The sequence below is a fragment of the Pseudomonas sp. HP_08 genome, from assembly GCF_055284095.1.
Genome location: NZ_JBTOQC010000023.1, coordinates 55,786 through 112,215, shown reverse-complemented (window position 1 = coordinate 112,215; position 56,430 = coordinate 55,786). Strand labels below are relative to the sequence as shown.

Sequence of the window (56,430 nt, the reverse complement as noted above, 5' to 3'; positions counted from 1 at the left end):
GCCCATGGGCGGCGGCATCGGCGGCGGCAGCTCGGATGCCGCCACTACCCTGCTCGCCCTCAACCATCTGTGGCAACTGGGCTGGGATGAAAACCGCCTGGCCACGCTGGGCCTGAGCCTGGGTGCGGACGTGCCGGTGTTCATTCGCGGGCATGCTGCATTTGCCGAAGGCGTGGGCGAAATTCTCACGCCGGTTACGCCCGAAGAACCCTGGTATCTGGTGCTTGTTCCACAAGTCTCTGTAAGTACAGCAGAAATATTTTCCGATCCATTGTTGACACGTGATTCCAAGCCCATTAAAGTGCGCCCCGTTCCCGAGGGAAACGGTCGAAATGACTGTCAGGCAGTGGTTGAAAGGCGTTATCCAGAAGTACATAACGCATTGATACAGCTAGGTAAATATACCGAAGCAAAACTGACTGGAACTGGAAGTTGTGTGTTTGGGGCCTTCCCAAGCAAAGCTGAAGCTGATAAAGTCTCGGCCCTTCTTGCAGAGACCCTTACAGGGTTTGTAGCCAAAGGCAGCAATACTTCGTTATTGCACCGTAAACTGCAGAATCTGTAACAGGAACAGAGTGCCAGGCACTCAACAGCATCATCTACAGGGGCGTCGCCAAGCGGTAAGGCAGCAGGTTTTGATCCTGCCATGCGTTGGTTCGAATCCAGCCGCCCCTGCCATTTTCTCTATACTCATCCAGGTTACCCTCAGCCTCCAGGTACTGCGCGTGTCCAAGATGATGGTCTTTACGGGGAATGCCAACCCCGATCTGGCTCGGCGTGTAGTACGTCAGCTGCATATCCCTTTGGGTGATGTCTCCGTCAGTAAGTTCTCCGACGGCGAAATCAGTGCTGAGATCAATGAAAACGTCCGCGGTAAAGACGTCTTCATCATCCAGCCTACTTGCGCACCGACCAACGATAACCTGATGGAACTCGTCGTGATGGCTGATGCCTTCCGCCGCTCCTCAGCGTCCCGAATCACTGCTGTGATTCCCTACTTCGGTTATGCCCGCCAGGATCGCCGTCCGCGTTCCGCACGTGTTGCCATCAGCGCCAAAGTGGTTGCTGACATGCTCACCGTGGTGGGGATCGATCGTGTTCTCACGGTTGACCTGCACGCTGACCAGATTCAGGGTTTCTTCGATATTCCGGTAGATAACATCTACGGCTCCCCCGTACTGGTGGACGATATCGAAGACCAGCGCTTTGAAAACCTGATGATTGTCTCCCCGGACATCGGCGGCGTCGTGCGTGCACGTGCCGTTGCCAAGTCCCTGGGCGTCGATCTCGGGATCATCGACAAACGCCGTGAGAAAGCCAATCACTCCGAAGTGATGCATATCATCGGCGACGTCGAAGGGCGCACCTGTATTCTGGTCGACGACATGGTCGATACCGCAGGGACCCTGTGCCATGCTGCCAAAGCTCTCAAAGAGCATGGCGCGGCCAAGGTCTTCGCCTACTGCACACACCCTGTGCTGTCGGGCCGTGCGATCGAGAACATCGAAAATTCCGTGCTCGACGAACTCGTGGTGACCAACACCATCCCGTTGTCCGCCGCCGCACAAGCCTGTAGCCGTATCCGTCAACTGGATATCGCGCCGGTAGTTGCCGAAGCGGTCCGCCGCATCAGCAACGAAGAATCGATCAGCGCGATGTTCCGCTAGGGCCCTGCCCTGGCAATCATCGTGTCGACGAAAAGCGCCCCGCCCCGGTCATCTGGCCAGGGCGGGGCTTTTTTGCCCGTATCGGCCTGACGCTGGTCGCAAACGTCAGGCCGAATGGCTATTTTGGAGATACAACATGAACGATTTTACTTTGAATGCCGAAACGCGTTCCGACCTGGGGAAAGGTGCGAGCCGCCGCCTGCGTCGTCTCGCAAGCCTGGTTCCAGCTGTCGTTTACGGCGCTGACAAGGCTCCTGAGTCCATCAGCCTGCTGGCCAAGGACTTCGCCAAACTGCTCGAGAACGAAGCGGCTTACGCCCACGTTATCGCGCTGTCCGTCGATGGCAAGAAACAAGACGTCGTCATCAAGGCTCTGCAACGTCACCCAGCCAAGGGCCACGTACTGCACGCTGACTTCGTACGCGTTGTTGCAGGTCAGAAACTGACCGCTCTGGTTCCGGTTCACTTCATCAACGAAGAAGCTCCGGTCAAGAAAGGCGGCGAGATCTCGCACACCGTTACCGAGCTGGAAGTAAGCGTTCTGCCGAAAGACCTGCCTGAGTTCATCGAAGTTGACCTGGGCAACGCTGAAATCGGCACCATCATTCACCTGTCCGACCTCAAAGCTCCTAAAGGCGTTGAGTTCGTAGCACTGGCACACGGCACCGACCTGGCTATCGCCAACGTCCACGCGCCGCGTATCGCTGCTGAAGAAGAAGCTGGTGAAGAAGGCGCTGCCGAGTAATTCATTACCCGGTAATGCCGAGTTGCTCTGATAACATCGCGGGCCAGAGCGGCCGATGTTATCCACAACTCTAAGGAAGAGCCCCTGTCGTGAGCGCCATAAAACTGATCGTTGGCCTGGGAAATCCAGGCGCCGAATACGAACAGACCCGGCATAACGCAGGGGCTTTTTTCGTTGAGCGTATTGCTGCGGCCGAACGAATCAATCTCGTCGCCGAGCGCAAATTCTTTGGCCTGACCGGGCGCTTTTCGCACCAGGGTCAGGATGTTCGTCTGCTGATCCCCACCACCTACATGAACCGCAGCGGCCAGGCCGTGGCGGCACTCGCCGGTTTTTACCGTATCGGTATCGACGAGATTCTGGTGGCCCACGACGAACTCGATCTATCCCCAGGCGTTGCCAAACTGAAGGTTGGCGGCGGCCATGGCGGCCATAACGGTCTGCGCGACATCATTGCGCAGCTCGGTAACCAGAATACTTTCCATCGCTTGCGGGTCGGCATCGGCCACCCGGGCGATGCGAGCAAGGTGTCGGGTTTTGTCCTGGGTCGTGCGCCACGCGCCGAACAGGAAAAAATCGACACCAGTATCGACTTTGCCCTCGGCGTGCTGCCGGACATCCTCGCCGGTGAATGGAACCGCGCGATGAAAAACCTGCACAGCCAGAAGGCCTGACATCACACGAGGGGAATACCATGGGATTCAATTGCGGCATCGTCGGCCTGCCTAACGTCGGCAAGTCCACCCTGTTCAATGCCCTGACCAAATCCGGCATCGCGGCAGAAAACTTTCCTTTCTGCACCATCGAGCCGAACAGCGGCATCGTGCCCATGCCCGACGAACGCCTGGCCGCGCTGGCAGCCATCGTCAATCCCAAGCGCATCCTGCCGACCACCATGGAATTCGTCGACATCGCAGGCCTGGTCGCCGGCGCCTCCAAAGGTGAAGGCCTGGGCAACAAGTTCCTGGCCAACATCCGCGAAACCGACGCCATCGCCCATGTGGTGCGCTGCTTTGAAGACGAGAACGTGATTCACGTCTCCAACAGCGTCGACCCCAAGCGCGACATCGAGATCATCGACCTTGAGCTGATCTTCGCCGACCTCGACAGCTGCGAGAAGCAACTGCAGAAAGTCACGCGCAACGCCAAGGGCGGCGACAAAGACGCCGTGGTCCAGAAAGGCCTGCTGGAAAAGCTGATCGCGCACTTCACCGAAGGCAAGCCAGCCCGCAGCCTGATGAAGAACATGAGCGCTGACGAGAAAACCGTCATCCGTGGCTTCCACCTGCTGACCACCAAGCCGGTCATGTACATCGCCAACGTCGCCGAAGATGGCTTCGAGAACAACCCGCTGCTGGACGTTGTTCGCGCCATCGCCGAAGAAGAAGGCGCGATGCTGGTGCCGGTCTGCAACAAGATCGAAGCCGAAATCGCCGAACTCGACGACGGCGAAGAAAAGGACATGTTCCTTGAAGCATTGGGCCTGGAAGAGCCGGGTCTGAACCGGGTGATCCGTGCCGGTTACGAAATGCTCAACCTGCAGACCTACTTCACCGCCGGTGTTGAAGAAGTACGCGCCTGGACCGTAAAAGTCGGCGCCACCGCGCCACAGGCGGCGGGTGTTATTCACACCGACTTCGAAAAAGGCTTTATCCGCGCCGAGTGCGTTGCCTACAACGACTTCATTCAGTTCAAGGGTGAAGCGGGTGCTAAAGAAGCCGGCAAGTGGCGCCTGGAAGGCAAGGACTACATCGTCAAAGACGGTGACGTGCTGCACTTCCGCTTCAACGTCTGATTGAGGGCCGTGCAAGTGCACGGCGCTTGAGAAAGATGAGAACCCCCGTTATCGCGTTGGCGATGCGGGGGTTTTGTGTTTTTACGGCTTTATGTGTCACTGCGCATCGACAAGGCAAAGCGTGCCATGGCTTTCCTTGAGCCGTGTCTACAGCAACTGCCCGCCCGAAATATCAAACGTCGTGCCGTTGGCCCACGCCAGGTCATCGGACAGGATGGCGGCCACCGCACCGCCTATATCGTCCGGTAATCCCACACGTCCCAGCGCGATACCCTGTGCCACATAGGCGTTTACATCCTTGTTGTCGCGCACCACACCACCGCCAAAATCGGTTGCGATGGCACCCGGTGCAATCGCATTCACCCGAATTCGACGCGAGCCCAGTTCCACCGCCATGTAACGGGTCAGCACCTCGACGGCGGCCTTCACGGCCGCATAAAGGCTGTAGCCCGGCAGGGTAAAACGTACGAAGCCAGAGGAAACGTTGAGGATACGACCGCCGTCTTCGATCAGCGCCAACAGCTTCTGAGTCAGAAAAACCGGACCGCGAAGGTGCGTGGCGACCAGTGAGCCGAACTGTTCTTCGGTGGCGTCAGTGAAGTTCGCAAACAGGCCATTGCCGGCATTGTTGACGAGAAAATCGAAGCGTTCGCGGCCGAATTCGTTTTGCAGCGTATCAGTCACTGTGTCTGAAAAAGCCTGATAGCTGGCGGTATCGGTGATATCGAGCGCCAGCATCGCGACTTTTCCGCCTTGGGCTTCGATCTCCTGTTTCAGTGATTCGGCTTCTGCTACGCCTCTGCGATAGGTGCCGATGATGTGGATGCCGCGTTTGGCGAGGTGAAGCGCCATGTTGCGGCCAAGGCCACGGCTGGCGCCGGTGATGAGTGCGATCGGTTGGGTCATGGACGGTCTCTACCAGGTTAGGCGCACCACTCGGTGCGTTCTTGACCGGCTCAGAATAAGTAATGACCGGTGGGCAACCCACGCCCGATACACTCAATTTATTGCCTGATTGTCTCAATCGTCTTGCTTGATAACGAGGCGTGGTCATAATCGGCCCATGCACAACGACCTTGCACCGCACCTTGATATAGCCCTGCGCCATGCGCCACCGGGTTTGACGATTACACCGATTCCGCGTGTAGATATCTGTGTCGGCCAAGGGTCTACAGACAAGGCGCCCTGCCTGTATCGCTCGATGATCTGCTTCATCCTGCAAGGCTCGAAGCGCGTTGCGATCAACGACAACCTTCTGAGCTACGACAGCGAGCACTATCTCATCAGCGCCCTGGACCTGCCTTTGTCAGGGCAGATTCTGGATGCCGAAGACGGTCAGCCCTACGTTGCGGTATCACTCGTGCTGGACCCGGCCATACTGGCCGAACTGGCCGAACTGGCGTCGACCATGACGCCGGTTCGCGAGCACGAACAAAAGGGCATTGGCATCGCCATCAACCCGATGACCGCGCCGCTGCGCGACACGTTACTGCGCTTATTGTCGCTGCTCGACACGCCTGCCGATATCCGGGTGCTCGGCCCCATGGTCGAACGGGAATTGCTCTATCGTCTCCTGCAAGGCCCCCAAGGCAGGCTGCTGCGTCAGATTGCCCAGCCCGATGGCGCACTGGGCAGCATCCGCCGGGCAGTGGCCTGGATCAGGGATCATTACACGACCCGCCTTCGCATCGAAGCATTGTGCGATGCCAGCGGCATGAGCCGGGCAAGCCTGCATCGCCATTTTCTGTCAATGACAGGCCTCAGTCCTATTCAGTACCAGAAACAGCTCAGACTGCAGGAAGCTCGCCAACTGTTACTGGCCGGCGAACATCGCGCCTCTGACGTGGCGTTCGCTGTCGGCTATGAAAGCGCCTCCCAGTTCAGCCGCGAATACCTACGGCAATTCGGCGCACCGCCTGCACGCGATGTGCGCGAGATACGGCAGGCGATCAGTGCTCCAACAAGGATGTAAGCGGCAGACTGATTCCGGTTTGTCTAATCGCTAGCAATCTCGCTCCACCGCTTGCTGCTCAGCCAAAAGCGCCCGCTCCCGATCCAGTTCGGCCCGTAACTCTTCCTCAGTAGGCAACACCAGTCTGTACTTGCTGGCGAACAATTGCTCGCTGCCTTGCAGCACCGAGTAACGAACCACAGATGCATCTTTCTGCGCACAGAGAATGATGCCCACGGCCGGTCCATCTTCCGGGCCGCGTTTGAGGTCGTCGTACATGCGCACGTACATGTCCATCTGGCCAATATCCTGATGGGTCAGTTCGCCACGCTTGAGATCAAAGATCACGAAACACTTGAGCAGGTAGTTGTAAAACACCAGGTCGATGTAGAAGTCTTTGCTCTCGGTACTGATGCGCTGTTGTCGTGCCACGAAGGCAAAGCCTTTGCCCAGCTCCAGCAGAAAGTTCTGCAACTGATTGATCAGCGCCTGTTCCAGATCGCTTTCCAGCAAGGTGCCGGCATTGGGCAGACCGAGAAACTCCAGCAGCACCGGGTCACGCACAAATTCACGCGGGTTCTTGCCCAGTGCGTACAGGTTTTCGGTAGCTTCCTGCTCCACCGCTGAGCGGTCCTGACTGGCCAGCAGACGCTCGTAATACAGCGTGCCGATCTGCCGCTCCAGCGCACGAGTGCTCCAGTTCTGAGTAGCGGCTTCGACCATGTATCACTGACGGGCATCGTCGCTGTCTACCTTGAGCAGGGTGCGATAGTGCGTCCAGCTCAATTCGCGACGCAGTGCGTCGCGAATCGGAAACGCCAGGAAAAAACCACGCATATGGCGCAGGTTAGTAGCATCGAAGCCCTTGCCAAACTCGACCGTCAACACTTTAGCCAGTGTGGACAGCAGGTGTTTGCCATATTCGGCACGCGCCGCGCCTTGTTGCTCGAATTCTCGGCCCTCTGCGGGCCAGCCGTTATGAACGACTGCCACTGACAGTATCAAGGACGCTCAGCTCTATAGCCTGCACAAGAACTTCGTTGCGCCTCACTCTACCCCCTCAAAACTCATATTTCGTATTAAGCATAAAACTGCGCGACTCTCCCCACGAAGCGCTATAAAAGTTTTCATCCAGCGAACTCAGGTACTTCTTGTCGAACAGGTTATTCACCGTCACGGTGGCTGACCACTGCGGGCTCAGGTCGTAGCGGGCCATCAGGTTGGCCGTTGCATAGTCGCCCTGTTTGACCTTTGCAGGTGCCGGCAGCCGCCCGGAGTTGACCGTCATGTGAATGCCGCTCTGCCAGTTCACCCCGCCGCCCAGCGTCAGCTTTTCCAGCGCCCCGGACAACCGGTATGTGCTGAAGACCTTGACCATATCGGCCGGCACGTTGTTTTTCACCCGCTCGTGCTCGCTGTCCTTGACCACCGCGTGGCTGTAGCTGGCGGCCAGATTCCAGTTCGGCAACAGCTCACCGCTGGCTTCCAGTTCCAGGCCTTTGGTGGTGGTTTTCGAGGCGCGATAGGCCGTGATCAATGAGTTGCCTTCCACGGTGCCGTCGGAGAGTGCGTCATTGTCGAGTTTGACTTCAAACAGCGCTGCCGAGGTGTTCAGCCGGCCGCCGAAATACTCGCCTTTCAGGCCCAGTTCATAGTTGTCGCCTTCGCGTGGGTCGAGCAGTTTTCCCGAGCGGTCGCGGTAGGGTTGTGGCTTGAAGATGCTGGTGTAGCTGGCATACACGGAATGATTGTCGTCCAGGTCATAGACCACGCCGGCGTAGGGCGTGACCTTGCCATTCACATGCACCTGATCATCGGTGCCGTAGGGCACCAGGCTGGCGACGTGATAGATCAGCGCTGCGTCGTAGCGGTAGCTGGTCACCCGTGTGCCGAGGATGACCGAGAGATTATCGGTGGGCTTGAGGCGGGTGGCCAGGTAGATGCCGTTCTGCCATTGGTCGATGTTGTCGTCTTCGCGGTTGAAGTTGTAGCTGGCCGCAGGTGCGTAGTTGTTCCAGGTGTAAAGGTTGACCGCCTGGCCGCTGACGCCGTTGTTGCTGGATCCATTGGCCAGCAGGTTGCCGAAACCGTTGCGACGGTTTTCGTAGTCCTGAAGGTTGAAGCCAACCACCAGTTCGTGTTCACGCCCGAACAACTGATAAGGCCCGCTGGCCATGACATCCAGGCCTTTTTGCTCCTGGGTGTTATCGCCTTTGGTCGCGGTGTAGCCAAGGCCGCTGCCGGTCTGTGAATTGACGAAACCGGTAGTGGTGCCAACGATGATCGAATCGTAGTCGCGGGTGCTGTAAAGGTAATTGGCCGCCACCTTGAGCTTCCAGTCATTACCCAGCTTGTGCTCTACAGAGGCGAAGGTGTTGATCGACTCCTGCACGTTACTGCTGCCGCGGCTGGCCGGGTTGTCGTGCCGTGAGGTGTTCAGGCGCTTGCCCTGACTGTCCAGCACCGGCAGGCCGGTGGTAGAAAAACCATCCTGTTCGCTGTGCAGGTAATCCATGCCCACCGTCAGCAGCGTGTCGTCGCTGAGGTCGGCTTCCAGCACGCCATAGCCGATGGTTTTTTCCTGCTGCAAGTGGTCGGTGAAGCTGTTGCCTTGCTGATAGGCCGCCACTGCCCGGCCGCGTATCGCGTGGTTGTCACTGAGCGGGCCGGACACATCCACTTCGCTACGGTAGCGGTCCCATGAACCGATGCCGGCCGTGACGTGGCCCTTGAAGGTCTGCGTCGGTTTCTTGCGCACCAGATTGACCGTACCAGACGGATCACCGGTGCCGGACAGCAAACCGTTGGCGCCGCGTAACACCTCGATCCGGTCATAGATGGCCATATCGGACACCGCTTGCGGCAATGCCTGGGTAAAGGCAAAGGAGGTGGTCGGCATGCCGTCGTACTGGTAATTGTCGACCGCCAGCCCGCGTGAATAAACGTACAGGCGTTCGCTGCCGGGGCTTTGTACATTGATCCCCGGCGTCTGCTGCAACACATCACCGATGCTCTTGAGGTTCTGATCGTCCATGCGCTGGCGAGTCATGACACTGACGCTCTGTGGCGTTTCACGCAGTGACAGGTTCAGCCTGGTGGCGCTGCTGGTTTCGCCCAAGGTGTAGGCACCCGTGTCCTCGGTCACTGCCCCCAAGCCACTGGCACCAATATTAGTGGCATCGAGCTGCACAGCGCCGGTCTGGTTGCTCAGCGGATACAACAGCCAGTTGCCACTGGCATTGCGAGTAACGGCCAGGCCGCTGCCGGCGAGTAACCGGTTGAGCCCCTCGCGAACGCCATATTCACCGCGCAGTGCGGGCGCCTGCTTGCCCTGCACCAGAGCCGGGTCGAAAGGCAGAGTAATGTTGGCTGCCTGGGCGAAGCTGTTGAGCGACTCTTCCAGAGAGCCGGCGGCCAAATCGTAGCGGCGGCTTTCGGCTTGCTCCGCGTGTACGGCAAAGCTGGCCAGTGGCAGGCAGGCGATGCTGCTCAACAGTGCGCCACGCAGGGCGAGCGCGAGGGTGCTGTGGCGCAGGTGTCGTGGTGGAATCAAAGCAGCAGAGGACATGAACAGCGAGCTCCTTTCGAATAGCAGGGTGTATTCCCTGTTTGCCGAAGGGCTCGCAAAAACCCGTAAAACTTTTTCAGGATTTTTTTCAGCCCGCTCAACGGGCGACAACGCGGGCCCAGAGCGGGGTAAAGCGCTCGATGCGTACCGGCAGCGAATCGCCCAGCGCGCTCAGGGCGCGGTCGATGTCATCGAGCTGGAACACGCCTGATACTTCCAGCTCGGCAATGGCCGGGTCACAACTCAACCAGCCATGGCGATAGCGCGCCAATTCGGCGGTCAGTTCACGCAGGCGCATACGCCTGGCCACCAGTTGCCCGCGGGTCCAGGCGCTGGCGTTGAGGGGGCTGGTCTCTATTCGCCGGCTGCCGCGGGTATCGATCAGGTACTCTTCGCCGGCGCGCACAGCGACTGGCTCGCCGTTGCCGTGAATGGCCACCACGCCCTCCTCGACCCGCAGCCGCGTGAAGTGCTGTTCGTCACGCACCGCGAAAGCCGTCCCGATCGCCTGCAATTGCGCGTGCCGGCTATTGACCCAGAAGCTGCGTCGCCCGCCCGGTGCAGCGCTGTCCTTGCCGGTATCGATAAAAATCTCGCCACGGCGCAGGACGATAAGCCGGCGCTGGGCCGTGAACTGCACGTCGACCGCACTGGCAGTGTTCAACTGCAAGCGGGTGCCATCGTCCAGCACGACCTGACGCCGCTCACCCACGCCAGTGGCATAGTCCACGCCCCAGGGAACCAGCGTGCTGTCACGCAACGACCAGCCGCCAGCGCCACTGATAATCAGCCCGACACCGACTGATTTGAGAACCTGACGTCGGCTGTGACGCCCCGTGTGCGCACGCTGCAGAGTATCTAGCGCCACGCCCGTGGGCAGTGCTGCCAGCCCCTGAAACGTGGCGTCGCTTTTCTGCAGTGCCTGCCAGGCAGTTTCATGCAATGCATCGGCCTGACGCCAGCGCTGACAGGCCTCCAACAGCTGCGGGTCGGCGCCGGCAGACTCCATGCGCACCCGCCAGCCGATGGCCTGGTCGAGCACCGTATCGGGCAGTTCAGGCAACGAGCAAGCGCTCATCGCTGGGCCAGGTAGCAGTGACGAATGGCGCTCGCCATGTATTTCTCGACCGAACTGAGGCTGGTGCCCAGGCGTCCGGCGATGTCCTTGTAACTGAGCCCTTCGAGCCGCGACAGCAGAAAGGCCATGCGCACCCTGGGCGGCAAACCATCGAGCAAGGCCTCAACACGAGCCAGGGTTTCCAGCAGAATCAGTTGCGACTCCGGCGACGGCACCTCAGCCACAGGCAGGTGGGCAATGGCTTGCAGATAAGCCCGCTCAATGTGCTGGCGACGAATACGATCGACCAACAAACCATGCGCTACCGTGCTCAGCCAGGCGCGCGGCTGACGCAATTGCTGTGGCCGCTCCGGCTTGCCGAGGATATGCACGAAGGTGTCCTGAGCCAGATCAGCCGCACTGTCGCCATGGCGCAACCGCTTGCGCAACCAGTCCAGCAGCCAGGCGTGATGATCGATGTACAACGCGCGGACATCGGCGTGCGGGGCTGGCGGAGTGGATGGCGACGACACGGAAGGCCCCTGCACGATAATTCGATGCACTTGAGAATTTGTCGCATCCTAGTGCGTGATGAAGGAAATCTCCAGCCCCATGTTGCTACCAGCGACATCGGTATACGGTCTTTTTTTCAAAGTGAAAATCCAGCCACCCACGTCGCAAACCATGGCGCTCACCATCCTGAAAGCGACAAACGGTAAAGCACCATTAAAGTTTTCGACGAACGGTTCGAGACAGTAGCGACCGCCTGGCCAGGATTGCCGGGCACCTATTGGAACCCTTCCGCTATGTTCCTGAGTAACTTTCGCCTGCAGAGCAAGCTCTTGTTGGCGCTTACCGTGGTCAATCTGATCAGCATCGCCTCCTTCATCAGTTACGCGCAGTACGCCAAGGCTCAGGACATTCGCCAGCAGATCGACAACCGCTTGCGCACCGCCGCCTATGCGGTGCCGCGCTTGCTCGGTGAGGATTACCTCGATCGCACGCGCAAACCCGATGGCCTGAAAGACGGCGAGTACCTGGCCCAGGTGCGCAATCTGGGCGCGTATGCGGCAGAGGTGGATCTCAAGTTCGCCTACAGCTTGATCGTCGATGACAAGGACCAGGTGTTCTACATTGCCGACGGCGCCAGCGCTCAGGATATTGCCACCGGTACATATTCCAGGCACCTGGAGCACTACAAGGATGCCAGCCCGGCGGTGCTCAAGGCGGCGCGCAGCGGTCAGGCGCAGTTCGATGAGTACACCGACAGCTATGGCAGTTTCCGCTCGATTTTCCTGCCGTTGCGCAGTGCCAGTGGCCAGCCTTATGTGGTGGGTGTCGACGTCACCCTCGACGCGCTGGCGCAAGCGATCGATGCCAGCCTCTACAGCCTGCTGTTGATCGGCGCAGCGACTTTCGCGGTGGGTCTGCTGTTGTCCTGGATGGCGGCGCGCATGCTGGTGTACGGCATTCATCACCTCACCGGCCAGTTGAACCACATAGCCGAGCAGCGCGATTTGTCGACCACGGTCACCGTGGTCACCCGCGACGAGCTGGGCCAGATGGGCACGCACCTCTCCAGCCTGCTTCAGGATTTGCGCCAGACGCTGGGCAGCGCTTCGGGCATGGCCGACAACAACCAGCAACTGGCCGAAACGTTCCTGCACCTGGCCGACGATATTGCCCGGCGCATCCAGCAGGCGAGCGGGCAACTGGCCGATATCAATCAGGATGGTCAGTCGATCCGTCAGTCTGCCGAACACTCTTCCAGCCTGGCCGGCACGGTGCGGGTTGACCTGGAGTCGGCGGTCGGCGAGTTGCGGCGCACTCATCAAGAATTGCAGCGGCTGATCGGCGATGTGCACCAGAGCACCTCGGCCAACATCGAGCTGGCCGGCGACTTGCACCGTTTGAGCGGCGAAGCCGAGCAGATCAGCAAGGTGTTGCAGATGGTCGCCGGCATTTCCGACCAGACCAACCTGCTGGCCCTCAACGCCGCCATCGAGGCGGCGCGTGCCGGTGAAGCCGGGCGTGGCTTTGCGGTGGTGGCCGATGAGGTGCGCAAGCTGGCCGCACAGACGCAAGGCGTGTTGACCGATGCCAATCAGGTTATCAACACCGTGACCGGCGGCATCCGCCAGATCGCTCAACGCATGGGCAGCACCGCCGAGCAATCGCGTGCCCTGGCGGTGACATCAGACGGCGCGCTGGATGTGATCGACGGGCTGGTGCGGCAGATGGGCCTGGTCAGCGGCACGATGGACCGTGCGCTGGCCAGCAGTGAAGAAATCCAGCACGCAGTCACCGAAATCTCCGGTCGCCTGGGCGGCATGCATAAAACCTTCGAGCACACCCACCAAGGCATTGCCGAGATCCATGATTCGGCCACCGCACTGGGCAGTACCGCACGGGCGCTCAAGGGCGGCTTGAGTGTGTTCCGCACCTGATCATCAGCCGGCCTCCTGTTGCGGAAATACGCCGCCGACCTGGCGTTCCCACAACCGCCGATAGGCTCCGCCGGGTCGTTTGATCAATTCGTCATGGCTGCCATCTTCGGTGATGCGGCCATTGTCGAAAAACAGAATGCGGTCCAGTTGCGCCACCGTCGACAGGCGGTGGGCAACCACGATCACAGTCTTGCCGAGCATCACTTCGGTCAGGGTTTCCTGAATGGCCTTTTCGGTGATCGAGTCCAGCGCCGAGGTGGCTTCGTCCATGATCAGGATCGGCGCATTCTTGACGATCACCCGCGCGATGGCGATGCGTTGCCGCTGCCCGCCAGACAAGCGTACGCCTCGCTCGCCGACCAGTGAGTGATAACCCTGGTCCATGCGCGCGATGAACTCATGAGCATGCGCCTTGCGCGCCGCCAGCTCGACCTCGGCCTCTTGCGCCTGCGGATTACCGTAGCGGATGTTATCCAGCAGGCTGCGGTGAAACAGGCCCGGCTCCTGCGGAATCAGGCTGATCTGCGAGTGCAGCGACTGCTGGGTGAAGTGGCGGATGTCCTCGCCATCGATACTGATGCTGCCCTGCTGTGGCTCGTACAAACGCAACAACAGGTTGATCAGGGTCGACTTGCCGGACCCCGAATACCCCACCAGCCCGACCCGCTGCCCGGCTGGAATATTCAGGTTGAGATCACGAAACAGCGGCCGTTCGGGCTGGTAACCGAAGGTCACGTCACGCAGGGCAATGCCGCCGCTCTGCACATGAATGGCCCGCGCCTGCCGGGTATCGGTGATCTCGTGCGGCACCACGATGGTCCTGACGCCGTTCTCGATATTGCCGATGTACTCGAACAAATCCAGAAAGCGCCGGCTGATGTTGCGCGCCTCGGAGATCACCACGAACGACAGCGTGGTGCTCATCACAAACTCCGGCACGCCGATGCGCCCTTGCTGCCACAGCCACAAACCGGCACCGAGCAAGCCGATCTTGAGTATCAGCGACGCGGCAAACTGGAACAGCACGATCTTTTCGTTGAAACCGAAGGTACGCCGCGCCGCGCCGATCTCGCGGGTCAGAAAGCGTTGCAGGTGCGCGCGCTCAAAGCCCAGCCGGGCAAACAGGCGCACGGCGGTCAGGTTGGTAACCGCGTCCACCACCCGCCCGGTGGTTTCGCTGCGCGCCGCCGAAAAGGCCTTGGACAGCGGCTGACAACGCCGCGCCAGGGCATAGGAGCAAACGATAAACAGCACCGACCAGGCCAGGGTAAACAGCGCCAGCACATTGCTGACTGTGGTCAGAATCACCACCGCCACGCTCATGCTGACGATGACCGGCAGCACATCGAAAATAATCGCCCACAGCGTCATGTTGACGCCCATGGAGGTTTCCGAAATACGGTTGGCCAGAGAACCCGCAAAGTTGCTGCCGATATAGCGCTGCGAATGGTGCTGCAAGTACGCAAACAGATGCGCCGTGACCCGGGTCCTTTGCAGCGGCGCGACATGCACGCGGGCAAAGCCTGCAATACGGCCGAACACCAGTTCGCCCAGATTCAGCGCGATGAACAGCAGCAGCGGCGGCCAGACGGCATCGAGCACGCGCACCTCGCCGGTGTCGTGACTGATCGCACCCACGACTTTACCCAGCGCCAGCGAAACACTGACCCCGCATGCCGAAGAGATGATCTGCAAAACGGCGATGGTCAGGTACCAGTGCCAGAAATAGCCGGCAAATTGCAGGGTGAAGCGCAAGGGGCTGGAAGCAAGTTGCGGAGGATGTGAATCGAGTTCAGCGCTTGAGGTAGACATTGTTGGTCATCGCATGCCAAAGCATGCTGGATACAACTGCGGGCATCCCGGACAGGTTATGCAGCGTTCGATTGATGTCGGCGTCCTTGGTGCGGTGCGCCCCGCCGAATGGCTGGTGAGGGGTGGCACTATCGTCGAGCGGGAGGGCTTTCAGAAGTAACAAAAAGCACTATGCACATTCATCTGGGGAATATGCGGGTTAAAGCTTCTCGCCATCCAACCGATACGGCTGTACTGCTTACCCGGACGAATCAAGGTTATCCACCATGAACAAGATGTTCGTCAGCCCCTGGCTGATAGTTTCTCCCGAAGGACCGATTACCTGTGCCGGTGAAGGCTCGGGGCGAGTACATATGCGCCAGGGCGATGCCGATGGTGCCTGTGGTCCGTACGCCTTGATGATGGGCCTGATCACTCTCGGTGCGCTGGAACGCGAAGGCGTCGCCAATATGGGCGACTCGGATGGCCGCAGCCGCGTGGGCCGCTTCCGCAATGCGCTGCTGGAACACGGCGCACTGATTTCCCAAGGCACGACCACCCAGGACCTGATCAACCTGGCCTGGCACTTTCGCGCCGACGGCATCGCGCCCGAGCTGGTCACGGGCAACAAGGGCGAGCTTGTCCACGTCATCCAGAACGCCATCGAAAACGCTGCCGTTGCCTTGCTCAGCGTCAGTTGGTCAAAGCTTGAAGGGCATTGGCTGATGGTCGTCGGCCATCAGGGTTATGAAAGCGAAGGCGTCTACCAGCCCACTCACTTGTTGTGCCTTGACCCTGCAAGCGAAGCCCCGAAGGCCTCGCTGTGGAATGCGGTAATCGCAATCTATGACGACGAAGGCAAGGCACTGCGTGGCGGTACGTATACCTGTGATCATTGGGGGCTCAATGGACAAGTGTCCTCGTGCAAGCTGGATCAGGTGTTGATGTTGAGCAACTGAAGGGGTTGACGTTTTGTTGCATGGCGACCCGGTACTCAGTCACGCCGGCGCAGGCCAGCCCATGATTATCGTCGCCTGCGAGTCTTGGGCACTTCATGTTTGTCCGCTGAGGAATAAGAGCGGTACGGAGTGCTTTTCTCCAGTACCTCTCTCACCACGGTCAGCGCACTGGCCGAATCGCACTTGGCATAACACGCCACCAACAATGCCAGCGGGTGCACGCCGATATGGCGCGCCAGTTGATCGATCTTCTCAAGCGTCGGGCTTTTCAGGCCGCGCTCGATTTCCGACAGGTAAGTTCGACCACTCACACCGACGAAGTCTTCCTGGGTAAGGCCTTGGGCTTCGCGTGCTTCCCTGAGCGCCGCACCGATTGCTTTGCTCAATTGCATACGCGGCCCGTCAGTATCAAGGGGGGCAATTAAAACAGTAGTTAGGTAAGACTTACCCTAGCAGCCGTTTAAACAAACCGTTTATTGACTGACGAATGACCGCCACAAGGTGATGCGCTCAATCCGGGCTTGTCAGGAGTTATCCGCCTGCGATCCCTGGCCATTGCCAGTGTGGCGTGCGTGATTGTCGAACTGTTGCACCAGCCTGCCGTGCAGCAACCCCAACACATCCTCGGTGGTTACCGAATCGCGCTTGGCATAACACGCCACCAGCAACTCCAGCGGGTGAATTCCCATGTGGGTCGCCAGTTGATCGAGCTTTTCAAGCGTGGGGCTTTTGAGTCCGCGTTCTATTTCCGACAAGTACGTGCGGCCACTGACGCCTACGAAGTCTTCCTGCGTCAGCGCCTTGGCCTCTCGAACTTCCTTGAGCGCTGCTCCAATTGCCTTGCTCAGTTCCATAACGTGACCCTTTACAAAATAAAGGGTTTTCACTTGAATGACCGCTATGGCACTACACGCTATAGCGTTCAATGACGTGCCATGTTTATTCACTGATGGATTAATCGCCGTACTGTAAGGACCACTGCCGCCATGAAACGCAAGCCTTCCGCTGCCCGTTGTCGAAAACACGCAGGTACAGCACCGCAACCGGTGTGCAGGAAATGCCGCCTCGTACAGCACCGTTACTTGCGGATGGGGCGCATTGCCAAACCTGCATCCATGCAGTCGTCTGCGCCGCCATTGGCGCTGAGCAATGCGGTACAGGCAGCACTTGCAAACAGTTGGCAGGCACTGCCCGAGCGCAGCAAGCGCGCCTTGAGTGCCAGTATCGCGTCGGGCAGACAAGGGGAAGAAGCCGCGCTGACCGATCTGGCACGGCTGTTGATGGATTGCGCCGGCGTGCTGTTCAAGCGGGCACTGACGGCGCGGCATAACCGGCTCAGGGAATGAGCGTCCAGCCCTGCTCGGTGGCCAGTAAACGATCGGTCAACCGCAGGTTGTCCAGAAACACATCGTCGTGGGAAACCACCAGCAGCGCGCCGCGATATTCCTCAAGCATGGCTTCCAGCGCCTGCATCGACGGCAGGTCGAGGTGGTTGCCCGGCTCGTCCAGCAACAGCAGTTGCGGCGGCGAGCCTGCATACAGTGCGCAGGCCAGCGCGGCCTTCAAGCGTTCGCCGCCACTGAGCTGGCCGCTGGGGACCAGAATTTTTCGGGCATCCAGGCCCAACTGCGCCAGGCGTGTACGCATCTCACTTTCACAAGCGGCGGGGCTGGCGTGATGCAACTGCTCAAGCACTGAGCGCAAAGGGTCAAGGCTGGCCAGCCGCTGATCGAGGTAGATGCACTCGGGCGTGACGTTGCACGTCCCGGCCAACGGTTCAAGCTGACCGGCCAGCACCTTGAGCAAGGTGGATTTGCCGCAACCGTTCGGGCCGATGACGCCGACCCGTTGCTGACCGCTCAGCAACAGATCGATCCGCCGCGTGGCAGCGGATACAAAGGGCAACGTCACAGCATCGAGTTCCAGCACACGACGGCGAGCCACCTGATTGACCACAACGCCCGGCAAACTGATCACTGCCGAATCGTCGACCTGCTGCGCGGCCTCACGCACTCGCAGGCCAAGTTGCTGCTGCAACGCCGTGTGCTGCTGGCGCAAGCGGCCTGTCGAGCCCTCGCTGCGCTCTTTTTGACGCCCCAGCACAATTGCCGCCTGATTGGCCTGCTTGCCCTGCTGTTGACCTCGCGCTTGGCGCCGTTCCTGACGCTCGTGCTGTTCGCGCATGGCGTGTTGCTCGCGCTGGCGTTCCAGCTTGCAACGCTCAAGCTGTTGCCGGGCAGCCTGCTGCTCTTGCGCTTTGCTGTGGCTGTAAAAGCTGTAAGGGCCGCCGTAACTGCGCAGCCCAAGGGGCGACAGCTCGACCGTGCGCTGCATCGTTTCCAGCAAGGCCCGGTCATGACTGATCAGCAGCAACCCGTGCGGCCAGCGTTGCAGTTGCTCGATCAGCGCCTGCCGGGCGGATCGGTCCAGATGGTTGCCCGGCTCGTCCAGAATCAGAAAGTCCGCCTGCGCCAGCGCAGCGCCGATCAGCGCGACGCGCATGGCTTGACCGCCACTCAAGGTACTGGCGGGCCTTGCCGGCTCAAGATCGTCCAGGCCATTGACCTGTAACGCCTGCTGCAAGCGCTGGCGAATGTCCCACTGCTCGCCCACCGTCTCGAAATCCTCGACCGCGCAACTGCCGGCTTCGATACGCTCCAGCGCCTGGATAATCGGCCTTATGCCGGCCAGGCTGGCAACAGTGTCATCGGCGGCCGGGGTGATTTGCTGCGCCAGGTAATGCACATGCCCGCTGCGGGTACAGCGCCCATGAGCAGGCGCCAGCAAACCTGCAAGGATGCGCGCCAGCACACTCTTGCCCGCACCGTTACGCCCGACCAGGCCGGTGTGTCGTGAGTCGAATTGTTCGTTGATATCTGAAAACAGGATTCTGCCGTCCGGCAGAACCCAGGAAACGCCTTGCAGCGTGATGCTGGCCGTGGTCATACGTGACTCCAGTGATGCCAATAACTCGCCCGCGCACGTGCAGCTTTAGGGGGGCGGTGGAAATTGGCCGTCTATACAGACGGCGGCATCAATGGCGCATCGGACCAATACCTTGGTGATGGGGTGAGTTGCTAACTATAGAAGCCTTGTGGCTGTCTTTCAAAGTCGGATTTGCGCCACCAACGCCGGCAGCACCTGCGCGGCCTTGCCTGCCAAGGCAAACTCGCGGTGACCGGAAACGGCTTCCGGTTGCAGGTTGATATGCACGACCCGTGCGCCATTGCGCAGGGCGACATGCGGAATTTGCGCTGCCGGTTGCACCAGCCCCGAGGTGCCGATCGACAGCAGCAAATCGCAACCCTCAGCGGCGGCCATCGCTTCACGCCAGGCCTGCTCAGGCAATGACTCCCCAAACCAGACCACACCTGGCCGGATCAAACCGTTGCAGTGCAGGCAGTGCGGCGGCTCGATACGCTGGCCGTCTTCCGCCAGGTCAATCGGCTCGTGGCTCAAGGCATGCGGCCGGTCGCAGTTGAAACAGCGCGGCGCATGCAGGCTGCCGTGCAAGTGCTGCACATCCTGGCTGCCAGCGCGCTCGTGCAGGTCATCGACGTTCTGGGTCACGACCGTGAGTTTCGGCACCAGGCTTGCGAGTTCGGCAATGGCCCGATGCGCCGCATTCGGTTGCGCTGCGAGCACCTTGGCCCGCCGCCATTCGTACCAGCCCCACACCAGCGCAGGGTCACGCGCAAACGCCTCGGCGGTGGCCAATGCCGCAGGATCGAAGCGCTCCCACAACCCTGTAAGCGCATCGCGAAAGGTCGGGATACCGCTTTCGGCGCTGACACCGGCGCCGGTAAACACCAGCACATGACCGGCCTCACGCAGATGGCGCGCTTCAAATTCAGTCATTGGCCTGATCCTTTTCTGTTTGCCAGCCATTGCTCACCGGCCGCCAGAGCGGCTTCACGCGTTGGCCAGGTGGTACTCGGGCCACTGATGATACGGGGTGAAGTCTCGCCATCGCCCTCGCGGGTCCACAACTCCCAGCGGCCATCACCCGCATAACCAGGCACCGCCGTATAGGGCTCGGTTTCCAGGATTTGCAAAGCCTCTTCCACTTCCGGGCGCAACGTGAGTTCGCCGCTGTAAACGTAGGGTGTGCCGCAACGAGTGTCAGAGAGACGCATCGGCCGGGCTCCAGAGTTCGGGGGTATTGAGCCGATGATGTTCGATGAGGTAGCGGGTCAGGGATTCGATGCGCTCGATATCCACGGCATCGTCGGTATTGGTGTACTGCTCGGGGTCACGATTGACCTCGGCATGGGTGGCCCGCAAGCCCTCTTCGTGCGCGACGAAATGCACCTGGGCAATGCAGTTGCCGGTCCAGCTACGGTGCTGAAAAAGGGTGTTGCCGACAAAGTAAAAGAACCATTTGTCTTCCATCTGCCGCGGCATCAGGCCCTGGCGCAAGGCGACTGCATCGTCGCCGGTGACGCTGAAGTCCAGCGCCAGGGTGATGTGCTGCTCTGGAAAAGGCAGGGTTTTCCAGTCGCTGGCCGTTGTGATCGGGGGATGTTGAGTCATTGCCTGCTCCTTGCGGGGTTTGCCGGATAATCACCTTACATTGTCAGCATTGACCATTGGGAGTCACGCCTTGGAATCCCCCCGTAGGAGCGCGCTCTGCCGGAATGCCGGACCACCGCGACCGGCTGCGTAGCAGTCGTAAATTCTCAGCGTTTCGCAGATTTATCGTCATAATTTTCAGCGTTTCCGAGATTTTGCGAGCGCTAAAGCACTCGGTCGCGGTGGTCCGGCCTTCCGGCAGAGCGCGCTCCTACTGAGCGCCGTGTGGCCAGTTCCATTAAGATCCGTCCAGACCTTACACACGGAGTCAGTCATGTCATTGAAGGTGCTGGTCGTTGGCGGCTATGGCAATTTCGGTTTTATCGTTTGCCGGCATCTGGCCGGGGTGCCGGGTATTGAAGTCATCGCCGCCGGGCGCGATGCCGCGCGGCTGGCGGCGCTGGCAAAACAGTTGCCGCTCGACACCTGGTGCGGCGATGCGCAAGGGCCGGGGTTCAGCGAGGCGCTGCGTCAGTTACAGGTCGATCTGGTGGTGCACACCGGCGGGCCGTTCCAGAATCAGCCGTACCGGGTCGCCGAACAGTGCATTGCCGCCGGCGTGCATTATTGCGACCTGGCCGACTGCCGGACCTTCGTCAATGGCATCCATGTGCTCGACGAACAGGCACGCGCGGCCGGCGTGGCGGTGCTGAGCGGGTGCAGCTCGGTGCCGAGTCTGTCGGCAGCGTTGCTGGATGAGCAGCGCGAACGTTTCAAGCGCATCGACCGGATCGAACACGGCATTTCTTCTTCTGCGAAAATGCCCGGCCTGGCCACCATCGAAGGCGTGCTGGCCTACGCCGGCACGCCGATCCTGCAACTGCGCAACGGCCAGCCACACGCGGTGCCGGGCTGGCTGGGCCTGCAACGGCGCAAATTGCCGGGGCTGGGCTGGCGCTGGCTGGCCGATGTCGATGTACCCGACATGGACCTGTTCGGCGAGCGTTATGGCGCCACCGATCTGGTGTTCAAGGCCGGTCCCGGGCTGATGCCCGGTGCGCTGGCCAATGCTGCGCTGGCGCAAGCCCGACGCCTGGGCCTGATCAACAATCCCACGCCTTGGGCGCAGCGCCTGCACAAGCTGGGGGTGGCGTGCGAACGCTTGGGCGACGGGCTCAGCGCGTTGTATATCGAGGCCACCGGCGTGGACCACAACAACCTGCCGTTGCGCGTGAATATCCAGCTCACCGCCGATCGCGACAAGGGCCCGGAAATCCCCAGCTGCGCCTCGGTCGCTCTGGCATTGAAGATGGCCGCCGGTTATCGGCCGGCAGCCGGTGCGCGGCCGTGCGTGGGCGAGATCAGCGTGGCTGAATACCTGGCGGCCATCGATGCGCCGCAAGACATCCACCTCAGCGTGCGTTATCAGGGCCGCGTATGACGTACCTCTACCTCAAGTACCTGCATGTCATTGCGGCGGTGTTCCTGTTCGGGTTCGGCATGGGTTCTTACCTGTACCTGATCGCCGCCCGCAACACGCGCAACCCGCAGGTGATTGCCCATGTCGCACGCATGGTGGTGCGTTTCGACACCTGGATCACCACGCCGGCCGGTGTGCTGCAACTGGGGACGGGACTGGCAATGTTGCACCTGACCGGTATGTCACCGGCCCTTCCCTGGCTGCGCGATGCCCTGATCATCTTCGTCGCCGTGGGGTTGTTATGGATACCGGTGCTGGTGCTGCAAAAGCGCATGCAGCGCCTCGCCGAACACAGCGCCCGGCAAGGCGAGCCGCTGCCCGCCAGCTGGGACAAACTGTTCCGTCCGTGGTTCTGGATGGGCGTGGCGGGCTTTGCCGGGATGTTCGTCATCGTGTTGTTGATGGTGAGCAAGCGCGGGCTCTTTTAGAACCGATCAGCCAAACGCTTTGCCCGGCTCGATCACCAGCGCGCGATAGCCGACATTACCCGGCTGATTGCTGGTCACCCGGTATTCGGCCAGTACGGTCTGCGTGCCGTATTGCACTTCGCTGAGCACCGGCCGGGTCAGGCGTTGTGCGGTCAGAAAATCGATGGACGCCGAGTAAATCAGTTGCGTGTCGGTTTCCGGCCGGTACTCGACCACCGAGGTAATCGGGCTGTACCAGGCGTCACCGCGGTCCTTGCCGAATGCCCAGATCTGCTCGACGGTGCCTTGCTGCTCATCGATGCGGTATTCCACCGCCCGGCTGTAATTGCCCTCCAGCCGGGTCGGGGAAAAGTCGCGGCCCCAGCCGTTGTCGAACACGGTCAAGGTGCCCTTGCCGGTCAGCCAGGCGGTGTGCTGGGTCCATGACCAGTCAAAATCGGCTGTGGCATTGAGCGGTCGCAGCACTTTGTCGCGCAGTGTCGCGTTCCAGCCACGCGGGTCGGCCAGCAGCCATTTGACCTGTTTGTCGCGACCGATCTTGGCCACGCCCTGATGCCGTGCCGAGACGATGATGCTGTCGTCCAGCGGGTCATGAGCGATGGAATTGATGTGCGCCCAGTTGCGCCCCACGCCCACGCCGGGAATGTCGCCGAACGGTAGGTGCGGGCCTTCGTTGCGTTCGTTGTCCAGCACGCTGTCGCTCTTTTCCACGCCCTCGGGCAGCAGCACCGCGGCCTTGCCCAGGGTGTGCAGCAACTCGCTGCGGTACGGGTCGAGAATGCTGGCCAGGTCCCAGTAATCGATCACTTCACCGGCCTGATCGACCTCGATGATCTGGTCACGCACGCTGCGCACCCGCTGACCGTCGGCGCGCCGGTAATCGCTGCTGCCGACGCGCAGCAGGTAAGTGCCCTTGGCGGTTTCACGAATCTCGTGAGAGAAATCGGCAAACTTCTCCGGCAAGGTGCGCGCCCAGACCGTGCGCCCCAGCAGGTCGTGCTTGTAATAACGCTGGCCCTGGCCCCAGATCAGATGACCGTCGCGGGTCTGCTGAAAGCCCATGCTCGCGCCCATGCCTTCCTTGCACGTGGAGTCGTGAATCTGTTCGATATCCAGGTACCAGCGCACATCGCCGTTGCTGTCGGCGATCCAGTTGATGCCCACCGAATCCCACTCGGCCGCGCCGCCCTGGCCGCTCCATTTGAACAGCCGATTGGCGCCGGGAATTTCAGTCAGCAGGTGATTGAACAGGTACAGGCGCTTGCTCAATTGCGCCGCGACCGTCACCGGTTCGACCTTGGGCAACGCGCCGTCCTGCTGCCCGGCCACCACCGGCAAGCGCACCGCCGGGGCATAGATCTGGTAAGTCTCCTGCACGCGCGCGCCATCCACGTCATAGGCCACCTCGACGTCGTTGCGGTGCTCGGGATACAGGCCGAACACCGGGATGCCGCCATGGGTCCACAGCAGTGAATCGCGCACCGCGTAATCGATGTCCACACCGCGCTCGCCACGGCCCTTGACCCGTACACGGACATTGGCGATGCGCTGGCCGCCATCGCGAATGATCGCGGTCAGCGGAGCCAGGCGATAAGGATTGCTGACAATGGGACCAAGACGATTTTCGCTGGCGCTGTCCGGCACTTTAGCGGTGATGCAGGCGCCTTCGGGTAGTGCCTGGGACGCGGTGTTATCAGTCATGAGGAAGACCTTATTGGCAAGGGAATCGGGTGGCGTTCAAGGGCGCTGTCAGGGCACGCGGAATTCGTTCAGGGCCGGTGGCGTCACCGCCTTTTCACTGCGTGATGTGCCTTGTGGCACCCAGTCGTAAGGCACGGGGGTGGCGCGGTACGACCAGTTCGAGATCGCGGGCGAACCCGGCGCCGGGCCCACGTAAGGACTGACGTATTCCCAGACGATTTCGCCTTTCGCCGTCACCTGGAAGAAGCGCCCGAACATGCCTTCGCCGATCAGCGTGTTGCCGTTGGGCAAGCGCCGCGCGCTGCTGATGAAGGTGCTGTTGAAGGCCCACAGCGGCTGCCCGGAATCCAGCGCGCTGTATTGCCAGACGATCTGCCGGGTGATCGGGTCGATTTCCAGCACCCGCGAACCGGTCAGGGTATTGGCGGCGACGGCGGGATAACCGGAGCCACCCTGATTATCGAAAATCAGGATATTGCCCGCCCCCGGCAAGCCCTTGGCGATCAGGTTGGCGTCATGCTGGCCGGCAATCTGATCGACCGGGCGCGGCAATGTGGTAGTGCGCGGGTCCAGCTTTGGGTAGTTAGGGCCCAGGTTCCACACCACCTTGCCGGTCTTCTTGTCGATGATCGCGACGAAGTTGGCTTCGCGGGAGTCGATGATCAGGTTGTCAGGATGAAAACGCGCATCGCCCTGCTCGTACCACTTATTGGGGCCCAGCACCTTGAGGTTGTTCAGGTGCAGAAAATCGGCTTTTTCGGTGCTGCGTACCCGATCGAGTTGCTCGGCGGTAAAGCCGAACTCGTCCAGGTGCTCAGAAGCGGTCCAGCTCCAGAGCACCTTGCCCTGCGGGTCGATTTCATAGATCACATCGTCGATCAGCTCATCGAGCTTGAAGCCTTCAATCCTGTGTACCCGGTTGGCCAGCACCAGCGTGTTGCCGTTGGCCAGGCGCTGCCAGTCGTGGTGCTGCAAGGCCGAACCCGAGGGCGCCTGCTGCGACCATTGCCAGCGTGACTTGCCGTCCCAGTCGAGCACGCCGATGGCCTGGTTATTGATGCCATTGCCGAAACCGCGCGGGTCTTTTTTCTCCCGCTCGCCAGTCTGCAACAACACGTCGCCGCGCCGTCCGCCATTGACCGCAGGATCGATGACCGCTGCCGGAAAGCCGCGATAAGGCCATTGGCGAATCAGGTTGCCGTTCATGTCGACCAGACGGGTTTGCTGGTCAGGGCTGCTGAAAATGACGTAGCCATTCCACGCCTTTGCCGGGTCATAGCGGGTAACGCCGGTGGGATAAACACTTGGCGCGGCCTGTGCGGCAGCGCTGAATAACAGGCCGGTCAAAGCCAACAATGTGAAGTGTCGTTGCATTCAGGAACGCTCCTTGAGGAATCGCAGCGAGCGTTGCCGTATGACGGAAACGAATCGGACGAAGAAACTCTTCATATTCAAAAAAGGAATTTATTTATGCTTTATTAAGTGTTTTAGTCATAAACAATTACCTTTATAAAGTCGCCCTATGCCTTGCAGCAATTGCATTTGCCCGAAACTTTCGATGTAGAAAATGCATATCGACCTACGCCAGCTTCGCCACTTCATCGCCCTCGTCGAACACCGCAGTTTTGTCGCGGCCGCGGCGGCGGTAAACCTTTCGCAATCGGCGTTCAGCCGCAGCATTCAGGCGCTGGAGCACAGCGCAGGCTTTCAGTTGATCGATCGGGCCAGCAAGGACTTGCCGCCGACCAAACAAGGCCTGGTGGTGCTGGAACATGCCCGCCGCCTGATCCGCGAAGCGCAAGAGTTGAACAACGAAATCGGCCGCCTCAACGGTGCGGAAATCGGCACCCTGCGTTTCGGCTGCGGACCGGCGCCGGCAGGCCAGCTGGTGCCCAAGGCGGTGGGACAATTCATTGCCGACTACCCCAAGGCCCGGGTGCATTTTCAGGTGGATAACTGGCAAGACCTGAACCAGCGGCTGATCAGCGAAGACATCGAATTCTTCGTCGCCGACACCCGACGTTTCGAGGCTGATCCGGATTACCGCATCACCCGCCTGCGCCCGCAGCGCATGATCTTTTGCTGCCGCGCCGATCACCCGCTGGCGCAGCAGGAGGCAATCACCTGCGAAGCGCTGTTCAGCTACCCGCTGGCCACCACCTTCCGCCCGCCGAACATCCGCAAACTGCTGACCGAATACAGCGGCCGCCGCGACTTCGTGCCCCAGGTGGAATGCGAGCACACCTATGCGCTGCTCAATGTGGTGATGCATTCGGACGCCATCGCCATCGGCAACGCGCTGAACCTTGAGCCGTACTTCCTCAAGGGTGAACTGCGCCAGCTGACGCCTGTGGACATGCCCGAACACCTGGACGAAATGCACACCCGCTACGGCATCGTCAGCCGCAATGCGCGCTCGTTGTCGTCACTGGCCAAGGCGATGATCGAGCGCATCGAGCACATCGACCAAAGCCTGACCGAACACCTGACCGGGCTGTCGGCGGAGCGGATCGGGGTGTAACGCTGAATCGCTGCCCCCCGCGCGCCTAAGATCAACCGTTAAAAATCATACCGACCGGTCACGCCCACGGTGCGTTGTGCGCCCAGCAGGCCGGAGTAGCCGCCGTTGGGTTCGCTCCACAGGCTGGTGGCGTAGGTCTTGTCGAAGGCGTTCTTGACCCACAGCGAAACGTCCCACTGGCCCTGGCCCAGATCACCGCGCAGGCCGGTCGAGAAGTTGCTCACGCCGTAGCCGGAAATCTGCGCGTACTCCGAATCTTCCACGGCGCCCACGGCCTTGGAGCGGTAGGCGTAGCTGGCGGTCACGTATTGTTCCAGGCCGTTGTCCCAGCCCCATTTGTATTCGCCGTTGACGTTGCCGATCCACTTCGAGGCGCCGACCACCTGGTGGCCGCTCAGGTCGCAGGATGCAGGCGCGCCGGGCTGGTAGCTGACTTCCGGTGGGCATGGCGCGTCCTTGTACGACAGGTAGCGCACATCGTTGTACGAGCCGTTGACGTTGATGGTCAGGCCGCGCACCGGCACTACGGTGGCTTCCAGTTCCAGGCCGCGTGAGCGTACCGAACCTGCGTTGGTCAGGTACTGCACGCGGTTGGCGTCGTCGTAGGCGGTGGTCTGGTAACCGTTGACCTTGCTCCAGAACAGGTTGCCGTTCAGTTGCAGGCGGTTGTCCCACAGCGTGCTCTTGACCCCGAGTTCCAGGTTATTGGCGCGCTCGGTGCCGATCAGCAGCGAGTCGGCGCCGGCAGTCGGTGCGGTGCCGACGGTCAGGTTGACCCCGCCGGATTTTTCACCGTGCGACAGCGTCGCGTAGCCCAGCACGTCATCGGTGAAGCGGTAGCTGAGGTTGAGCAGCCCCGACGGGCTGGCGGTGTACTGGTTCAGGTCGCCGGAATCGTAGACGCCATAACGCGCGTTGCGTGCCGCCAGCGCCGCACCGGTCACCGTCGCACCACCGGTGGGTGCAAGGCGGTTGACCCAGGCGCTCTTCTCTTCATAGGTGCCGCGCACCCCGGCGGTGAAGTCCAGTTTCGGCGTCAGGTGCCAGGTGCCCTGGGCGAACAGCGCAAAGCTGTTGGTCTCGATATGCCCCTTGGCAACGCTTGAGACGTTGGCCAGCGCTCCGGTCGCGGTGCCGTTCCAGACATCGGCCAGCGGGCCGTTGCTGGCGATGTTGCTGTTGTCCAGGTCCGAGCCGTAGTAATAGGCGCCCAGCACGTAATCGAAAGCGCCACCGGTGGGCGACGCCAGGCGCACTTCCTGGGACCACTGTTTGTCCTGCACCGACACGCCGCCGTTGTAGCTGGCCGGCACGTTGAGGCCGTCGTCGTTGCGCGGGCTGAAATTCCACCAGCGGTACGAGCTGACCGAGGTCAGGGTGAAGTCGCTGGGCAGCTTCCAGTTGGCTTCGACCGACGCGCCGCCCTGATGCACGGTGACGCGCTGGGTGGCGTCGAGATTGACCTTGCGCTTGCTGCCGTCGACCAGCGTCGCGCCCGCAGCGGCTGCACGCGCTTCGTAGCGGTTGACGCCGTTGATGGTCGGGCCGGTGCTGAGCAGCGCGCGGGTGCCGGCGCTGGACGACTCTTCGTTGTAGTCACCGATAAAGCGCAGGCTGAAGTCTTCGTTGGGCTTGAACAGCAACTGGCCACGGAAACCTTCGCGTGAGCCGCCATTGAGATCATGACCGTCGTATTCGTTTTTCAAGTCGCCATCGCTGCGGCTGCGGTACGCCGAGAAGCGCCCGGCCAGCTCATCGGTCAGGGGACCTGAAATCGTGCCCTTGGTCTGGAAGAAACCGTCTTCGCCCACCGAGGTTTCAATCGTGCGCTCAGGGGTGAAAGTCGGTGCACGGGTGCCGATGTTGATCACGCCGGCGGTGGTGTTCTTGCCGAACAACGTGCCTTGCGGGCCGCGCAGCACTTCAAGCTGCTCGATGTCCATCAGGTCGAACACCGCCATGCCCGGCCGGCCCAGGTAAACGTTGTCGATGTACAGCCCGACGCTGCCTTCCAGACCGTCGCTGGCCGGGTTATTGCCCAGGCCGCGAATCGACACGCTGGACTGGCGCGCATGCATGTACGCCACGTTCAGGCTCGGGGTCAGTTGTTGCAGGTCCTGAATGCGATAAACCCGCTGGCTTTCCAGCGCCTCGCCACCGATCACGCTAATCGGCGTCGGCACGTTCTGCGCGCTTTCTTCACGCCGCCGGGCGGTCACGGTCACGGTTTTCAACTGGGCACCGTCGGCCTGAGCCTTGCCCGCCGCCACCGGTTGCTCAACGGCTTCGGGTTCGGCGGCATGGGCCAACGACCAGCCGGCACACCCCGCCAGCAACAAGGCCAGCGGCAGACGTTTGAGTCGCCAGGCGGATAACGGGACTGGGATGGCGGACGGGTTCATACAGGCTCCTTTCAAGACTCTTTGATATTCTAATAAGTTATTTATTTATGTCTTTAAAGACATTAAACGAATAAGAGAATGCCTTTATAAGGAGTTCAACCAAGTGCCGGCAAATGCATTTGCCCGATACTTTCGATGTTCAAAATGCATACGCAAAAACCGTCCTGTCGATGCAGCGCATGCATCGTCGATATTCAGCAAATGCGCTTGCCGTCATCACCGTCTGCCCGCGAAATACCCGTTTTGATTTTCCGTGGTGACCCCGTGTCAAAGCCTGTACGCAACGTGCTTTACATCATGTGCGACCAACTGCGTCGCGATTATCTGTCCTGCTATGGCCACCCTCACCTGCACACCCCGAACATCGATCGCCTGGCGGCCGCCGGGGTGCGTTTCAGCCGCGCCTACACCCAAGGCACCATCTGCGGGCCGTCGCGGATGTCGGCCTACACCGGGCGTTATGTCAGCAGCCATCAGGTGGCCTGGAACGCCGTGCCCCTGCCGCTCGACGAGCTGACCCTTGGTGATTACCTGCGCCCGGCCGGCATCCGCACCGCGCTGGTCGGCAAGACCCACGCCACGCCTAACAGCGAGGCGCAGCAACGCCTGGCCATGGACCTGAACGGTGCCGAGGCGCAACAGCTCAATGAAGTGGGCTTCGAGCCTTATGTGCGTCACGACGGCCTGTACCCGGATAACCCGGTGTTCGACGACAAACGCGAAAGCGCGCCCTACACCCATTACCTGCGCGACCTGGGCTACGCCGCGAAAAACCCTTGGCATGACTGGGCCAACGCCGCGATCGATGAACACGGCGAAATCCTCAGCGGCTGGAAAATGCGCCACTCGCACCTGCCGGCACGGATTCCCGAACAGCACTCCGAGACGGTGTACACCACCGACCGCGCCATCGACTTCATCGACGAGCAAGGCGAACAGCCCTGGTGCCTGCACTTGTCGTACATCAAGCCGCACTGGCCCTACATCGCGCCGGCGCCTTATCACGCGCTGTATGGCGCCGACCATGTGATCGCCCCGATACGCGCCGCCGAACCGAGCGATCACCCGGTGTATGTCGCCTTCCGCGAGCACCAGGAGAGCGTGAATTTCTCCCGCGATGAGGTGCGCCTGAACGTGGTGCCGACCTACATGGGCCTGATCAAACAGGTCGACGATCAACTCGGGCGGCTCTTCGATCATCTGCAAGGCAACGGCCGCTGGGACGACACACTGATCGTCTTCACCAGCGACCACGGCGACTTTCTCGGTGATCACTATCTGGGCGAAAAGGAGTTCTTGCTGGAGCAAGCGGTGGGCGTGCCGCTGATCGTGCGCGACCCACGCAGCGCGGCCGATATCACTCGCGGCAGCGTCGATGCGCGCCTGGTCGAAACCATCGATGCCCTGCCGACCTTTCTTCAAGCGCTGGGCCTGCCCGCCGCCGATCATCGTCTCGAAGGCCGCTCGCTGATCCCGCTGCTGCACGGCGAAAGCCCGGACTGGCGTCACTACGCGATTGCCGAATACGACTACGCCTTCCAGGCCCCGGCCCGCGAACGTGTCGGCCAGCCCATCGACCGCTGCCGGATGTACATGGTGCGCAGCGAACGCTTCAAATACCTGGCCTACGACGGCGTGCGCCCGCAGTTGTTCGACCTGGAAAACGACCCGCAGGAACTGCACGATCTGGGCACCGATCCTGCTTTCGCCGCCGTGCGTGAACAGCATCAGGCTTACCTGTTCGACTGGCTGCGCGGCCTGAAACGGCGCACCACGATCAGCAACGCCGAGATCGACCTGCGCGGCCAGCGCTTCAGGTATGGCGAACCTGCCGAAGAGAAACTGGTGCCGATCGGGGTGTGGTGAGACCTTTGGGCGGTCAGGTTTGTGGCGAGTGGTACTGACCCTGTATATACATAGTTAGTACCAAAACCACTGGAGCAAGTCTCATCATGAGCAAAGAAGCTGTTTTTACGATGAAACTGGAACCGCAGTTGAGGGCTGAATTCATGGCTGAAACCGCTCGCGAAGACCGTCCAGCCTCCCAGGTGATGCGCGAATTGATGCGTGCTTATGTCGAGCAGCGCCGTCAGGGGCGTGAATATGATCAATACCTGCAGCAAAAAGTTGAACAAGGCCGGGCTTCCAGGCAAGCCGGCCTTGGGCGTTCCAACGATGCCGTAGAAGCGGCCTTTGCCGCCCGGCGTGGCCAGATCAAAGATGATCAGGCTTGAAAATCACGTGGGTACCGGAGGCGGAGCAGGACCGCCTTGATATCTGGGAATACATTGCCGCCGAGAACCCGGCGGCAGCAGCAAGGATGGACGCCCTTTTCAGCCATGCCGTGTCCGGGCTGGCCAGTCATCCATGGTCCGGCAGAGCCGGAAGAATCCCTGGCACTCGGGAACTGATCCCGCACCCAAACTACTGCCTGATCTATGAAGTCGAACAGGAGGCCCTATGGATTCTGGCACTGGTCCACACCTCACGGCAGTGGCCTCCCGTGTAGAGACCACTGTCCCCTGCGATCTGTCAGACGGCATAACCCGTTCGAATCAAACCCCGCGCGTGGTCACGCTGCGCTGGCCATGCACGCCCACCGGCACCTCACCTTGCAAGGTCACGCGGCGCACGATGCGCGGCTGGTTGGCGTAGTCGTCAATCGCGTAATGCTGGGTCGAGCGGTTGTCCCAGATCGCCACGTCACCGACGTTCCAGCGCCAGCGCACGGTGTTTTCCAGGCGAATCACGTGGCTTTGCAGCACGCTGAACAGGTGCGCCGAATTCACTGGCGAGTAACCCTTGATGCGCTTGACGAAGTGCCCCAGCAACAGTGAACGCTCGCCGCTGATCGGGTGTACGCGCACCACCGGGTGCTCGGTTTCGAACACGGTCGAGGTGAAGGTCTTGCGGTACTTTTCCAGTTGCTCGGGCGTCACGTTGGGGCGCGGGCCGACGTAGTCGTATTCGTTGCTGTGCACCGCCCACAGCTTGTCGGCCAGTTCACGCAGGTCTTCGGTCAGGTCGTTGTAGGCGGCGGCCGTGTTGGCCCACACCGTATCGCCACCGGATTCTGGCGCTACCACAGAACGCAGGATCGACGCCTTGGGGTAAGCGTCGACGAAGGTCACATCGGTGTGCCACGAGTTGGCGCGCTGGCCATCGGCGGCGCTCAGTTGCATCAGGTAGCTGGAGCCCTCGCTGACCGGCACGGTCGGGTGCGGCACCGGCTCGCCGAGCCGTTTGGCGAAGGCTTCCTGCTGTTGATCGTCCAGGTGCGTCTGGCCCCGGAAGAACAGCACCTTGTAATCCAGCAGCGCTTGCTGGATGGCATCGACCACCTCGGGTTGCAGGTCTGCACTCAATTTGACGCCATGCACCTGGGCACCGATACGGCCCGCGACCGGGCGGATATCCAGGGTGTGCAGCGCAGGTTGCGTAGCGATTGCCGCATTGCTCATGGGGTGAACCTCACTGTTCGTATTGGGCGGGTCGCTCTATCGATATGCAATATGGCTATATCTAAAAAGCAAACACTTCGTTGACGGAATAAGAGCTTGCATTTAAAACCTCTACCCAGCCTCACGGCCAATACCTTCGCCCTATTTTTAAAATGCCGGGAATGCATATGGATCTTCGCCAACTGCGCTACTTCATCGCCCTGATCGAACATCGCAGCTTCGTGCGCGGCGCCGAGGCCATGGGCATTACCCAACCGGCGTTCAGCCGCAGCATTCAAAGCCTGGAACAGGAATTTGGCTGCGTGCTGGTCGACCGCGCCAGCAAGGACTTGCGCCCCACGCCTGAGGGCCATGTGGTGCTGCAGCATGCCATGCGCCTGATCAAGGGCGCCAACCTGCTGACCCGCGAAGTTGCCGAGATGACCAAGCTCGACGCCGGCGAACTGCACTTTGGCTGCGGCCCGGCACCGGCAGTAAAACTGGTGCCCGATGCGGTGGCGCAGTTCATCAGCGCCTACCCCAAGGTCAAGGTCGGTTTCGAGGTCGCCAACTGGGAAAAGCTCAGCCGCAGCCTGGCCCGTGAAGAGATCGAGTTCTTCATCGCCGACATTCGCCATTTCGAAGCCGACCCCAACTTTCATACCCAGGCACTGACACCCAAGCGCGGCGTATTTTTCTGCCGGCCCGGTCATCCGCTGCTGGAGAAAGAAAGCCTGTCGACCAAGGACATGTTCGATTACCCGCTGGCCAGCACCCTGCTGCCGCCGGGCTTTCGCAAACTGTTGGCCACCGCCAGTGGCCGTGGCGATTTCACCCCCGGCATCCAGACCGACCATTTTCCGAGCCTGGCCAAGATCGTCCGTCAGACCGACGCCATCGGCATCAGCAGCGAAGAAAGCTTTCTCAACGATGTACCACCCGGCGCACTGGTACGCCTGCAATGGCGCAACCTGTCGCTGGAACAACTGGGCGCCGGCGCCCGCTGCGGCATCGTCAGCCGCGCAGGGTTTCGCCTGTCACCGGCAGCACGGGCGATGATTGAAGCGATTGTGAGCCTGGATGAGGTGCATGTAGCGGCATGAAGCAGTGGACTATTGCGATCAATATGAGAACCCGTTGGCAATAAGGTATCTCTTCGGAATAGTCCTACACACTGTTCAGGAACAGTTCTCCGGGGTAGGGCCGTTAGTAATAACGAACCCATCTGCCAGAGACTTTCATTATGAACATCACCAGCATCACATCAAATATCGTGACCACCCCGCTGCTGTCGAAGCCCATTGCATCTGATGCTGGAAAGGCTTTGCCCAGCCTCCAGAAAATTGAAGAAGATCCCAGAGAGGCTCGGGCAAAGGCGTTCTATACCCGGGAGGCAGAGCCGTGGAAGGGGAAAACCTACATCTACTCTGAATTTGGCGGGCCTGAAGAGATACGTCCACTGACCAAAGAAATGTACCTGGATGATCTGAGGATATATTCAAACATAGAACTCGAGATTCAGCAGTGCATCGCCAGCAAAATAAGAAATGAGCTCGGTGTATTCAGACCCGATCTCGCCAGAAAGAATTTCAGCTACACACTGGGCGATGACGAGCAAATAAAGATACTCAACCAGGACCTGCGACTCACTGAAGATGACCTGCAACATTTAACAAAACTCTTCAATGACCGTAAAGGTTTCAGAGACAGTGTGGTCGAGCACGCCAAAATGGCAATGGCCCTGGTTGACCACGATGACAAGGCATTCGGCGGTAAATACAAGCTGGATCTATTGAACATCCAGAACACACTTGATTATGGAAAGCTCATTATGCTGAGACCGGAAAAAATGCACGAAGCCTTTGTGCGACAAATTATCGAAAATGGTGAGAGGCGTGAGGAGCCTTTGGTGGATATCACCGTGTAGCCGCAAGCAAAAACGCCCTGCTGACACAACGTCTGCAGGGTGTCCGTTAAAGCGTCAGTTTTTGGTCCTGTTGATCAGCCATCGTTTACAAATGTGTCCAAAATTATAGTCATGAGGCTTGTCGGCATGCGCGCCCGACAGTACGTTCAGCGCCTTGTAATGACCCGCCCTGTATCAAAGAGAAATCAGAAATCCCCTACCTTTCGCACCCGTTGTACTGACTTGGTCACCAAGCTCATACCCGTCTTTTACCGGCAGCACGAGCGATAAAGAGATTGTGAGCCTGGATGAGGTAAATTAGCGGCATAGGCCGTGAATTATTGCGATCAATATGAGAACCCGTTTGCAATAAAGTACCTCTTCGGAATAGTCCTACACCCTGTTCAGGAACAGTTCTGCGCCGTGTGGCCGTTAGTAATAACGAACCCATCTGCCAGAGAATTTCAACATGGACATCATCAGTCACTCACCCGGTTTCGTGATCTCTCATTGGCTGCCGAAGCTCGTCACACCGGACGCTGAAAATACATCACCCAACATCCGGCACGCTGCCGAAGATCGCGGGGACGCCCGGTCAAAAGCGTTCTACACCCGCGAAGCAGAGCCGTGGAAGGGGAAAACCTACATCTACTCTGAATTCGGCAAGCCTGAAGAAGTACGCCCGATGACCAAGGCAATGTATCTGGAGGAACTGAAACAGGATTCAAATCTGGAGCTCAGGTTCCAGCAGAGCATCTGTAGCAAAATAAGAAACGATCTTGGTGTCTTCAGACCCGATCTCGCCAGCAAGAATTTCAGCTACACGCTGGGCGATGATGAGCAAATAAAGATACTTAACCAAGACCCGTTACTCACTGAAGACGACCTGCAATATTTAACAAAAATCTTCAATGATCGAAGTGGCCTCAGAGACAGCATTCATCATCACGCCAAAATGGCCATGGCCTTGGTTGACCACGATGACGAGGCATTTGGCGGCAAATACAAGCTGGACCTGTTGAATATCCAGAACACGCTCGACTACGGAAAACTTTTCACCCTGAAGCCGGAAAACATGCACGAATCCTTTATTCGCCAGATTATTTAAAGTGGCGAGAAACGTGAGCAGCCTTTGGTTGATATCACCGTATAGTCACGCACAAAGGCGCCCTGCCGACATGGTGTCTACAGGGCGCCCGCTAAAGTGTCAGTTCCTGGACCAGTTGATCAACCACCGTTTGCAAATGTGTCCAAAATTATACAGATGGGGCTTGTCGGCATGAATTCCCGGCAATACGTTTAACGCCTTGTAATCACCCACCTTATATCGGGTAGCCCATGTATTTCTACCGTTGTGAACATGAATGAATGGCTCGGCATAATCACCGTTCTCACAGCCATTGAATTTGATAAGCTCCGAAACCTTCCCGCCACTGTCAGAGATGTAAGTAGTGGTCGTGCGATCAATGCCACCATTGGGTTTGAAAGAGAATTCCACCACCCCACCTTCCAGCGGATGCCGTGTACTGTCAGTAAAACTGACTTCCAGCATCGCCTCGGTAAATGCCTGGGTGGCCAGAAAAGCCGGCTTGGTAAACCCATAAGGAATAGGCATAAATCCCTCGGCGTGATGAAAGTCATAACTCATGTGCGGGTACGAACCGAACGCAATTTCATACTGCGCCTTCTCGAACTGGACACCCTCGGCAGCCATCACCCGCACGTCAACCGTCGACCCTGGCGTCAGTCGCTCCATCTTTTCAGGCCCGTTCCAGCGCTTGGCTTTCCATTCCCCGCCATCGATGCGGTATTCCAGCCGCCACTGCTTGCCATAGGATCTGACATCCGGAATGGCCAGCAGAACATTCTGGCCACGGATGGACGTAAAGCTGTACTCATGAACGGCCGCCGTGCTCTCCAGTGCATTGCCGATCTGGTGAACACGATCTTCCAATACCGTTGTGACGGGCGCTGCAACAGGTGCCGGGGCTGTCTGCGCGAATGCCTGCAGAGCAGTGGCGACCAATACACTCGCCAGCAGCCTGTTCAGACGCTTTTTATTTTTATTCATCGTAAAAGTCTCATTTGATTAGTCGAGTAGACCCGTGGGCCATCTGGCATGAATTCCAGAACATGCCCGACGTAATCCCTCAAAAACCAAACGATCAATAGCAACAAATAAAATCAGAAACGTCCTACATCACAACGCTTTATCCGACACCCACTCACGGACCTTGAACGGCTTGCGAATCAGCCGTTGCTCTGCCGCCAGGTCCACCGACTTCTGCAACTGCGCCAAAAATTCTGCATCCAGGCGTGGGTCGAAACGGACGCTCAGGTCGATCCCTTTAAAGTCTTCCTGCAAGGTCGCCTGCGGGTAATTGGCCAGCCCCGAGACCAGTTCGATATACGCCTGGCGGTTGCTCTCTTGCTGCAACCAGTTCAGCGCCTGGCCGTTGGCCTTGAGCAGTTTGGCCACCACTTCCGGGTGGGCATCGATAAACGGCCCGTAGCCCACCAATACGCTTTGAATACTGCCCGCACCGCCCAGGTCCAGGGTGGTCAGCGGAATGTCGGCCAGACCACGGGCGCGCAGTGCGGTCAGTGAAGCCGAGCCCCAGGTGGCGTCGATCTGTTTGGCGCCAAGTGCGGCGACAGCGGCGTTGATGTCCAGGTTGATGACCTTCAGGTCCTTTTCCTTCAGGCCTTTGCTGGCCAGCGCTGCGGCGAACGACAACTGGTAGGCGGTGCCGCGAAAGATCGCCACGCGCTTGCCCTTGAGGTCTTCCAGGGTCTTGATCCCCGACTCAGGGTTCACCGCCAGGTACTGCTTGATGCCACGGCCGTTGGCGCTGAGCACGCGGGTGTCCAGGCCATTGGCCTTGCCGATGATTGCCGCCAGATCGCCCAGATAGGCGAAGTCGACCTGACCGTTGGCCAGCGCCTCATTGATCGCGGGGCCGGCGCCCTTGAAGAAATTCCACTGCACCTTGATGCCGTCGGCGGCAAAGGCTTGCTCCAGCAGTTGCTGGTTGCGCAAGACATCCACTGTACCGGTGCCGCTGTGCTGGGTGCCGGCACTGAGGTCCGGCACAGCGATGCGGATTTCCTTGACCTCGGCGGCCTGGGCCAAAGGCGTCATGCAGGCGAGCAACCCCGCCAGCACCGGAGCGGCAAAACGATGGGTAAAGCGTGAGAAGAAGAGATTCATGCAACGGCTCCTGAAGCCTCTGACAAAGGTGCCAGTCAGGCATAAACCGTCTGCAAAATAAAATACTAAAAACTGACCTTTTAAAAACTTTAAGGAATATGAAGGCTGCACCCCTTATGGTTGCTGGGGTATGCACGAGCTGCATGGAAAATATTCTGTGAATGCATTGGCTGCAATTCGCAATCAGGATTTAATGGCGGCCTTATCCTTTTAAATCAACAAATACATCATTTATATATCCATAAAGAATAAGTAAATGCGATTTGGTTTGTAGCGCCAGCCGCTACCAACGGAGACTGTCAATGCCCCGTGATTCGATCCTCAATTTGCCGAACGCCGCCTTGCGTCCGCCCGGCCGCCGCTGGCCCGCATTGGCCACGCGCTTGCAGGCCTGGTATGTGCCGATCCTGATCTTTGCCCTGTGGTGGATCGCCAGCCGTGAGCACTGGATGAGCGAGCAAATCCTGCCCGAGCCTGCACTGGTGTGGCAGAGCGCGCTGGAGCTGGGCAGCGGCGAGATCTGGGTCAACCTCGGTATCAGCCTGCAACGTCTGGCGCTGGGTCTGTTGGCCGGTATCGGCAGTGGCGCGTTGCTCGGCGCCTGGCTGGGTTACAGCCCGCGCGCCGAGCGCCTGGTGCTGCCGACCTTCAGCGCTTTGGCGCAGATTCCCACGCTGGCCTGGATTCCGCTGTTCATGGTGTTTTTCGGCATCGGTGAAGTGCTCAAGCTGGTGGTGCTGCTCAAGGCCGTGGTGGTGCCGGTAACCCTGCACACGCTGGTCGGGGTGCGTGATGCCCAGCCGCGCCTGCGTGAAGCCGCTGCCGTGTTGCGCCTGCCCAGACCCTTGCTGATCCGCCGACTGATTCTGCCCGCCGCCCTGCCCTCGTTCATGGCTGGCGTGCGTCTGGCACTGTCGGCCGGCTGGTCGTCGCTGCTGGCGGTCGAGCTGCTGGCCTCCAGCGAAGGCATCGGTTACCTGATGGTCTGGGCGCGACAGTTGTTCATGCTCGACATCGTGTTCGTGTGCATCGCGGTGATTGGTGTGATCGGCGTGAGCATGGACCAGGCCATCGGCTGGGCCGACCGCAAGCTGGTGCACTGGCCGCACCCGCCGACGGCGCAACTGAACCGGGGTTCTGCACAACGCGGCTGGCAGCGCCTGACCGCCTGGTACCTGCCGTTCGCCCTGCTGGCGCTGTGGCAGGCCGCGTACCAGTTGCAGTGGGTCGACCGGCAAATTCTGGTGTCGCCGCTGCTGGTGCTGCACACCACCTGGACCGGGCTTGCCGATGGCAGCCTGCCCGACGCCATGTTGATGAGCCTGAGCCGCACCCTGGGCGGCCTCTTGCTCGGCGGCCTGGCCGGTTTCAGCGTCGGCCTGCTGCTGGGTCTTTCGCGGCGCGCCGAGCGGCTGTTCGGCCCGAGTCTTGGTGCATTGCGGCAAATCGCGATCTTCGCCTGGGTGCCGCTGCTGACCGCCTGGTTCGGCCTGGGCGAGCCGGCCAAGTGGGTGTTCGTGTCGTTTGCGGCGTTCTTTCCGCTGTACATCGCCACCCAGCGCAGCGTCGCGCACCAGTCGCCGCAACTGGCCGAAGCTGCCCGCGTATTGCGCCTGAACCCGCTGCAACGCCTGGGCCGGCTGGTGCTGCCGGGCGCGGCACCGGGCATCTTCGGTGGCCTGCGCCTGAGCCTGATCTACGCCTGGCTGGGCACCATCGGTTCGGAATACTTCATGCCGTCCAACGGCGGCATCGGCAGCCTGATGATCGGCGCCCAACAACTGCTGCGCATGGACGTGATCATGAGCGGCATGCTGCTGGTCGGCCTGACCGGCGCCCTGCTCAACCACCTCGGACAACGCATCGAAGCGCGCGCCACGCGCTGGAGACACGCATGACTCAACCTATCGTCAGCTTCACCCATGTCGGCAAGGTCTTCGAGGTCGACGGCGGCCAGATCGAGGCGATCAAGGAGTTCAACCTGGAGATCGCCGAAGGTGAATTCGTCGCAATCGTCGGCTCCAGCGGCTGCGGCAAGTCCACCCTGCTGCGCCTGCTGATCGGCCTGGACACCGCGTTTCGCGGCGAGATTCGCGTCGACGGCAAACAGGTCGAAGGCATTGGCAGCGAGCGCGGCATCGTCTTTCAGGAACACCGCCTGTTTCCGTGGCTGACCGTGCACGACAACATCGGCCTGGGCCTGGTCAACGAGCCGTTGAGCGCCGCGCAGAAGCAACAGCGCATCGCTGATTTCATCGATCTGGTGGGCTTGAAAGACTTCACCCGCGCCTACCCGCACCAATTGTCCGGCGGCATGGCGCAGCGCGTGGCCATCGCCCGCGGTCTGGTGGCCAGCCCACGCATTTTGCTGCTCGACGAACCGTTCGGCGCGCTTGACGCGCTGACCCGCCAGCAGATGCAAAACGAACTGCTGTCGATCCGCGAACGGGCAAAGATCACCACCGTGCTGGTCACCCACGACGTCGAAGAAGCGATCTTTCTCGCCGACCGCGTGGTGGTCATGGAACCGCGCCCCGGCCGCATCAAGCGCGTGGTCGACATCGACCTGCCGCACCCGCGCCAGCGCAGCCAGTTCGACTTTCATCAACTGCGCGAAGAACTGCTGCATGAACTGACCAGCGACGAGCAATATGTGCCGCCGGTGACCGAGCATATCCGGGGCCTGCATCCGGCGTTTATTGCGTTGTAGAGTCAGCCTCAAACACCGGTTCACCCAGGTTCAGCATCAACCGGTTGGCCCAGGCAAAAATCGCCACGGCCTGGATCAGGTCGAGAATCTCACCGTCGTTCAAGCCGGCCTCGCGCAGCGGCAAAATATGCTCAGGCGCGGTCGCACCCGGCTCCAGCGTCAGGTCAATCGTGAAGCGGATAATCGCCCGTTCACGCTCGCTGTCACCGGCGGTTTCGGGGTCGGCAAACACCTGCGCAATCACCTCATTACGCTTGGCCAGTTGCTCGAAGCGCTGGGCATGCACCGAGGCGCAGTACACACAGTGGTTGACCCGCGAGACCACGGTGCTGGCCAGCTCGCGCTCGGCGCGCGGCAGGCCGCCGGGGGCGTACATGATGGCGTTGAACACCAGCGAGCGCTGGCGCAGCACTTCGGGCTGGTGGATCAGGGTCAGGTAGTACTCGCTGGTCAAGGCCTTGGGGTGGCTTTCCTTGAGCACTTCCTGTTGCTGGGCCGTTGCCTGTTCCGGATTGACGATCGGCAGCCAGGATTTCCAGCCCAGGGTTTCATTGGTGAAGCCGTTGTCGCGGATGATCTGGCTCATTGTGCGGCTCCAGTGGCTTGCAGCGCGGCGAGGCCGGCGACCAGGCGAACCTGATAAGAAATGAAGGCGATGAGTTGCCCCAGCGTCACCACGTCCAGCGGGCTCAGGCCTGCGGCGCGCAAACCGTCCAGTGCAGCGCGGTCGCCTTCTCTGGGTGCCAGGATCAAGGTGCGGGTGTAAGCCAGTACGGTGCGCAATCGGGCATCGTCGATGCGGCTCAGGTCGTCCTGCTGTACCGCGTTCACGTGTTCGGCAGGCACCTCAAGGGCCAGCAGGCGCTCGCGGTAATATTCGACCAGTTGCGGCTGACGGCTCAGGCTGGCGCCATACAGCGCGACCAGCAAACGGGTGGTGACGCTCAAGTCGCCGCTCAGGTCGGCGGCGAACAGCGCGTCGTGGCTGCCCTGGGTGGCCAAGGTGACTTTGCTGCGCGCCTGGCGCAGGTCGCGCAGATGACTGTCGGGGCTCAGCACCAGGCGGTCGATCAGGTCGACGGAGGATGAAGTCATGGGTGTTTCTCCAGAGTGGCCTGGCGTGCGGCCACGGCGTCGTGCAGGAATTGGCGCACGCCTTGCCAGGATTGCTCGTTGGCGTCGCTATTGGCGGCGGGCGTGCCGTCCTGATTGGGGGTGGTGGGGATAAATGGCAGCAGAATGCTGTGCCCCGCCAGCGGGAAGTCCAGTTGCTTGACCGGCCAGGCATGCCGATGGACGCTCAGGCGCTCGACGACCATGCGTGAAAACAGGCTGGACGGCCACGCGGCATCGTCGCCGGCCGACAGCAGAATCACCGGGCCCTTGATGTTTTCTACCGCAATGCGCGCGCGCTCCACGGCTTGCGGGTCGTCCAGCGCGGTGAGCATCGACAGCGCATTGCGCTGCCCGGCGTCGCGGGCGCTCCAGTTGGCGGTGCGGTTGTTGTTCCACAGGTGCACCAGCGGTTTGCCCTGATACAGCCAGGCCGGGCCGTCGCGACCGACCGCAGGGTCCGCCGCCGCCTGGCCGCCATGCACCAGCGCGCTGGGCACATAGCCGATGACCGCCGAGACCTTGTCGGGGAACAGGCTGCCGAGCAGCAGCACCAGCTCACCGCCACGCGACTGGCCGCTGAGGGCGACAAAATCATGCGCAGGCTTGACCTCGCGGCGCACCCAGTCCAGGCCGCGCTCGAAGTATTCCAGCGGTGTATTGGAGATGTAGTCCGACAGCCCCGGCGCCTTGAAATACCCCAGCGCCAGCGCGGCATAGCCACGTGAAGCGTAGAGCGCCGCGCGCGGTTCGTTGATGCCGCCGCCGGAGCCGTTAAGTACGATCACCGCCGGGTGCGGACCTGCACCTGCCGGCAGAAACAGCGTGCCGACCAGCCCGTCTTCACGCACCTCGCGGCGGGTCACGCCCTCGCCTGCCAGGCGCTGGGTCAGGATGGCGGACACGTCGCTGCCCTGCACATCAATGCGGGTCTGCAACGGTTGCAGCAGGTCGGCCGGGAACACGCTGCCGCCCTGGCTTTTTCCAGAAAGCGGCTCCGGGTGCTGGCTCCATAACAAACCCAGCGGGCTGACACCCTGATAATCGCCGGCCACCGGCGCATCGCGTTGCAGGTCGACGGTGCCCTGGGCATCGGCGATGAACTGCGCCTGGCTGACCCAAGCCTGCTCGCGCCCGCGCAGGGTGCGGCTGGTCAGGGTCAGCGGCTGGCCGGGCGTCAGACCTTCGAGCCGAATGTGCCGAGGCTCATCCAGCAGGCCGTCGGCCGGGCTGACCGTGAGTCGGGTCATGGCTTTCCCTCTGTCACCATCAGGGCGGCGGTGCGGTCGCTGACCCATGGCACCACGTTCAGGCCATCACGCGCGGCCCAGATGTTCTGGTAGTGGAACAGCGGCAGGATGCCGACGTCGTCGCTGACGCGCTTGACCGAGTCACGCAGGATGGCGGCGCGCTTGGCGTCGTCGAATTCCACGGTGGCCTTGTCCAGGTCCTGGTCGACTTGCGGGTTGCTGTAGCGGCCCCAGTTGGACATGCCCAGGCCCTTGGCGGCATCGGCGGTGGCGAGGATGTTGGTCAGGCCGTAGCTGGCTTCGCCGGTGCCGTTGCCCCAGGCAATCACGCTGACCGCGAACTCGTTCTTGTTGGCGCGGCTGGAATACACCGACCACGGCACCACTTGCAGGTCGACTTTCACGCCGATGCGCGCCCAGAACTGCGCCACGGCCTGCATCGACTCAGGCGCCAGCGGGTAGCGGTCGCCGGGCACGTGCACGCTCAACTGGAAGCCTTCCGGGTAACCGGCTTCGGCCAGCAGTTCCTTGGCGCGCTTGGCGTCGAACGGGATGTTTTTGACCTCGGGGTTGTAGCCGATGGTGTCGGCCGGCATCCACTGGTTGGCCTCGGTCACGGTGTTTTGCAGAATGCGCTCGACAATCGCCTTGCGGTTGATCGCCAGCGACAGCGCCTGGCGCACCTTCACGTCGCGCAGCGGGTTTTGCGCCAGCGGCTTGCCGTTGTTGTCGCGAATGAACTCGCTGGGGCCTTCACGAAAGCTCGGCTGAATGATCAGCGCGCGCAGTCCCGGATAGGCGAAGACTTTCACGCCGGGGGTTTTATTGAGTTTCTGCACGTCACTGGGCGAGACCTTGTCGATCACATCGACGTCACCCGCCAGCAGCGCGGCGGTGCGCCCGGCCGGGTTGGGAATGTAGCGGTAATCGACCTTGGCCCACGCAGGCTTTGGCCCCCAGTAGTTTTCGTTGCGCGCAAACAGCGCACGGTCGCCCTGGCTGAACGATACCAGCGTGTACTGGCCGGTGCCGATGGCCGCCTTGCCGCTGCCGTAGTCTTCGCTGTTGGCGTTGGCGCCGGCGTGGCGGCTGACCAGATAGGTCGCGTCGACGTTGGCGACCAGCAACGGGTTGGGCACGTTGGTCTTGATCTCGACGGTGTGGGCATCCAGCGCCTTGACCGAAGCCACGGTGCGCAGGCCTGCGGCGTACGAGGCCACGCTGCCGGGCACATTGCGCGCGCGCTCCAGCGAGAACACCACGTCATCGGCGCTGAACGGCTGGCCGTCCTGCCACTTCACGTCGTCGCGCAGGTGAAAGCGCCAGGTCAGGTCGTCGACCCGCTCCCAGCTTTTCGCCAGGCCCGGATGGTTGCCGTCGTCGCGACGCTCCAGCAAGGACTCGAAGACATGCAGGGCGATCGAGCGATCGCCGGCGTGGTTGTTCAGTTGCGGGTCCAGCGAAGACACAGGGTCCGCATAAGCGATACGCAGGGTCTTGTTGGCTTCATCGGCGTTGGCAGCAGCGGTCATGGCAGCGCCGGCGGCCAGCAGGGCCAGGGTCAGCGCACTCGTCAGCAATGGTTTCAAGGACGTTTCCTCGTTCAAAGTTCGTGGTTGAGATGGCAAGCGCTGAAGTGCCCCGGCGCTATTTCTTGCAACGGTGGCGCCTGTTCGCGGCAGCGCGCGCTGGCGTACGGACAACGGGGGTGAAAATGACAACCCGACGGCGGCGCCAGCGGGCTGGGCATCTCGCCCTTGATCGGCGTGTACTGGCTGCGCCGGGTTTCAAAACGCGGAATCTGCGCCAGCAGTGCCTGGGTGTACGGGTGATTGGGCCGGGCAAACAGGTCATCCACCGTGGCTTGCTCCACGACCCGGCCCAGGTACATCACCACCACGCGATCACAGAGGTGCTCGACCACGCCCAGGTCGTGGCTGATGAACAGATAGGTCAGGCCCAGTTGCTCGCGCAGGTCCATGAACAGGTTGAGAATCTGCGCCTGGATCGACACGTCCAGCGCCGCCACCGACTCATCGCACACCAGCACTTGCGGCTGCACCGCCAGGGCACGGGCGATGCCGATGCGCTGGCGCTGGCCGCCGCTGAACTGGTGCGGGTAGCGCAGGCGCAGCGCCGGATCGAGGCCTGCGCGTTGCATCTGGGCGCTGACGTAATCGTCGAAACCGGCAGAATCCGTCAGGCCGTGCAAACGTGCGCCTTCGCCAACGATGCGGTCGATACGCAAGCGCGGGTTAAGGCTCGAATACGGGTCCTGAAAGATCATCTGCACCTTCAGCCGCGCCGCCTGGCGCTCGGCATACGGCAGGCTGTCCAGCTCGCGGCCTTCGAACAGCACCCGGCCACGGGTGCCGGATGACAGGCCGGCAGCGATGCGGGCCAGGGTGGATTTGCCACAGCCGGACTCACCGACCAGGCCCACCACTTCACCGCGGCGGATGTGCACGTCGACGCTGTCCACGGCGCGGGTCACCGGCACGGCACGGCTCAGGCCGAAGCGTTGCAGCGCACGGCCGACGACGCCCGGTGGCTGGGCGCCGAACTCCTTGCTGATCTTTTGCAGCTCGATCAAGGGGGTTTCATTGAGCATGAACAAGCTCCTCGGATCGGCTGCCGGGATGGAAGCAACGCACGCTGCGGCCATGGTCGAGTGTGCGCAGCGGCGGTTCTTCGCGGCAGACCTCACTGGCACGCGGGCAACGCGGGGCGAAGGCGCAACCGGGCGGCAGGTTGCCCAGCGACGGCGCCATGCCGGGAATCTGCCGCAAGCGCTCGCCGCGCCGGTTACGGCTCGGCAGGCTGTCGATCAGGCCTTGGGTGTATGGGTGAAGCGGGTCGTCGAGCAAGGCGTCGACCGGTCCCTGCTCGACGATGCGCCCGGCGTACATCACCGCCACTTCATCGGCCAGGCCTGCGACCACCGACAAATCGTGGGTGATCCACACCAGCGCGGTGCCCTGCTCGCGCACCAGGGTTTGCACCTCGGCGAGGATCTGCGCCTGAATGGTCACGTCCAGCGCGGTGGTCGGTTCATCGGCGATGATCAGGTCCGGGCGATGCAACAGCGCAATGGCAATCGCCACGCGCTGGCGCATGCCGCCCGACAATTGATGCGGATAAGCACGCAGCCGCTCTTCAGGGCTGGCGATGCCCATCGAGGCCAGCGTCGAACGCGCCAGTTCGCGCGCTTCGGCCTGGCTGACCGGTTGATGCGCACGCACCGCTTCGATCATCTGCGTGTCGACGCGCAGCACCGGGTTGAGGGTCATCATCGGGTCCTGGAAGATCATCGCCAGCCGGTTGCCTTGCAGCGCGCGCAGCTCACGGGCCTTGAGGCTGCGCAGGTCGCGGCCCTGAAAGATGATCTCGCCGGCACTGATGCGCCCCGGCTTGTCGAGCAGGCCGATGATCGAGAAACCGGTGACCGATTTACCCGAGCCGGACTCGCCGACCAGGCCCAGAATGCGCCCCGGCGCCAGGCGCAGCGACAGGTCGCGCACCGCGGGCAGCAGGCCTTCGCGGGTCTGGAAACCGGCGCTGAGGTTGCGCACTTCAAGGGTCAACGGCGTCACTGGGGATGCGCTCATGATTGCAGCCTCGGGTTGAGCACATCGCGCAGGCGGTCACCCACCAGGTTGATGGCGACAATGGTCAGCAGCAGCGCCAGCCCCGGAAACACACTGATCCAGTACTCGTCGCCGAGCATGAACTGAAAGCCGTTGGCGATCAGCAGGCCCAGCGACGGCTCAGTGATCGGCACGCCGAGGCCAAGAAACGACAGGGTCGCCTCCAGGGTGATGGCGCGGGCGATCTGCAAGGCGCCGATGACGATCAGCGGCGGCAGGCAGTTAGGCAGAATGTGCCCGAGCAGAATCCGCGAACGGTTGATGCCCTGCCCGCGTGCGGCCTCGACGTATTCACGACCGCTTTCGACCAGCGCCTGGCCACGCGCGGTGCGTGCGTAATAGGCCCATTCCAGCACCACCAGAGTGAGCATCACGTTGCCGACGCCCTTGCCCAGCCAGGCCAGGATCATCAGCGCCATGAGGATGCCGGGGAACGACAGCAACAGATCGACCAGGCGCATCAGCAGTGCATCGACCCAGCCGCCGGCATAGGCGGCGATCAGGCCGATCACGGTGCCGACCACCGCCGCAATCAGCGCCGAGCCCAGGCCCACCACCAGGCTGATGCGCAACCCGTAGGCAATCGCCGAGTACAGGTCGCGGCCCTGGCCGTCGGTGCCCAGCCAATAGGTGAAGCCGCCGCTGGAGCTTTCGCTGCCCGGTGCCAGGCGCGCGTCGAGCACGTCCAGTTGCAGCAGGTCATAAGGGTTTTGCGGGGTGACCCACGGCGCCAGCACCGCCAGCAGGACGATGCCCAGCAACAGCACCAGGCCCAGCCACGCCGATGGCGCCCGCAGGAAATCGCCGGCAGCACGTTGCCAGGGCGAAACAATCAAAACGGCACGGCTCATCGCGCGGCCTCCAGGCGAACCCGCGGGTCAAGCACGCGGTACAGAACGTCGACGATCAGGTTGAGGGTGACGAAAATCACCACCACGACCATCAGGTAAGCCACCACCACCGGGCGGTCCAGGCTGTTGATGCTGTCCAGGATCAACTTGCCGGAACCGGGCCAGGCAAAGATGTTTTCGGTGACCACCGCGTAAGCGATGGTCGATCCCAGCTCAAGACCCAGTACGGTGACCAGCGGAATCAGCGTGTTGCGCAGCACGTGCATGACCACCACGCGCAGCGGCGACAGGCCCTTGGCCCGGGCAAACCGCACAAAGTCCTGCGGCAGCACTTCACGCACCCCGGCGCGGGTCAGGCGCAGGATCAGCGAGACCTTGAACAGCGCCAGGTTCAGCGCCGGCAGCAGCAAGTGATGCAGGCCATCCAGCGTCAGCCATGACCACTGGATACCGAACAACTCGCGGGTATCCCCGCGACCGCTGGCCGGCACCCAGCCCAGGTGCACCGAGAACAGCAATACCAGCATCAACGCCACCCAGAACGAGGGCAGCGAGAAACCGATGATGCTGGTCGCCATCAACAGCCGCGAAAACGGATGCTCCGGGTACAGACCGGCAAACAGGCCCAGCGGCACGCCGACGAACACCGCCAGCAGCAACGCACTGATCGCCAGCTCGATGGTGGCCGGCAAGCGGTGCAGCACCAGTTGCAGGGCGTCTTCGTGATGCACGTAACTTTTGCCTAGATGACCGTCCAGCGCGCCGCGAACAAAGTGCAGGTATTGCTGCCACAGCGGCTGGTCCAGGCCCAGCCGGGCGATGGCCGCTGCGCGTTCGGCCTGGTTGAGGTCTTCACCGATCAGAATGTCCAGCGGGTTGCCGATGGCATTGAGGCCGATGAACACGATCAGCGACATCAACACCAGCACCAGAAACGCCTGGCCCACGCGGCGCAGCAGCCAGCCGGTCATGGGCGGCGTTCCTCGGCGCGCAGGCTGCCGGCGAGCCATTCGTCACCGATCAACTCGGGTTCGGCGTAGTGCTGCATGTCGCAGAAGTGCGCCTCGATGTCTTCATTGAACAGTTGCCCGGCCAGCGCCTGGGCGATGCGTTTGGCGCCGTCGCTGATTGCCGGAATGTCGCCCGAAACGCCGCCGTAGGTCAGCGCCGCCGGGTAGTTGAAGCAATGAATGCGCTCCAGGCCCGGACAGGCTCCGGGGGTACGCGGGAGGAATTCGAACAGCGGGCCGAGGTCGGGCAACTGCGCGGTTTCACTGTTCTGATGCTCGGCCGGCAGCGGGAAGCGCTCTGACCACTTGCGGATGTGCGCGGCGAACGGGGCGAACTCCGGGCGTTTGTCCAGATCGCTGCGAAAGCCGGTGGCAAACACGATGAAGTCATAGGTCAGGTTGGCTTGCGAGGTGCGCACTTGCAACTGGCCGTGGCTGTCGAGTTCGACCGCCTCCAGGGCGTTGTCGAGCAGCAAGCGGGCATTGGCATGCCGCGCCACGCGCAAGGTGCTGCCACGCGGCGGCGGGGTTTGCTGGGTGTTGAGGTATTCGCGGATGCGCCACTTCCAGGCATCCGGCAGGCGCCAGTAACCGTGGGTCATGCCCGGATTGCCGGCGCCCTTGCCCTTGTTGATGCGCGGCAATTCACGCCGGCGCACCAGCAGGTCAACCGACGTCGCGCCGGCTTCCAGTGCCGTACCGGCTGCGTCCATCGCCGAGGCGCCGCCGCCAATCACCGCCACGCGCTTGCCGGTGAACCAGGCGTCTTGCAGGCCGTCGGCCGAGTGCGCCCAGTACTGGCGCGGCAGCTTGTGCGCCAGCTCCGGCACCCACGGCCCGCCCATGCCATCGCGGCCGGTGGCCAGAATCACATGACGCGCCAGTTGCTCGACGCGGCCATCAGGGGTGTCTATGAGCAAGCGCACAAAACCTTCGGCGGTCGGTTGCACGCTGGCAATGCGGTGCTGGTTGCGCACATCGAGCTTGAGCACCTGGCGATACCAGCGCAGGTACTCGGCCCATTGCAGGCGCGGGATCTTGTCCAGCGCCTGCCATTGTTCAAGACCGAAAAGCGCCTGAAACCAGGCGCGAAAGGTCAGCGCCGGCAGGCCCAGTGCGGGGCCGGCGAGTTGTTTGGGCGAACGCAGCGTTTGCATGCGCGCCGTCGTCGCCCACGGTCCTTCAAAGCCTTGTTCGGACTGATCGAACAGCACGGTGCGCACGCCCAGGTGATGCAGCTCGGCGGCAGCGGCCATGCCGGCCATGCCAGCGCCGATGATCGCCACGTCCAGCAGGTCGGTGTCGTGATGGCGATGGGTCTTGACCCAGGGGTGTGCGGGGAGGCCGAGCCATTCCAGATCTTCGCGCAAGCGTGCTTCCAGAGCAGGCAGGCCGATAGGGGTATGGGTGTCAGGCATTGTGCAGTCTCGATAGAAATGAAAATTAACTGAAATCACCTCGTTCGTAGGAGTGAGGCGGATGGCCGCCCCCTTAAGCTCGCGAATGCTGCCGATCAGTCGATATAAAAACTTCGGTCATGCCGGCCTCTTCGCGAGCTCTACGCTCGCTCCTACAGGGTTCTATGTGTAGCGTTCGAAAGCGTGGAATCAGAAATCGATGTTCAGACGGCTGTAGTAAAACGCGCCGTACGAGCCAAACGGTGAGATCGACGAGTAGTACGAGCCGCCGGAAACATCGACCACGGTGTGCTTGTCGGGATAGACGTTAAATACGTTGTCGGCCCCCAGCGAGACGCGCACGTTGTCGGTGATCTGGTAGCCGACATCCACGTCGGTGATCCACTTGGCGCCGAAGCGTTCGTCGACGCCGCCGCTTGAGCTGCCCAGCTTTTTGACTTCGCCGTAACGGGTGGTGCGCACGCCGGCATCCCAGTCGCCGACTTGCCAGTTCAGGCCCAGCAGGAACTTGGTTTTCGGGGTCAGGTCGGTGATGCCGCCCAGCTCGGTACGATCAAAGCGCGACAGGCCCAGGCTTTGCAATTGTGCCGGGTTGTCTTTCTGGTCGGTGATGGTCGCCTTGTTCCAGTTGGCGCCCAGGTTCCAGCGCAGGCGGCCGAATTCGCCCAGGTGCTGGGTGTAGTCGACTACCAGATCGACGCCGCGGGTGCGGGTGTCGAAGGCGTTGGCGTAGTACTGCACCTGCTGCACATGCGAGAAACCGTAGGAGGCCAGAATGCGGTCGACGGCCGCGCCTTGCAGCGGGCTGATCAGTGCAATGCGGTCTTCAAGGTCGATCAGGTAGGCGTCCAGCGACACATTGAGGTTCTTCACCGGGTTCCAGGTCAGGCCGGCCGACAGGCTTTGCGAGCGCACCGGTTCCAGGTCTTCGGCGCCCAGCGCGATACCGATCGCCGAGTCAGGCTGTACGCGCTTGATCATGATGTCGCGGGTTTCGTTGCCGATGGTGCGCCGGCCCAGACCGGTCTTGGCGTAGCCCTGCTGGACCATCGACGGCGCGACGAAACCGGTGCTCAGCGCACCGCGTGCGGCCAGTTCCGGGGTGAACGCATAACGGGTCGAAAGCTTGCCGTTCCAGGTATTGCCCGAGCTGTCGGTGTAATGCTCGAAGCGCCCTGCCGCACCGATGAACCACTTGTCAGTGACGTCCAGGCCCAGGTCGACATAGGCGGCGCTGTTGCTGCGGCGCAGGTCGACTTCGTCTTCGGGCAGCAGCAGGTAGTTGCCCAGTGCGCCGATGGCCGCTTGCTGACCGGCACGCGGATGACCGACCGGGTAGGTATAGCCGCCGTTGCTGTACGACTCCGGGTCGCCGGATTCGGTGCGGTAGTGCTCGAAGCGGTGCTCAAGGCCGGTGGCGAAGGTCAGCGGATTGCGCAGGCCGATGTCCAGCGTGCGGTTGAGGTCCAGGTTGGTGGTCCACTGATCGAAGGTGTTGGTCTGCAACCAGAAGTCGGTCGGGCTTGAGGTGCCCAGCGACGGGTTGAGGTTCTTGTCGGTCAGTTGCTTTTGCTTGTTGCGGCTGTACGAGGTGCTCAGGTCCCAGTCCCAGCCGGCCACGTCCTTGCCGCGCGCGCCGACCACGGTCTGGTAGTCGAGGCTTTCGAAGGTGAAGTTCGGCGCCACGCCATCGGGGTACAGCTCGTTGACGATGGTGTTGGAGTTGGGCCGGCGAAAGCCGATCGACACCAGCGCATCCTGTTTGCCCAGGGTGCTGAACGAGTACAGCGAGGTGTCGTCGGTCAGCGGCAGCTCGGCGTTGTAGGCCAGGTTGTACTGCTCGATTTCCGGCAGGCCGCCGCCGAAGCTGCGGCGCTCGACGGTGTTCTCACGCGGGTCGGGCTGGCCGTTGACCGGGTAGTAGAAGCTGCCGGTGGCCTCGGCGGAACGCTTGGTGCTGTCCTGGTTCTTGGCGTCGAGGGTGAAGTTGAAGAAGCCGCCATTGGGCAGCTCGAAACCCTTGTTGATGCTCTGCTGGTAGGTCTCGCCGTTGGAACCCACGCCGTGGTAGCCGGAACGACGCCCGGCCAGCGTGGTGGCGCTGCCGCCGCTGCTGTCTTTTTTGAGGATGATGTTGATCACCCCGGCAATCGCGTCAGAACCATACTGCGCCGCCGCACCGTCGCGCAGCACTTCGACACGGTCTACCGCCGCGACCGGAATCAGGTCGAGGTCGGCCGGGTTCCAGCCTTCGATCAGTACCGAGTTTTCCGAGGCCACCGAGCCGCCATGGCGGCGCTTGCCGTTAACCAGCACCAGCACATAACCGCCGCCCAGCCCGCGCAAGCCGGCCGCGCGGGCGACGTTGCTGTAGGCGCCGCCGGTGACTTTGGCGACGTTGAACGATGGCAACAGGTTGGCCAGTGCATCGCGCAGGCTGACGCTGGCGCCCTGCTTTTCCAGGTCCTGGCCGCCGATCACATCGATAGGCACCGCGCTTTCAGCGACAGTGCGCTCCACGCCACGGTTACCCACCGAGACCACGGTCTGCAACTGAGTGGTTTCTTCACTGCCCTGCGGCGCTGCGTGTGCAGTGCCCGTCCAGTACAGCCCGGCGAGGGTCAACAGCGCGGGCGCCGAGACCTTTGAAAACTTTACGTGCATGAACATCCCCTCCGACAAGTCGCCGTGAAAAGTGAATCTGGCAGTGCGGCGATTTGCCGAGGTCGGCTGGATGCCCGCGTGTCTGGATTGTTGTGCGAGCCATACAATCCATTTTTTGAATATTTAAAGCCGTTGAATTTGGTATGCAAATACTAAGGGGCGATTTTTATCGCCACAAGAAATTAGAAATTCTATGGATATTCGATATGGAGATATGAGGTGCTAGCAGGCCCCTCGCAGGAGCGGCCGGGTGGCGATCCGCTTTAGCCGCGAGTGGCGCGAATCGGTGGTGCCTGCTTCGCCGATGTTTCGTCTGGCACCAAATACGTAAGAGTGAGCGTAAAGCTCGCGAAAGGGCCCGTAAAACCGGCACATTCGCTGTATTTGTACTGCAGCATTCGCGAGCTGGCGCTCACTCCTACGAGGCGGTGTTGTGCCTTGACTGATCGGCATCAGTCCTACGCGTAGATCGCCTGCATCAGCACGTCGTGACGGCTGGCGGGGTGCAGCGTCATGCCGGGCAACAAGGCCTGCGATGACACCTGCAAACTGTCGACCAGTGCGCGGGCGACTTCGGACAGCGGGCTGGCATAGGCTGACACCAGGCCGAAATAGAATGGGATGCTCGACTCGATCGAACGCACGACCACGCCTTGCAGCGGCACGCCGTAGGCGGTGAACGGGTCGACCAGCGCGACGCCCAGGCCTGCGCGGGCCATTTGTATGGCGATCAGCGAGGTGTTGGTGTCGAGAATGTGCTGCGGCTCAAGGCCTGCATTTTCAAAGGCCTTGTTGATGCGCCGACGAAAGCGGAACGGGTTGGAGATGCTGATCAGGGTCTGTTCGGCCAGTTGCGCCATGCCCAGCACCGGGTGCTCGGCCAGCGGGCTGTCTTCGGGCAGCACCGCCACGCAAGGCGCCTCACCGATCCAGTGCAGCTCCAGGCCACGGTGTTCCAGCGGCAGGCTGATCACGCCCAGATCGAAGGTTTTCGACAGCACCGCCTGCACCGCCGCTTCCGGCGACAGGCTGTGAATCTGCAACTGTTGCGCACGCAGGTGCTCGGGCAACCCCGCCAGCGCCGGCGGCAACAGACCGACGGCCAGGGCCGGAGTGGCCACCAGACGCAGGCTGCGGTTTTCGTCGCGGGCAATGTTCAGCGCACGCTGGTGCACATGGCGAAAGCCCTGCAGGGCACTTTCGACCTCGGCGGTCATCTGGAAGGCTTTCTGGGTAGGCGTGACTTTCGGGCCACTGCGCTCGAACAGGGCAAAGCCCAGTTCCTGTTCAAGTTCTTGAATCTGGCGAGTAATGGTCGGCTGGGAACGCCCGAGCATCTGCCCGGCGCCAGTGACACTGCCGGCCGACATCACGGCGGCAAAGGCTTCGAGTTGACGCAGGTCCACATGAGCTCCTTTTCGATGGGGAATCGACAAAGGCGCGAGCGTACAGGTTTGTATTGCTCATCGCACGGGGGTGCGTAAGGAGCAGACGGTCCCGTAGGAGCGAGCGCAAGCTCGCGAATGCTGCGGTAACGTCAGCACAAATGTGTTGGCTTTACCGACCCTTTCGCGAGCAGACGCTCGCTCCTACGGATTTGATTTCAAACAAAGATGTATGAAATCTGCCTTTGCCGATCGACATTGGCCATATGACAGCCTTAAACAGCCAGACTGCGCTCGCGCAGTTCGGTGTTGAGGATACGGTCGTTTTCGCTGTAATCGACCGGGCAGTCGATCACGTGTACGCCCGGGGTGCTGATGCATTTTTCCAGCAGCGGCAGGAAGCCTTCGGCGCTTTCGACGCGGTGGCCATAGGCACCGTAGGCTTCGGCGTATTTGACGAAGTCAGGGTTGCCGTAGTCCAGGCCGAAATCGGTGAAGCCCATGTTGGCTTGCTTCCAGCGGATCATGCCGTAGCCGTCGTCGCGCAGGATCACCACGGTCAGGTTCATCTTCAGGCGAACGGCCGTTTCCAGCTCCTGGCTGTTCATCATGAAGCCGCCGTCACCGCACACCGAGATCACTGGACGGTCCGGGTACACCAGGTGCGAAGCCATGGCCGACGGCAAGCCTGCGCCCATGGTCGCCAGGGCGTTGTCGAGCAGTACGGTGTTGGGCTTGTGTGCCTTGTAGTTACGGGCGAACCAGATCTTGTAGATACCGTTGTCCAGCGCCACGATGCCTTCGGACGGCAGCGCGCGACGGATGTCGGCGACCAGACGCTGTGGATAGACCGGGAAACGGTTATCGTCGGCGCCTTCGGCGATCTGTGCTTCGTTGGCTTCACGGATGGCCAGCAGGCGGGTGAAGTCCCAATGCGAGACGCCCTCCAGCGCTTCACCGATCTGCCATACGGCGTTGGCGATGTCGCCGATCACTTCGATCTGCGGGAAGTACACCGCATCGACTTCAGCAGAGCGGAAGCTGATGTGGATCACTTCGGTGCCGCCACGGACCATGAAGAACGGCGGCTTCTCGATCACGTCGTGGCCGATGTTGATGATCAGGTCGGCAGCTTCGACGGCGCGGTGCACGAAGTCACCGGACGACAGCGCAGCGTTACCGAGGAAGCGCGGGTGACGCTCATCCACAACGCCTTTACCCATTTGCGTAGTGACAAACGGAATACCGGTCTGGTCGATCAGTTGCTTGAGAACCTTGGCGGTCATCTTGCGGTTGGCACCGGCACCGATCACCAGGATCGGGCTGCGCGCAGTCTTGAGCTTGGCAACAGCGGCCTCGATCGACTTGTGCTCGGCCAGCGGACGACGGTGCACGCTGCGCGGGATCGGCAGCGCGTCGGTCTGTTCGGCGGCGATGTCTTCTGGCAGCTCCAGGTGCACGGCACCGGGTTTTTCTTCTTCGGCGAGGCGGAAGGCCTCACGCACGCGGGACGGGATGTTGTCCGCGGATGCCAACTGATGGGTGTACTTGGTCAGAGGCTGCATCATGCCGACCACATCCAGGATCTGGAAGCGGCCCTGCTTGGATTTCTTGATCGGCTTTTGGCCGGTGATCATCAACATCGGCATACCACCCAGGTATGCATAGGCGCCTGCGGTCACCAGGTTGGTGGCACCGGGGCCCAGGGTCGACAGGCTGACGCCGGTCTTGCCGGTCAGACGGCCATAGGTGGCGGCCATGAAGCCAGCGGACTGCTCGTGGCGGGTCAGCACCAGCTTGATCTGCGACTTGCGCAGGGACTCGAGCAAGTCGAGGTTCTCTTCACCGGGAATACCGAAAACGTACTCGACGCCTTCATTCTCCAGACATTGCACTACCACGTCGGCGGCCTTGGCCATGATGCTCCTCATCACTAGGTTGGTTAGATAAGCAGACGCTGTGAGACGACTGCCGGCAAGCGTGCCGGGGTTTCACAGCGTCTGGGAGCGTAGACGCGCCCCCGACACAGAAAGTAACAGCGCACGGGCCAACTGATAAGCGGTTTTGACCAGTGCGGGATATGCAAAGACACCGTATGCGTTGCGCAAGCGCCTGCATGTACAGAGCGCAGTCGGAAATTTGCCAAAAAACCTGTCACTTCTGACAGTAGGCACAACCGCAATAAAGGATGAACCTGAGCACAAAGGCCCCGCTCAAGGAATCCGATCATGGTCCTCCCAAAACCCGAACCGTTGTGCCGCTACCATTACGATCCACTTGATCGTCTGGCCAGTTGTTTACCCCTCGGACAAGCCGACACGCGCTGTTTCTATCGCCTGAACAGGCTGACCACTGAAATTCAGGGACAGATCGGGACATCACGGCTGGAGGCGCGAGACCAGCTTCTGGCGCAGTGGCAGCAAGAGGCAGGCAAGAGTGAGCGTGTATTGATTGCCACTGATGCGCCAGGTTCGGTGATCCATGTCCTTGGCGCCGATCAGCCGCAAGCGTTTGGCTATACGCCTTACGGCACACGGGCCCCGATTCAAGCGCCGCTGCACCTGCCGGGCTTCAATGGCGAACGATGCGACCCGGTGACCGGGCACTATCTGTTGGGCAATGGTTATCGGGCTTTCAATCCCGTGTTGATGCGGTTCAACAGCCCGGACAGTTTGAGTCCGTTTGGGGAGGGTGGATTGAATGCGTATGCGTATTGTGTGGGCGATCCGGTGAATCGGGTGGATTCGAGCGGGCATATGTTTCAGTTCATAAAATTGCTGTTGGGTGACACTTCGTCCACG

The 56,430-nt window shown here is 61.2% G+C and carries 51 protein-coding genes, 1 tRNA gene and 1 pseudogene (2 of these 53 cut by a window edge); 23 read left to right on the top strand and 30 right to left on the bottom strand.

Going from position 1 to position 56,430, the window contains the following annotated elements; genetic code table 11:
• From ispE to ychF, 6 genes are all read left to right on the top strand, one after another.
• A protein-coding gene (ispE, locus tag ACYAS9_RS19335) for a 4-(cytidine 5'-diphospho)-2-C-methyl-D-erythritol kinase (RefSeq protein ID WP_463569857.1) crosses the window boundary here: on the top strand, nt 1-565 show its 3' portion. Its footprint begins 284 nt before the window's first position; the window shows 565 of its 849 coding nt (coding positions 285-849); its start codon lies off the left edge, out of view; it ends in the stop codon at nt 563-565.
• Between the two features lie 38 nt (nt 566-603).
• A tRNA-Gln gene (locus ACYAS9_RS19330) sits at nt 604-678 on the top strand.
• Between the two features lie 47 nt (nt 679-725).
• The gene (locus ACYAS9_RS19325; RefSeq protein ID WP_056841711.1) at nt 726-1,667 is read left to right on the top strand and encodes a ribose-phosphate pyrophosphokinase; all 942 of its coding nucleotides are present in this window, start codon (nt 726-728) and stop codon (nt 1,665-1,667) included.
• 136 nt (nt 1,668-1,803) lie between these two features.
• Nucleotides 1,804-2,412: a 50S ribosomal protein L25/general stress protein Ctc gene (locus ACYAS9_RS19320; protein WP_463569856.1), complete on the top strand. Its 609-nt coding sequence runs from the start codon at nt 1,804-1,806 to the stop codon at nt 2,410-2,412.
• Between the two features lie 89 nt (nt 2,413-2,501).
• Nucleotides 2,502-3,086: an aminoacyl-tRNA hydrolase gene (gene pth, locus ACYAS9_RS19315; protein ID WP_463569855.1), complete on the top strand. Its 585-nt coding sequence runs from the start codon at nt 2,502-2,504 to the stop codon at nt 3,084-3,086.
• Nucleotides 3,087-3,106: 20 nt separating this feature from the next.
• A complete protein-coding gene (gene ychF / locus ACYAS9_RS19310; RefSeq protein WP_459747856.1) occupies nt 3,107-4,207 on the top strand; it encodes a redox-regulated ATPase YchF in 1,101 nt (366 codons plus the stop codon).
• A 147-nt stretch (nt 4,208-4,354) separates the two neighbouring features.
• On the opposite strand, the gene ACYAS9_RS19305 is transcribed toward ychF, so the two are convergent.
• Nucleotides 4,355-5,113 carry an SDR family NAD(P)-dependent oxidoreductase gene (locus tag ACYAS9_RS19305; protein ID WP_463569854.1) on the bottom strand — a complete coding sequence of 253 codons (759 nt, stop codon included), beginning with the start codon at nt 5,111-5,113 and terminating at the stop codon, nt 4,355-4,357.
• A gap of 157 nt (nt 5,114-5,270) precedes the next feature.
• On the opposite strand from ACYAS9_RS19305, the gene ACYAS9_RS19300 reads away from it, so the two are divergent.
• Nucleotides 5,271-6,179 carry an AraC family transcriptional regulator gene (locus tag ACYAS9_RS19300; RefSeq protein WP_463569853.1) on the top strand — a complete coding sequence of 303 codons (909 nt, stop codon included), beginning with the start codon at nt 5,271-5,273 and terminating at the stop codon, nt 6,177-6,179.
• 30 nt (nt 6,180-6,209) lie between these two features.
• Here the strand turns inward: ACYAS9_RS19300 and ACYAS9_RS19295 are convergent.
• The 4 genes and pseudogenes from ACYAS9_RS19295 to ACYAS9_RS19280 form a co-directional block, all read right to left on the bottom strand.
• Nucleotides 6,210-7,112, bottom strand: a pseudogene (locus tag ACYAS9_RS19295) (PDDEXK nuclease domain-containing protein); the annotation flags it as partial.
• 106 nt (nt 7,113-7,218) lie between these two features.
• Nucleotides 7,219-9,726 (bottom strand): TonB-dependent siderophore receptor, encoded by a 2,508-nt coding sequence (locus ACYAS9_RS19290; protein ID WP_463569852.1) that lies wholly within the window; start codon nt 9,724-9,726, stop codon nt 7,219-7,221.
• Between the two features lie 97 nt (nt 9,727-9,823).
• The gene (locus ACYAS9_RS19285; RefSeq protein ID WP_463569851.1) at nt 9,824-10,804 is read right to left on the bottom strand and encodes a FecR domain-containing protein; all 981 of its coding nucleotides are present in this window, start codon (nt 10,802-10,804) and stop codon (nt 9,824-9,826) included.
• Entirely contained in the window at nt 10,801-11,316 is a 516-nt protein-coding gene (locus ACYAS9_RS19280) for a sigma-70 family RNA polymerase sigma factor (RefSeq protein ID WP_463569850.1), read from the bottom strand. Before ACYAS9_RS19280 ends, ACYAS9_RS19285 begins: the two co-directional genes overlap by 4 nt.
• Nucleotides 11,317-11,589: 273 nt before the next feature.
• On the opposite strand from ACYAS9_RS19280, the gene ACYAS9_RS19275 reads away from it, so the two are divergent.
• On the top strand, nt 11,590-13,230 hold the full coding sequence (locus ACYAS9_RS19275; RefSeq protein WP_463569849.1) for a methyl-accepting chemotaxis protein: 1,641 nt from the start codon (nt 11,590-11,592) through the stop codon (nt 13,228-13,230).
• A gap of 3 nt (nt 13,231-13,233) precedes the next feature.
• On the opposite strand, the gene ACYAS9_RS19270 is transcribed toward ACYAS9_RS19275, so the two are convergent.
• The gene (locus ACYAS9_RS19270) at nt 13,234-15,042 is read right to left on the bottom strand and encodes an ABC transporter ATP-binding protein (RefSeq protein ID WP_463569848.1); all 1,809 of its coding nucleotides are present in this window, start codon (nt 15,040-15,042) and stop codon (nt 13,234-13,236) included.
• A gap of 266 nt (nt 15,043-15,308) precedes the next feature.
• Between ACYAS9_RS19270 and ACYAS9_RS19265 the strand changes: the two genes are divergently transcribed.
• Nucleotides 15,309-15,980: a hypothetical protein gene (locus ACYAS9_RS19265; RefSeq protein ID WP_463569847.1), complete on the top strand. Its 672-nt coding sequence runs from the start codon at nt 15,309-15,311 to the stop codon at nt 15,978-15,980.
• A gap of 65 nt (nt 15,981-16,045) precedes the next feature.
• On the opposite strand, the gene ACYAS9_RS19260 is transcribed toward ACYAS9_RS19265, so the two are convergent.
• Nucleotides 16,046-16,372: a helix-turn-helix domain-containing protein gene (locus ACYAS9_RS19260; protein ID WP_463569846.1), complete on the bottom strand. Its 327-nt coding sequence runs from the start codon at nt 16,370-16,372 to the stop codon at nt 16,046-16,048.
• 132 nt (nt 16,373-16,504) lie between these two features.
• Nucleotides 16,505-16,834 (bottom strand): helix-turn-helix domain-containing protein, encoded by a 330-nt coding sequence (locus ACYAS9_RS19255; protein ID WP_463569845.1) that lies wholly within the window; start codon nt 16,832-16,834, stop codon nt 16,505-16,507.
• Between the two features lie 261 nt (nt 16,835-17,095).
• Between ACYAS9_RS19255 and ACYAS9_RS19250 the strand changes: the two genes are divergently transcribed.
• The gene (locus ACYAS9_RS19250; protein ID WP_463569844.1) at nt 17,096-17,326 is read left to right on the top strand and encodes a hypothetical protein; all 231 of its coding nucleotides are present in this window, start codon (nt 17,096-17,098) and stop codon (nt 17,324-17,326) included.
• On the opposite strand, the gene ACYAS9_RS19245 is transcribed toward ACYAS9_RS19250, so the two are convergent.
• The 4 genes from ACYAS9_RS19245 to ACYAS9_RS19230 all read right to left on the bottom strand — a co-directional run bounded on the left by ACYAS9_RS19245 (nt 17,316) and on the right by ACYAS9_RS19230 (nt 20,513).
• Nucleotides 17,316-18,926 (bottom strand): ABC-F family ATP-binding cassette domain-containing protein, encoded by a 1,611-nt coding sequence (locus ACYAS9_RS19245; protein WP_463569843.1) that lies wholly within the window; start codon nt 18,924-18,926, stop codon nt 17,316-17,318. The two genes, ACYAS9_RS19250 and ACYAS9_RS19245, sit on opposite strands and share 11 nt — an antisense overlap.
• Nucleotides 18,927-19,085: 159 nt before the next feature.
• A complete protein-coding gene (locus tag ACYAS9_RS19240; protein WP_463569842.1) occupies nt 19,086-19,838 on the bottom strand; it encodes an SIR2 family NAD-dependent protein deacylase in 753 nt (250 codons plus the stop codon).
• Nucleotides 19,835-20,116 carry a hypothetical protein gene (locus ACYAS9_RS19235; RefSeq protein ID WP_463569841.1) on the bottom strand — a complete coding sequence of 94 codons (282 nt, stop codon included), beginning with the start codon at nt 20,114-20,116 and terminating at the stop codon, nt 19,835-19,837. Before ACYAS9_RS19235 ends, ACYAS9_RS19240 begins: the two co-directional genes overlap by 4 nt.
• Nucleotides 20,103-20,513 (bottom strand): hypothetical protein, encoded by a 411-nt coding sequence (locus tag ACYAS9_RS19230; RefSeq protein ID WP_463569840.1) that lies wholly within the window; start codon nt 20,511-20,513, stop codon nt 20,103-20,105. The genes ACYAS9_RS19235 and ACYAS9_RS19230 overlap by 14 nt, the downstream gene beginning before the upstream one ends.
• A gap of 313 nt (nt 20,514-20,826) precedes the next feature.
• Here ACYAS9_RS19230 and ACYAS9_RS19225 point away from each other — a divergent pair, with 313 nt between their 5' ends.
• Both ACYAS9_RS19225 and ACYAS9_RS19220 read left to right on the top strand, forming a co-directional pair.
• The gene (locus ACYAS9_RS19225) at nt 20,827-21,933 is read left to right on the top strand and encodes a saccharopine dehydrogenase family protein (protein WP_463569839.1); all 1,107 of its coding nucleotides are present in this window, start codon (nt 20,827-20,829) and stop codon (nt 21,931-21,933) included.
• The gene (locus ACYAS9_RS19220; RefSeq protein WP_463569838.1) at nt 21,930-22,400 is read left to right on the top strand and encodes a DUF2269 family protein; all 471 of its coding nucleotides are present in this window, start codon (nt 21,930-21,932) and stop codon (nt 22,398-22,400) included. Before ACYAS9_RS19225 ends, ACYAS9_RS19220 begins: the two co-directional genes overlap by 4 nt.
• Before the next feature lie 6 nt (nt 22,401-22,406).
• On the opposite strand, the gene ACYAS9_RS19215 is transcribed toward ACYAS9_RS19220, so the two are convergent.
• The gene (locus ACYAS9_RS19215; RefSeq protein WP_463569837.1) at nt 22,407-24,101 is read right to left on the bottom strand and encodes an aryl-sulfate sulfotransferase; all 1,695 of its coding nucleotides are present in this window, start codon (nt 24,099-24,101) and stop codon (nt 22,407-22,409) included.
• A 48-nt stretch (nt 24,102-24,149) separates the two neighbouring features.
• A complete protein-coding gene (locus tag ACYAS9_RS19210) occupies nt 24,150-25,475 on the bottom strand; it encodes an arylsulfotransferase family protein (protein WP_463569836.1) in 1,326 nt (441 codons plus the stop codon).
• Nucleotides 25,476-25,668: 193 nt separating this feature from the next.
• On the opposite strand from ACYAS9_RS19210, the gene ACYAS9_RS19205 reads away from it, so the two are divergent.
• Nucleotides 25,669-26,622: a LysR family transcriptional regulator gene (locus ACYAS9_RS19205; RefSeq protein WP_463569835.1), complete on the top strand. Its 954-nt coding sequence runs from the start codon at nt 25,669-25,671 to the stop codon at nt 26,620-26,622.
• A 38-nt stretch (nt 26,623-26,660) separates the two neighbouring features.
• On the opposite strand, the gene ACYAS9_RS19200 is transcribed toward ACYAS9_RS19205, so the two are convergent.
• A complete protein-coding gene (locus tag ACYAS9_RS19200) occupies nt 26,661-29,024 on the bottom strand; it encodes a TonB-dependent receptor (RefSeq protein ID WP_463569834.1) in 2,364 nt (787 codons plus the stop codon).
• Nucleotides 29,025-29,137: 113 nt separating this feature from the next.
• Between ACYAS9_RS19200 and ACYAS9_RS19195 the strand changes: the two genes are divergently transcribed.
• The 4 genes from ACYAS9_RS19195 to ACYAS9_RS19180 all read left to right on the top strand — a co-directional run bounded on the left by ACYAS9_RS19195 (nt 29,138) and on the right by ACYAS9_RS19180 (nt 31,533).
• On the top strand, nt 29,138-29,284 hold the full coding sequence (locus tag ACYAS9_RS19195; RefSeq protein WP_463569833.1) for a hypothetical protein: 147 nt from the start codon (nt 29,138-29,140) through the stop codon (nt 29,282-29,284).
• 4 nt (nt 29,285-29,288) lie between these two features.
• Nucleotides 29,289-30,890: an alkaline phosphatase family protein gene (locus tag ACYAS9_RS19190; RefSeq protein ID WP_463569832.1), complete on the top strand. Its 1,602-nt coding sequence runs from the start codon at nt 29,289-29,291 to the stop codon at nt 30,888-30,890.
• 86 nt (nt 30,891-30,976) lie between these two features.
• Nucleotides 30,977-31,258: an antitoxin of toxin-antitoxin stability system gene (locus ACYAS9_RS19185; protein ID WP_463569831.1), complete on the top strand. Its 282-nt coding sequence runs from the start codon at nt 30,977-30,979 to the stop codon at nt 31,256-31,258.
• Nucleotides 31,255-31,533, top strand: coding sequence for a type II toxin-antitoxin system RelE/ParE family toxin (locus ACYAS9_RS19180; protein WP_463569830.1), 279 nt, complete (start codon nt 31,255-31,257; stop codon nt 31,531-31,533). The genes ACYAS9_RS19185 and ACYAS9_RS19180 overlap by 4 nt, the downstream gene beginning before the upstream one ends.
• A 46-nt stretch (nt 31,534-31,579) precedes the next feature.
• Here the strand turns inward: ACYAS9_RS19180 and ACYAS9_RS19175 are convergent, their stop codons facing one another.
• On the bottom strand, nt 31,580-32,485 hold the full coding sequence (locus ACYAS9_RS19175; RefSeq protein ID WP_463569829.1) for a TauD/TfdA dioxygenase family protein: 906 nt from the start codon (nt 32,483-32,485) through the stop codon (nt 31,580-31,582).
• Nucleotides 32,486-32,652: 167 nt separating this feature from the next.
• On the opposite strand from ACYAS9_RS19175, the gene ACYAS9_RS19170 reads away from it, so the two are divergent.
• From ACYAS9_RS19170 to ACYAS9_RS19160, 3 genes are all read left to right on the top strand, one after another.
• Nucleotides 32,653-33,567, top strand: coding sequence for a LysR family transcriptional regulator (locus ACYAS9_RS19170; protein ID WP_463569828.1), 915 nt, complete (start codon nt 32,653-32,655; stop codon nt 33,565-33,567).
• Nucleotides 33,568-33,707: 140 nt separating this feature from the next.
• The gene (locus tag ACYAS9_RS19165; protein WP_463569827.1) at nt 33,708-34,391 is read left to right on the top strand and encodes a hypothetical protein; all 684 of its coding nucleotides are present in this window, start codon (nt 33,708-33,710) and stop codon (nt 34,389-34,391) included.
• A gap of 448 nt (nt 34,392-34,839) precedes the next feature.
• Nucleotides 34,840-35,478, top strand: coding sequence for a hypothetical protein (locus tag ACYAS9_RS19160; RefSeq protein ID WP_463569826.1), 639 nt, complete (start codon nt 34,840-34,842; stop codon nt 35,476-35,478).
• A gap of 99 nt (nt 35,479-35,577) precedes the next feature.
• Here ACYAS9_RS19160 and ACYAS9_RS19155 read toward each other — a convergent pair whose 3' ends face one another.
• Nucleotides 35,578-36,441 (bottom strand): hypothetical protein, encoded by an 864-nt coding sequence (locus ACYAS9_RS19155; protein ID WP_463569825.1) that lies wholly within the window; start codon nt 36,439-36,441, stop codon nt 35,578-35,580.
• Between the two features lie 129 nt (nt 36,442-36,570).
• Nucleotides 36,571-37,581, bottom strand: coding sequence for an ABC transporter substrate-binding protein (locus ACYAS9_RS19150; protein ID WP_463569824.1), 1,011 nt, complete (start codon nt 37,579-37,581; stop codon nt 36,571-36,573).
• A 302-nt stretch (nt 37,582-37,883) separates the two neighbouring features.
• Between ACYAS9_RS19150 and ACYAS9_RS19145 the strand changes: the two genes are divergently transcribed.
• Nucleotides 37,884-39,479, top strand: coding sequence for an ABC transporter permease (locus tag ACYAS9_RS19145; RefSeq protein WP_463569823.1), 1,596 nt, complete (start codon nt 37,884-37,886; stop codon nt 39,477-39,479).
• Nucleotides 39,476-40,291 (top strand): ABC transporter ATP-binding protein, encoded by an 816-nt coding sequence (locus ACYAS9_RS19140; protein ID WP_463569822.1) that lies wholly within the window; start codon nt 39,476-39,478, stop codon nt 40,289-40,291. Before ACYAS9_RS19145 ends, ACYAS9_RS19140 begins: the two co-directional genes overlap by 4 nt.
• Here the strand turns inward: ACYAS9_RS19140 and ACYAS9_RS19135 are convergent.
• The 12 genes from ACYAS9_RS19135 to ACYAS9_RS19080 form a co-directional block, all read right to left on the bottom strand.
• The gene (locus ACYAS9_RS19135) at nt 40,278-40,877 is read right to left on the bottom strand and encodes a peroxidase-related enzyme (RefSeq protein WP_463569821.1); all 600 of its coding nucleotides are present in this window, start codon (nt 40,875-40,877) and stop codon (nt 40,278-40,280) included. The two genes, ACYAS9_RS19140 and ACYAS9_RS19135, sit on opposite strands and share 14 nt — an antisense overlap.
• Nucleotides 40,874-41,386, bottom strand: coding sequence for a CMD domain-containing protein (locus ACYAS9_RS19130; protein WP_463569820.1), 513 nt, complete (start codon nt 41,384-41,386; stop codon nt 40,874-40,876). Before ACYAS9_RS19130 ends, ACYAS9_RS19135 begins: the two co-directional genes overlap by 4 nt.
• Nucleotides 41,383-42,654: an acyl-CoA thioesterase/bile acid-CoA:amino acid N-acyltransferase family protein gene (locus ACYAS9_RS19125; protein ID WP_463569819.1), complete on the bottom strand. Its 1,272-nt coding sequence runs from the start codon at nt 42,652-42,654 to the stop codon at nt 41,383-41,385. The genes ACYAS9_RS19130 and ACYAS9_RS19125 overlap by 4 nt, the downstream gene beginning before the upstream one ends.
• Nucleotides 42,651-44,243 (bottom strand): ABC transporter substrate-binding protein, encoded by a 1,593-nt coding sequence (locus ACYAS9_RS19120; protein ID WP_463569818.1) that lies wholly within the window; start codon nt 44,241-44,243, stop codon nt 42,651-42,653. The genes ACYAS9_RS19125 and ACYAS9_RS19120 overlap by 4 nt, the downstream gene beginning before the upstream one ends.
• 14 nt (nt 44,244-44,257) lie before the next feature.
• A complete protein-coding gene (locus tag ACYAS9_RS19115; protein ID WP_463569817.1) occupies nt 44,258-45,265 on the bottom strand; it encodes an ABC transporter ATP-binding protein in 1,008 nt (335 codons plus the stop codon).
• Nucleotides 45,255-46,262, bottom strand: a complete 1,008-nt coding sequence (locus ACYAS9_RS19110) for an ABC transporter ATP-binding protein (RefSeq protein ID WP_463569816.1) — start codon at nt 46,260-46,262, stop codon at nt 45,255-45,257. Before ACYAS9_RS19110 ends, ACYAS9_RS19115 begins: the two co-directional genes overlap by 11 nt.
• Nucleotides 46,259-47,152, bottom strand: a complete 894-nt coding sequence (locus ACYAS9_RS19105) for an ABC transporter permease (protein WP_463569815.1) — start codon at nt 47,150-47,152, stop codon at nt 46,259-46,261. The genes ACYAS9_RS19110 and ACYAS9_RS19105 overlap by 4 nt, the downstream gene beginning before the upstream one ends.
• Nucleotides 47,149-48,123, bottom strand: coding sequence for an ABC transporter permease (locus ACYAS9_RS19100; RefSeq protein ID WP_463569814.1), 975 nt, complete (start codon nt 48,121-48,123; stop codon nt 47,149-47,151). Before ACYAS9_RS19100 ends, ACYAS9_RS19105 begins: the two co-directional genes overlap by 4 nt.
• Complete coding sequence (locus ACYAS9_RS19095; RefSeq protein ID WP_463569813.1) at nt 48,120-49,580, bottom strand: FAD-dependent oxidoreductase; 1,461 nt, start codon at nt 49,578-49,580, stop codon at nt 48,120-48,122. The genes ACYAS9_RS19100 and ACYAS9_RS19095 overlap by 4 nt, the downstream gene beginning before the upstream one ends.
• A 189-nt stretch (nt 49,581-49,769) precedes the next feature.
• A complete protein-coding gene (locus ACYAS9_RS19090; RefSeq protein WP_463569812.1) occupies nt 49,770-52,244 on the bottom strand; it encodes a TonB-dependent receptor plug domain-containing protein in 2,475 nt (824 codons plus the stop codon).
• A 458-nt stretch (nt 52,245-52,702) separates the two neighbouring features.
• Nucleotides 52,703-53,650: a LysR family transcriptional regulator gene (locus ACYAS9_RS19085; RefSeq protein ID WP_463569811.1), complete on the bottom strand. Its 948-nt coding sequence runs from the start codon at nt 53,648-53,650 to the stop codon at nt 52,703-52,705.
• Between the two features lie 254 nt (nt 53,651-53,904).
• Nucleotides 53,905-55,548 carry an acetolactate synthase large subunit gene (locus ACYAS9_RS19080; protein ID WP_463569810.1) on the bottom strand — a complete coding sequence of 548 codons (1,644 nt, stop codon included), beginning with the start codon at nt 55,546-55,548 and terminating at the stop codon, nt 53,905-53,907.
• 309 nt (nt 55,549-55,857) lie between these two features.
• Here ACYAS9_RS19080 and ACYAS9_RS19075 point away from each other — a divergent pair, with 309 nt between their 5' ends.
• Nucleotides 55,858-56,430, top strand: partial view of an RHS repeat-associated core domain-containing protein gene (locus ACYAS9_RS19075; protein WP_463569809.1) — the 5' portion only. 507 nt of this gene lie beyond the right edge of the window; the window shows 573 of its 1,080 coding nt (coding positions 1-573); its start codon is at nt 55,858-55,860; its stop codon lies beyond the right edge, outside the window.

Bases quoted from the DNA above. Each gene is read 5' to 3' on its own strand.
- ACYAS9_RS19320 (WP_463569856.1), top strand. From the start codon at position 1,804: ATGAACGATTTTACTTTGAATGCCGAAACGCGTTCCGACCTGGGGAAA.
- ychF (WP_459747856.1), top strand. From the start codon at position 3,107: ATGGGATTCAATTGCGGCATCGTCGGCCTGCCTAACGTCGGCAAGTCC.
- ACYAS9_RS19305 (WP_463569854.1), bottom strand. From the start codon at position 5,113: ATGACCCAACCGATCGCACTCATCACCGGCGCCAGCCGTGGCCTTGGC.
- ACYAS9_RS19300 (WP_463569853.1), top strand. From the start codon at position 5,271: ATGCACAACGACCTTGCACCGCACCTTGATATAGCCCTGCGCCATGCG.
- ACYAS9_RS19290 (WP_463569852.1), bottom strand. From the start codon at position 9,726: ATGTCCTCTGCTGCTTTGATTCCACCACGACACCTGCGCCACAGCACC.
- ACYAS9_RS19285 (WP_463569851.1), bottom strand. From the start codon at position 10,804: ATGAGCGCTTGCTCGTTGCCTGAACTGCCCGATACGGTGCTCGACCAG.
- ACYAS9_RS19275 (WP_463569849.1), top strand. From the start codon at position 11,590: ATGTTCCTGAGTAACTTTCGCCTGCAGAGCAAGCTCTTGTTGGCGCTT.
- ACYAS9_RS19270 (WP_463569848.1), bottom strand. From the start codon at position 15,042: ATGTCTACCTCAAGCGCTGAACTCGATTCACATCCTCCGCAACTTGCT.
- ACYAS9_RS19265 (WP_463569847.1), top strand. From the start codon at position 15,309: ATGAACAAGATGTTCGTCAGCCCCTGGCTGATAGTTTCTCCCGAAGGA.
- ACYAS9_RS19260 (WP_463569846.1), bottom strand. From the start codon at position 16,372: ATGCAATTGAGCAAAGCAATCGGTGCGGCGCTCAGGGAAGCACGCGAA.
- ACYAS9_RS19255 (WP_463569845.1), bottom strand. From the start codon at position 16,834: ATGGAACTGAGCAAGGCAATTGGAGCAGCGCTCAAGGAAGTTCGAGAG.
- ACYAS9_RS19250 (WP_463569844.1), top strand. From the start codon at position 17,096: ATGCAGTCGTCTGCGCCGCCATTGGCGCTGAGCAATGCGGTACAGGCA.
- ACYAS9_RS19245 (WP_463569843.1), bottom strand. From the start codon at position 18,926: ATGACCACGGCCAGCATCACGCTGCAAGGCGTTTCCTGGGTTCTGCCG.
- ACYAS9_RS19240 (WP_463569842.1), bottom strand. From the start codon at position 19,838: ATGACTGAATTTGAAGCGCGCCATCTGCGTGAGGCCGGTCATGTGCTG.
- ACYAS9_RS19235 (WP_463569841.1), bottom strand. From the start codon at position 20,116: ATGCGTCTCTCTGACACTCGTTGCGGCACACCCTACGTTTACAGCGGC.
- ACYAS9_RS19230 (WP_463569840.1), bottom strand. From the start codon at position 20,513: ATGACTCAACATCCCCCGATCACAACGGCCAGCGACTGGAAAACCCTG.
- ACYAS9_RS19225 (WP_463569839.1), top strand. From the start codon at position 20,827: ATGTCATTGAAGGTGCTGGTCGTTGGCGGCTATGGCAATTTCGGTTTT.
- ACYAS9_RS19220 (WP_463569838.1), top strand. From the start codon at position 21,930: ATGACGTACCTCTACCTCAAGTACCTGCATGTCATTGCGGCGGTGTTC.
- ACYAS9_RS19215 (WP_463569837.1), bottom strand. From the start codon at position 24,101: ATGACTGATAACACCGCGTCCCAGGCACTACCCGAAGGCGCCTGCATC.
- ACYAS9_RS19210 (WP_463569836.1), bottom strand. From the start codon at position 25,475: ATGCAACGACACTTCACATTGTTGGCTTTGACCGGCCTGTTATTCAGC.
- ACYAS9_RS19205 (WP_463569835.1), top strand. From the start codon at position 25,669: ATGCATATCGACCTACGCCAGCTTCGCCACTTCATCGCCCTCGTCGAA.
- ACYAS9_RS19200 (WP_463569834.1), bottom strand. From the start codon at position 29,024: ATGAACCCGTCCGCCATCCCAGTCCCGTTATCCGCCTGGCGACTCAAA.
- ACYAS9_RS19195 (WP_463569833.1), top strand. From the start codon at position 29,138: ATGCATTTGCCCGATACTTTCGATGTTCAAAATGCATACGCAAAAACC.
- ACYAS9_RS19185 (WP_463569831.1), top strand. From the start codon at position 30,977: ATGAGCAAAGAAGCTGTTTTTACGATGAAACTGGAACCGCAGTTGAGG.
- ACYAS9_RS19175 (WP_463569829.1), bottom strand. From the start codon at position 32,485: ATGAGCAATGCGGCAATCGCTACGCAACCTGCGCTGCACACCCTGGAT.
- ACYAS9_RS19170 (WP_463569828.1), top strand. From the start codon at position 32,653: ATGGATCTTCGCCAACTGCGCTACTTCATCGCCCTGATCGAACATCGC.
- ACYAS9_RS19165 (WP_463569827.1), top strand. From the start codon at position 33,708: ATGAACATCACCAGCATCACATCAAATATCGTGACCACCCCGCTGCTG.
- ACYAS9_RS19160 (WP_463569826.1), top strand. From the start codon at position 34,840: ATGGACATCATCAGTCACTCACCCGGTTTCGTGATCTCTCATTGGCTG.
- ACYAS9_RS19155 (WP_463569825.1), bottom strand. From the start codon at position 36,441: ATGAATAAAAATAAAAAGCGTCTGAACAGGCTGCTGGCGAGTGTATTG.
- ACYAS9_RS19150 (WP_463569824.1), bottom strand. From the start codon at position 37,581: ATGAATCTCTTCTTCTCACGCTTTACCCATCGTTTTGCCGCTCCGGTG.
- ACYAS9_RS19145 (WP_463569823.1), top strand. From the start codon at position 37,884: ATGCCCCGTGATTCGATCCTCAATTTGCCGAACGCCGCCTTGCGTCCG.
- ACYAS9_RS19140 (WP_463569822.1), top strand. From the start codon at position 39,476: ATGACTCAACCTATCGTCAGCTTCACCCATGTCGGCAAGGTCTTCGAG.
- ACYAS9_RS19135 (WP_463569821.1), bottom strand. From the start codon at position 40,877: ATGAGCCAGATCATCCGCGACAACGGCTTCACCAATGAAACCCTGGGC.
- ACYAS9_RS19130 (WP_463569820.1), bottom strand. From the start codon at position 41,386: ATGACTTCATCCTCCGTCGACCTGATCGACCGCCTGGTGCTGAGCCCC.
- ACYAS9_RS19125 (WP_463569819.1), bottom strand. From the start codon at position 42,654: ATGACCCGACTCACGGTCAGCCCGGCCGACGGCCTGCTGGATGAGCCT.
- ACYAS9_RS19115 (WP_463569817.1), bottom strand. From the start codon at position 45,265: ATGCTCAATGAAACCCCCTTGATCGAGCTGCAAAAGATCAGCAAGGAG.
- ACYAS9_RS19110 (WP_463569816.1), bottom strand. From the start codon at position 46,262: ATGAGCGCATCCCCAGTGACGCCGTTGACCCTTGAAGTGCGCAACCTC.
- ACYAS9_RS19105 (WP_463569815.1), bottom strand. From the start codon at position 47,152: ATGAGCCGTGCCGTTTTGATTGTTTCGCCCTGGCAACGTGCTGCCGGC.
- ACYAS9_RS19100 (WP_463569814.1), bottom strand. From the start codon at position 48,123: ATGACCGGCTGGCTGCTGCGCCGCGTGGGCCAGGCGTTTCTGGTGCTG.
- ACYAS9_RS19095 (WP_463569813.1), bottom strand. From the start codon at position 49,580: ATGCCTGACACCCATACCCCTATCGGCCTGCCTGCTCTGGAAGCACGC.
- ACYAS9_RS19090 (WP_463569812.1), bottom strand. From the start codon at position 52,244: ATGCACGTAAAGTTTTCAAAGGTCTCGGCGCCCGCGCTGTTGACCCTC.
- ACYAS9_RS19080 (WP_463569810.1), bottom strand. From the start codon at position 55,548: ATGGCCAAGGCCGCCGACGTGGTAGTGCAATGTCTGGAGAATGAAGGC.